The organism is Cognatundibacterium griseum, from assembly GCF_014284195.1.
Taxonomy (GTDB): Bacteria; Pseudomonadota; Gammaproteobacteria; order Burkholderiales; family Burkholderiaceae_D; genus Undibacterium; species Undibacterium griseum.
In genome coordinates, this window is record NZ_JACOGC010000004.1 from 285471 (window position 1) to 342961 (window position 57491).

Sequence of the window (57491 nt, forward strand, 5' to 3'; positions counted from 1 at the left end):
ACACTAACCCCAGACAGACTGATGATCATTTGCAATTTGCAGCGAGGTAATTATATGAATTTCACACTAAAACAATTTTCCCTGGGTACCTCACTGCTGGCGCTCGCATGCGCCCTGCCTGCCGCACAGGCAGCTGATTTTGAGGATTATGCCCGCGTCATCAACGTCCAGCCACAAGTCGAGCAAATCAATATGCCGCGCCAGGAATGCCGTACCGAATATGAAACGATACAGCGTCCGCAGGAGCGCAGTAACTCCGGCGGTATCATCGGCGGTATTGCGGGCGGCCTGCTCGGCAGCCAGGTCGGCGGCGGCAACGGCCGGATCGCAGCCGCAGCAGCCGGTGCGCTGACCGGCGCCATCGTCGGCGACCGCATGGATAATAACAATCAGCAAGGCGGTTACGACAGCCGCCCGATACGCCAGTGCCGTACCGTGGACAGCTGGCAGACACGCACCAACGGGTATGCCGTGACCTATGAATACAATGGGCGTACCTATACTTCGGTCATGCCTTATGACCCCGGTTCACGCCTGCGTCTGCATGTGTCGCTGACACCGCGTCCATAAGCACATCCGGCACAGCGCTGTGCCATTCCTTCAACAAAATGCCGCACTCAGCGGCATTTTTCATAAATATTTCCACAAACCAACATTAACTGCCTCTCTATTGAGCAGCAACAGCGACTGTTTATAGTATGATCTTGCGGCAAACTTAATGCTTCCGCTCCGTCTCCAGTCCATGAAAAACATCTTAAAAAAATACGGTCTGCTGGTATGGCTATCGCTCATCCTCTTAACCGGGTTCATGATCACGCTGTTTACCGGGTTCATCGCATCCCGCAATCTGCTCCAGCAACAAATTGCTGAGCAGACCTTGCCGGTCACCAGCGATGCTGTCGTTGCTGAAATCCAGAAAGAAATCCTGCGACCGGTACTGATTGCGTCGCAGATGGCGGGTAATACGTTTGTCCGCGACTGGATGAGCGCTGGCGAGGAAGATCAGACGCAAATCACCCGCTATCTGAAAGAAATCAAGGCAAAAAATAATGCGGTTTCCGTTTTTCTTGCCTCTGGCCTGACACACCGTCACTACCATGCCAGCGGCACACCAAAAAACCTCAGCGAAACCGATGCGCGGGACGCCTGGTTTGCCCGGATGCGAAATCAGAAAACACCTTACGAAACCAGCGTCGATACCGATGCGGCCAATCACGACAGCATGATGATTTCCGTCAGACACCGGATCACTGACGAGAATAAAAATTTTATCGGCGTCGCCGGCATCGGGTTTGCATCCGATACGGTCAGAAATCTGATCGATCAGTATCAGAACCGGTTTCACCGCAAAATTTATCTGGCCGACACCAAAGGCACTATCCTGCTGACAGGCAGCAATGCCGGAAATATGCGCGGCAATCTGGCCGGTATTGACGGCATGCAGGCGCTGGCGCCGCGGATTCTGGCAAACCGCAAAAATGAATCCCTGCATCTGGAATACAGTTCTGATGCCGGCAATGTGCAGCTCAGCACCCGCTTCCTGCCTGAACTGGGCTGGCATCTGCTGGCCGAGCAGGACACCGGCAGCGATATCCAGCCCTTGCAGAATGTGTTTCTGATGACTCTCGCTATCAGCGCTGGGGTGATGCTGCTGGTGATCGCCATCGTCTGGCGGAGTATCCGGCGTTACCAGAAAAAACTGGAGACTTCCGCCGAAACCGATACCCTGACCAAACTGCTGAATCGCCATGCCTTTGATTTCGTCTTTCAGCAAGCGCTGCTCGACAGCGAACGATCAAGGCAGCCGATGTGCGCTGCACTGATTGATATCGATCTCTTCAAAAAAATCAACGACAAGCATGGCCATCTGGTCGGCGACCATGTGCTACGTGAAATTGCCGCCATCTGTCGCCGCTCACTGCGGGAAAGCGATATCCTGTGCCGCTGGGGTGGCGAGGAATTTCTGGTGCTGCTGAAAAACTGCACGCTGGAAAAAGCGACCTCGATTGCGGAAAATCTGCGCAATACCATCGCCAGCAATGATTTCTCGCGCACCACCGATTTGCTGCAACAAAAGTTGACTGTCACCGTCAGTATGGGGGTTGCTGAATGCAAAGACCGCGAAACGGAAGACAGTGTGTTTGAACGTGCAGATCAGGCTTTGTATCAGGCCAAAACCAATGGCCGCAACAGCGTTTATTTTTCCGAGTGATGCCGCTTTGACGCCAGCTGGCGTGTCAGCGGGACAAAGCTGCGATACAGTTCGCCGGCATCCCGGTTCCAGCACTGCACGGCGGCCTGCTGCCGGCTGACAGTCTCCAGATCGCCGCGTGCGATCGGCCCGGTCAGCGCGGTGGCGCATCCCATCGTCAGTGCATTTTCCAGCGACTGCCGCGCCAGCGGCGCAGCCATTGCCAGCGCCTGCTGCGACGGAATGCCTGCAGCTGCATAGGTTTGCAGCGCCACCTCAATCAGCGTCACCAGGTAATTGCTCGCAAAAACAGAACCGGCGTGATACAGCAGCTTATTGGCTGCACTGATCTGCACCAGCGTGGCGCCGGCGCGCTGCAAGGCAGGCGAGAGGATGTCCAGCGCAAGTGCATCGCCTTCAACGCTGCAGATCGTACCGCTGAAATCTGCTGCCACCAGCGCCGGATTTGCGAAGCTGCGTACCGGATGCACGCTGGCCACAGCAGCACCGGCAGCTGTGGCAGCCTGCAATTCGGTGGAGGCTTTGGAACCGCTGCAATGAAAAACCACACTTCCCGGTTGCAGCACATCCTGTTTCACTAACTGCTGGCAAACGGCCGCCAGATGATCGTCCCCGACGGCCAGCATCCAGACATCCGCCGGCGTCAGTTGCGCCCAGTCCGCGACCGCTGTACCGGCACCGACAAAGGCGCACGCCTGCTGCGCGCTCGGCAAAGTACGGTTCAGTATCTGCTGCACCTGAAACGCAGCGCTGGCATGAAAGCGCTGCGCCAGCACCCGGCCGACTTTACCGGCCCCGATGACAGAAAAGCGCATCATGCGTCTGCCTCATCCGGAAAGCGGCGCAAGCCATCGAGATTCAGAATCGTGATGCCACCGTAATCAACAGTCAGCAGTTTTTTCTTTTCCAGCAATTGCAAAGCCTGATTCGCTCTTTGGCGCGACACGCTGGAGATATAGCCGATTTCTTCCTGGGAAATCTGCAACTGCATGCTGCTGCCCGGATTCAGGTAGGGATTGAACATGGACGCCAGACAACGCGCAACGCGGGTATCGGGGTCCAGCATACGGTCATATTCGACCAGAGAAATAAACAGACCCAGCCGCTCATTTAACTGATGCAACAGGAAACGGTTAAAGGCAATGCTGTGGTCCAGCAGAAAATTAAAGGTGCTGCGCGGCATGTAGGCAACGCGGGTATCGCGCAGCGCGACAACGTCGTAACGCCGTGGTTCGGTCTTCAGCAGCGAGCCTTCGCCAAACCATCCGCCTGCCAGCATGCAGCTGAAGGTCACGGTTTTACCGTCCGGTGAAATACTGCTCATTTTCAGAAAACCTTCAATCACACCCATCCAGTGATCGACCGGATCACCCTTGCGGCAGACATATCCGCCCGCCGGGATAAAGCGCTCCACCACTTCATCTTCCACTTTCTGCATATGCTCGGGGGCCAGCATGCCGGCCCACATGGTCTTTGCAAACCTCTGCCGGAAATCATTCCTGTTATTTGTCATATTGTGCGATGCACCACCGAAAGTTCAGGCATTCCGTCAGATTGTCAGTCAAACGACAGCCATCAGAAATGCAAGCCTCTAGTATCTGATCCATAAAAAGATGTAAGCGGACATTGTAAGCGAGCCGTGACGCCAGCGGAATCAGCCAGCGGCACAATCACCTTGTCTGCCGGAAGTTTCACTGTTTCTGCCACAACTGGCTGTAAGTCTAACGTAAGGCAGGGTGAGGAGACTCCGTGAAGCAACCCAAAAAACGGGCAAGCTGTGCAAGGTCAGAGAACCCTGTTCCCAGGAACACACAGCATTCCCGGTAAGCCCAACATAATCAGGCTGGTGGTGGAGACATGACAATCAATGCGAACAGTACGTTCCCCAGGTTATTACTGGAGCACGGACGCACACGCCCCGATCATCCCGCGTACCGCGAGAAAGATCTGGGAATCTGGCAAACCTGGAACTGGAAACAGGTCAACACGGAAGTCCGCGCGCTCGCCTGCGGCCTTGCTGCGCAAGGCTTTCAGCGCGGCATGCATCTGGCAATCATCGGTGATAACCGCCCGCGCCTGTACTGGGCGATGATGGCAGCGCAATGCCTGGGCGGGATTCCTGTTCCGCTGTATCAGGATGCACCGGCTGCAGACATGGCCTATGTGCTGGAAAACGCCGAAATCGCTTTCGCTGTCGCAGAAGATCAGGAGCAGGTGGACAAACTGCTCGATATCAAACAGCACTATGCCGGAATACAACATATCTGCTTTGAAGACGAGCGCGGCATGCGCCATTATCACCAGCCCGAGCTGAGCTCTTATGCCGCCCTGCAGGAACTGGGACGCACTTATGACCGCGAGCATCCTGATTTTTTCCTGCAGCAAATAGAACTGGGGCAACCCGAAGACACCGCTGTGATGCTGTACACCTCCGGCACCACCGGCAAACCAAAAGGCGTTTGCCAGAGTCACCGCTCCTTCATGACTGCCGGACAAGGCGGCGTGCATTTCGACAAACTGCAACAACAGGAAGATATTCTGTCCTATCTGCCGATGGCATGGGTCGGCGATCATCTGTTCTCATTCGCCCAGGCACTGGTTGCCGGATTCACCGTGAACTGCCCGGAATCCAGCGAGACCGTGATGACTGATCTGCGCGAAGTCGGTCCGACCTATTATTTCGCGCCGCCCCGTGTGTTTGAAAACATGCTGACCAACGTCATGATCCGCATGGAAGACGCCGGCGCCATCAAACGCGGCCTGTTTCATCACTATATGGAAGTGGCGCGCCGTGCCGGCGCCGATATTCTCGATGGCAAAAAAGTGCCGCTGAGCGACCGGCTGCAATACTGGCTGGGTGAAATCCTGATTTACGGCCCGCTGAAAAACGTGCTGGGTTTATCCCGTGTCCGGGTTGCCTATACCGCAGGCGCAGCGATCGGTCCCGACCTGTTCCGTTTTTACCGTTCCATCGGCGTCAACCTGAAGCAGCTGTACGGCTCCACGGAAACCTGCGCCTACGTCTGCCTGCAGCCTGACGGAAAAATCAAATTCGACAGCGTGGGTGAAGCCGCGCCGGGTGTGGAAGTGCGGCTGGCAGACAATGGCGAGGTGCTGGTCAAATCCGCTGCCATGCTGACCGGCTATTACAAACGGCCGGATGCCACCGCCGAAGTTATGGACGACAAGGGTTATTTTCACACTGGTGATGCCGGACTGTTTGACCAGGAAGGGCACCTGAAAATCATCGACCGGGCCGCTGATGTCGGCAAACTCAATCATGGCGATATGTTTGCGCCGAACTATATCGAAAACAAGCTGAAGTTCTTCCCCTTCATCAAGGAAGCGGTGGCTTTCGGTAATGGCCGCGATCATGTCTGCGCCTTCATCAATATCGATATGGAAGCCGTCGGCAACTGGTCTGAGCGGCGCGGAATCGCTTACTCCGGCTATACCGATCTGGCAGCCAAGCCGGAAACCTGTCAGCTGATCATGTCCTGCATTGAAAAAGTGAATGCCGATCTGGCCGGTGAAGCACTGATGTCCGGAACCCAGATCCACCGCTTCCTGATTCTGCATAAGGAGCTTGACCCCGACGACGACGAACTGACCCGCACCCGCAAAGTCCGGCGCAATTTTATTTCCCAGAAGTATGCGGTGCTGATTGATGCGCTGTATTCCGGAAAACGTTCCCAGTACATCGAGACCCAGGTCAAATTTGAAGATGGCCGGCAAGGCACCGTCAGCGCTGATCTGCATATCAGCGACGTCAAGACCTTCGCTCCGCGACAACAGGCCGCATAAGGAATCCGTATGACAGCAAACAGAAAAACCGGTGATGTCATTCTCGACCTGCAGAACATTTCACTGTCGTTCGGCGGTGTGAAAGCGCTGACCAATATTTCCTTTAACGTCAGGGAACATGAAATCCGCGCCATCATCGGTCCCAATGGCGCCGGTAAAAGCTCCATGCTGAATGTAATCAATGGCGTGTATCGCCCGCAGCAAGGGCAGATTACCTATCGCGGTCAGCAGCGCAAAGACATGAATACCTATGCCGCAGCCAAAAGCGGTATTGCCCGCACCTTTCAGAACATCGCGCTGTTCAAGGGCATGAGCGTGCTCGATAACATCATGACCGGCCGCAATCTGAAAATGAAGAGTCATTTTCTGCTGCAGGCCCTGTACTGGGGACCGGCGCAGAAAGAAGAAATCGCACACCGGCAGAAGGTGGAAGAAATCATCGATTTTCTTGAGATTCAGCATATCCGCAAAACCCCGGTGGGCCGTCTGTCTTATGGCCTGCAAAAACGGGTCGAACTGGGCCGCGCACTGGCTGCAGAACCGGAAATCCTGCTGCTCGACGAACCGATGGCAGGCATGAATGTGGAAGAGAAGCAGGACATGAGCCGCTTCATTCTGGATGTGAACGATCAGCTCGGCACCACGATCGTCCTGATTGAACACGATATGGGTGTGGTCATGGATATTTCCGACCGGGTTGTGGTGCTCGATTACGGCAAGAAAATCGGTGACGGCAGTCCGGCGGAAGTGCTCGCCAATCAGGAAGTCATCAATGCCTATCTCGGCGTAGCCCACTGATATCGCACAGTATGAGGAATGCAAAATGAGTCTGAATTTTTTCTTTGAAGTGCTGATCGGCGGCTTGCTGTCAGGCGTGATGTATGCGCTGGTGGCGCTGGGTTTTGTCCTGATCTACAAAGCATCCGGTGTCTTCAATTTTGCCCAGGGTGCGATGGTGTTTTTTGCGGCGCTGACCTGTGTCGGCCTGAGTGAAAAATTTGACCTGTCGATCTGGCTGGCGATTCCGCTGACGATGGCCGTCATGGTGGTTCTGGGGCTGGCGATCGAAAAAATCGTGCTGCGCCCGCTGGTCAACCAGCCGGAAATCACTTTGTTCATGGCGACCATCGGCCTGACGTTCTTTATCGAAGGACTGGCGCAACTGTTGTGGGGTTCGCAACCGCATAAACTGAGCCTGCCAATCGAGGATGTGCCGATCGAATTCATCATGGAAAAATTCAATATCCTCGTGTCCCAGTTCGATGTGATCGCGGCGCTGATCTGCGCGATTCTGGTGACCGGACTGGCGCTGCTATTTTCCAAAACCAAGATCGGCCGCGCCCTGCGCGCTGTCGCTGACGATCATCAGGCGGCGCTGGCGGTCGGCATTCCTTTGCAGCAGATCTGGGGCATCGTCTGGACTGTCGCAGGATTTGTCGCGCTGGTTGCCGGTTTATTGTGGGGCGCGCGCAACGGCGTGCAGTTCGCACTGACCTTCGTTGCGCTCAAAGCGTTGCCGGTACTGATTCTGGGCGGCTTCACCTCCGTTCCCGGTGCGATCGTCGGCGGACTCATCATCGGCGCCTCGGAAAAGCTGGCTGAAGTGTATATCGGACCGCTGGTCGGCGGCGGCATCGAAGGCTGGTTTCCGTATGTGCTGGCGCTGCTGTTCCTGCTGGTCAGGCCGGAAGGTCTGTTCGGTGAAAAAATCATTCGCCGCATCTGACACGGCGACGTGCCCGGCATCACTGTACGGCATCTGCCGAATGAACCGCAGACTGTTTGAGAGAAGGAATTTTTATGTTTTATCGTGAAGCAGGACAATTCAAAACCAGCTACCAGGCGGACAACCAGATTTTTCCGTTACGGCAGGACAGGATAGGCGTATCCGTGTTGCTGGCGGCGGCTTTTGTTGTCGTGCCGCTGCTGGCATCCGACTATGCTTTTTCCGCGATCTTCATCCCATTCCTGATTTTTTCTCTGGCAGCACTGGGGCTCAATATCCTGACCGGCTATGCCGGCCAGTTGTCGCTGGGTTCCGCCGCGTTCATGGCAGTCGGTGCATTTGCTTCGTATAACTTCATGCTGCGCCTGCCGGGTATTCCGGTATTGCTGGCGTTTGTGCTGGGCGGCGTCTCTGCGGCACTGGTCGGCATTGCATTCGGACTGCCGTCATTGCGGATCCGCGGTTTCTATCTGGCGGCGGCAACGCTGGCAACCCAGTTTTTTGTGGTCTGGTGCCTCACTAAAATTCAGTGGTTCACCAATTACAGCTCCTCCGGCGTCATTACGGCACAGGAAATTGTGATTCTGGGGCAGGCGTTTAATACGCCGGTCAAAAAATATCTGCTGACCCTGGTCGTCGTCTGCCTGATGGCCCTGCTCGCCAAAAACATGGTGCGCTCTAATGTCGGCCGCTCCTGGATGGCGGTGCGGGACATGGATGTGGCTGCTGAAGTCATCGGCTTCCGGCTGATGCGTACCAAGCTGCTGGCGTTCGCCGTGTCGTCGTTTTATTGCGGTATTGCCGGAGCGCTGTATGCCTATGCGTATCTGGGCACCGTAGAGCCGGAAGCCTACAATCTGGATTTGTCCTTCAAGATTTTGTTCATGATCATTATTGGCGGTGTTGGCTCTATTCTGGGTTCATTTCTGGGTTCGGCCTTTATTGTGCTGTTACCGATTTTCCTGAATCTGGTCGCCCACGGTCTGGCATTACCGACCAATGTGGCGTCCAACCTGGAGCTGATGGTGTTCGGCGCGCTGATCATCTTTTTCCTGATTGTGGAACCACACGGGCTGGCGCGTCTGTGGCAGATCGCGAAGGAAAAATTACGTTTGTGGCCGTTCCCGCATTAAGTTTTCAACGCAGCACCGAGCAACCATAACAACAGCGTCCTTTTCATAAGACGTGGAAATTCATCGACAACCTACAGGAGACAATATGAAACTGATGAAATCTCTCATGCTGGCATCCGCATTGATGGGCGCTGCCAGTCTGGCGCAGGCGGAAGACCAGTTTATCCCGATTCTGTCGTACCGCGTCGGCCCTTACGCTGCAGGCGGCTCCGGCTTCTTTGGCGGCGCTATCGACTACTTCAACCTCATCAATGCCAAAGGCGGTCTGAATGGCGTCAAGATTTCGTGGGAAGAATGCGAGACCGAATACAACGCATCACGCGGCGTCGAATGCTATGAGCGCCTGAAAAAAGCACAGGGCGGCGCTTCTCTGGTCGAGCCGCTGTCCACCGGTATTGCCTATGGTGTTCTGGACCGCGTCGGGGAAGACAAAATCCCGATGACCACCCTCGGCTACGGACGTTCGGATGCCGCCAACGGCAAAGTATTTCCCTACATTTTTCCGCTGATCACCAGCTACTGGAATCAGGCTGCTGCGATGACCAAATACCTCGGCGATAAAGCCGGCGGCATGGATAAACTGAAGGGCAAAAAAATCGTGCACCTGTATCACGATTCGGCTTTCGGTAAAGAGCCGATCCCGGTACTGGAAGCGCAGGCAAAGCAATACGGTTTTGAACTGATCAAAATCCCGGTTGCGCATCCCGGCAATGAACAGCAATCACAATGGCTGCAGATCCGTCAGGCGAATCCGGACTTCGTGATTCTCTGGGGCTGGGGCGTGATGAATGCGGTTGCGATCAAGACAGCGCAACGCAACGGCTATTCCCGCGAAAAAATGCTGGGCGTCTGGTGGGCCGGTTCGGAAGAGGATGCGATTCCTGCTGGCGATGCAGCGAAAGGCTATACCGCGATGACCTTCAACACGCCTGGCAATTATCCGGTACTCGATGAAATCCGCAGCAAAGTATATGCGGCCGGCAAAGGTAATCTCAGCGATAAATCCCGTATCGGCTCGGTCTATCACATGCGCGGTGTGACTGCGGCGATCCTGTGGTCGGAAGCCATTCTGAAAGCGCAGGAAAAATTCGGCAAGGGGAAACTGATGACTTCCGAACAGATCCGCTGGGGTTTTGAAAACCTGAATGTGGATGAAGCCCGCCAGAAGGCGCTGGGGGCACTCGGCATGTTCCCGCCAGTCAAAACATCCTGCGAAGATCACGAAGGTTCCGGCGCCGTGAAGGTGCAGCAATGGACCGGCGATAAATGGAAAGCCATCACGCCGAACTGGGTTGTGGGCGATAAAGCGCTGACCCGCGCCATGCTGGAAGAGTCGTCCAATAAATATGCAGCAGAAAAGAAAATCACGCCTGTCTGCCTGAAGTAACGCTTACCGGCACCGGAGGCTGGCTGCCAGCCGGACAGCCTCCGGTTTCGTCAACGCTGAAATGAGCTGAAAAGATATTCATCATGAGTCTGCATGCCAATCCGGCTGAGAGCGCCCTCTGCAACCCGGCCTATCTCAGCGTCAACAATATCGAAGTTATTTACGACCATGTGATCCTGGTCCTGAAAGGCATTTCACTTCAGGTACCGCAAGGAAAAATTGTGGCATTGCTGGGTGCCAATGGCGCCGGTAAATCGACCACGCTGAAAGCAATTTCCACCCTGCTCAAAAATGAGCGCGGCGATATCACTAAAGGCGACATTACCTTTCAGGGACAGCGCGTTGATCACTTAACGCCGAACGAGCTGGTCAAACGCGGCTTGTCACAAGTGATGGAGGGACGGCATTGTTTCGGCCATCTGTCGGTGGAAGAAAACCTGCTGACCGGCGCATATACCCGCAACCTGTCCCGTGCCGAACTGAAAGAGGCGCTGGAAAAGGTGTATCACTATTTCCCCCGCCTGCGTGAACGCCGGCAGTCGCAGGCCGGCTATACCTCCGGCGGCGAGCAGCAGATGTGCGCGATTGGCAGGGCGCTGATGGCAAAGCCTTCGATGATCCTGCTTGACGAGCCTTCGATGGGCATTGCGCCGCAACTGGTGGAAGAAATTTTCGAGATCGTGAAAAGTCTCAATGTGCAGGAAAACGTTTCTTTCCTGCTGGCCGAACAGAACACCAATATCGCGCTGCGTTACGCCGACTTTGGCTACATTCTGGAAAATGGCCGCGTGGTCATGGAAGGCGACGCCAAAGACCTGTCCAGCAATGAAGACGTCAAGGAATTTTATCTCGGCGTTTCCGGTGCCGGGCGCAAGAGTTTCCGCGACATGAAATTTTACCGCCGCCGCAAACGCTGGCTGGCTTAATGCTGATTAATGCTACTTAATGACTAACGGCTTCGTATTGACCTGATGAGTTCCGCCATGACCGAATATCTGGACGCACTGGAAACCCGCAATCCGCAAAGCCGGGAGCAAGCACTGATGACGCGCCTGCCGCAGCTGGTCGCGCACGCGCAGACTGCCCCCGGCTGGGCGCACATCCTGCACGGCGTGCCGGCAGCCGATATCCGCAGCCGGCAGGCACTGGCGCAATTGCCGGTGACCAGAAAATCCGATCTCAAGAGCTTGCAACAGCAGCTGCTGCCTTTTGGCGGACTGACCACCACGGAGAGTCGCCAGCTGGGCAGAATATTCATGTCGCCCGGCCCGATATTTGACCCGGAAGGCAAAAGCCCTGACTGGTGGCGCTTTGCACGGCCGCTGCATGCCGCTGGCGTGCGTGCCGGAGACCTGATCCAGAACTGTTTTTCGTATCACTTCACCCCGGCGGCCTTCATGGTCGAAAGCGCAGCGCAACGGCTGGGCTGCACCGTGATTCCGGCAGGGATAGGACAAACCGAAATGCAGATTCAGGCGATGGCTAGTCTCAAGCCGGATGCCTATGTCGGCACCCCAAGTTTTCTGAAAATCATCCTGGAAAAAGCAGCCGACAGCGGCACCGATATCTCCAGCGTGCGACGGGCCGTGGTCGGCGCCGAAGCGCTGCCGCCATCGCTGCGCCAGTGGCTGCAGGCCAATGGCGTGCCGCAGGTATTGCAGATGTACGCCAGCGCGGATATCGGCAATATTGCGTATGAAACCATGAGCGATGGGCAGCTCAATCCCGGCATGGTGCTGGATGAAGACCTGATCCTTGAAATCGTCCGTCCTGGTACCGGCGATCCGGTGCCGGAGGGTGAAGTCGGGGAAATCGTCATTACCTCGTTTAATCCGGACTATCCGCTGATCCGTTTTGCCACCGGCGATATGTCCGCCATCCTGCCCGGCATTTCCCCTTGCGGCCGTACCAACCAGCGCATCAAAGGCTGGATGGGACGCGCCGACCAGACCACCAAGGTCAAGGGCATGTTCGTTCATCCGTCACAGATTGCAGAAGTGCTCAGGCGTCATCCTGAAATCGTTAAAGCCCGCCTGGTGGTCAGCGGTGAAATGGCGAACGATGTGATGACCTTGCATTGCGAAACCGGTGCGGTGAGCGCAGATTTTACATCTGCGCTGATCACTGCGCTGCGCGACATCACCAAGCTGCGCGCCGAAGTGCTGCTGGTGCCGGCCGGCAGCCTGCCGAACGACGGTAAAGTCATTGATGACATCCGCAAATATGAATAAACCCTTTTACTGTAGGTCGCTTCCACGGGATGCCTGACGGCATCCCTTTTTTCATCGCGCATTCAGTGTGGCGACTGCCATGATTTAGCGCAACATGGCGTTGCGTGATGATTGCCGCCAGACAGGGCCTGGAGTATCGTTATCTGTAAAAAAATCCCGCCAGGGAGAAGATTGTTTCACCCTTTATCATCACTACGGAGACTTCATGATGCGCAGCATATTCAAAATATTCAGCCTGTTCTTTTTTTCCTTCATCCTGAGCACTGCGGCGATTGCGGCAGAGCATGGCACGGCACAGGAAGCGGAAGCGATGGTGAAAAAAGCCATCGCCTATATGAAGACTAACGGACAGGAAAAAGCACTGGCTGAATTTAATAATCCGAAAGGAAGTTTCGTCGACCGCGATCTGTATGTCTGGGTGGCAGAAAACAACGGCAAGGCCATTGCACACGGCGCCAATCAGCGCCTGGTCGGTAAAGACCTGCGCACCTTGCGGGATGTCGACAACAAAGCCTTCATCGAAGAAATTATGACGATGGCAAACAATAAGGGAAAAGGCTGGGTCGATTACAAATGGCCGAATCCGGTCACTAAAGCGATTGAAGCGAAATCCACTTATTTTGAAAAGTCCGGCGATCTGATTTTCGCCTGCGGCATCTACAAATAAGGTCAGCAAAATACCAAAAAAAGGGCGCAGTCTGCGCCCTTGTTCATGTGTGCTGATGCTGAGTAACGGTCAACGGTCATGACCATTGAGCAGCGGTATTGTATCTGTTGCTCAGTTGGATTCCTTGATCAGGCGTCCTGACGTTTTCTGGATTGGCCGTGCATTCATCGGATACAGGCGGCTGAAGATGGCAAGCTGTTCCGCTGAAATTTCTACCGGTTCTTTCATGACCAGCCACAGCACGCCTTCTGTACATGGCGGTGCTGTCAGCGACCCCATATAGGTATAGTAATCGCGCTTCACCGGCAGCAACTGGTTCATATCCATCGCGACCAGTGCCTGCTGCGCTTCATTTTTTTCCAGCGGCAGATTATTCCATACCTGCTGCACCAGGCTGTGCGGCTTGCCGCGCTCCAGCAGCACGGCGACCACGGCCAGCTTGCCTTCGGTATCCTGATGCACCAGATGCGCGACCATTTCAAAACTCTTGCCATTGACCCGTTCTTCGGACGGTTTGTGGAAATGGAATTGCACCAGTTCGTAACGGTGTCCCAGCACGGTGATGTAATTTCCGGCGGCGATATTGACCCGTATCGTATGACCGTTATCGATCACGCTGAAGCCGGAAGCCTGATAATCAAAGCCGATAGGATCAAGATCGACGCGAATGCCATCCCGGATATCAATCGGCGACTGCCGCTCGCCATTGTCGCATTTGGCGTTGGCGGGACTCAGCTTGCCCCAGTTCTGGGGCCCGCTCTCACCCTGATAACTCCAGTGCGCCGGGTTCGGCGGATTCAGCGCTGCCGCCACGGCAGCCGGACCGTGCTCTGCATCGCCTTTTACTTTCGGGGATTCTGCTTTTCTGGCTGGTGGTACATAAGGAGCACTGCGCGCGACGGAACGCTGCGATGCCCTTGCCAGGTCTTCCTTGTCTTTGCGCAAAGTGGCAAGCCGCTCCGCGATGCGCACAGCCAGTTCATCCGGGCTGATGGATTCTTTACCGGAATCTTTACTGTCCTTGCTGTCTTTCGACGATTTGCGCGCGTCCTTGCTGTCTTTATCTTTACTGTCTTTATTATCCTTACCGTCTTTGCTGTCCTTACTGTCCTTCTCCTTCGACGATGCGCTGTCATCCTTGGCCGATGCCTGTTTAATCGGCTTGGAGGAGGTGGACGTGCTGTCGCTGGCCTGTGCGGCGGGGAACGCCAGCATCAGCGATAGCAAAAGAACAGGAAAACGGCGCGGTAATGAAGGCATGATGGGACGGAGGTGAGCAGAGGATATTCCGGTTACGGCAGCGCCTGCCGCAAACTTGAGTTCCGCACAGCAATTTTCAACATCCCTGCATTCAGACAGCCAGCCCCAGCCTTGCCCTGGCAGCCTGATATTCAGCGGTCAGGCGGCGCACCACCTCGGCCACAGAAGGCGCATCCTGCATCAGGCCGACGCCCTGACCAGCACCCCAGATATCGCGCCAGGCTTTGGCTTTGCTGCCGCCGCCCGAACTGAAATTCATTTTTGATTTGTCAGCGACAGGCAGATTGTCCGGATCGAGTCCGGCGGCAATGATGGATTTTTTCAGATAGTTGCCATGCACCCCGGTAAACAGGTTGGTGTACACGATATCTGCGGCCGCAGAGTCAATGATCGCCTGACGGTAAGCGTCGTCAATATTCGATTCCTGCGTCGCCAGCCAGCGCGAACCGATATAGGCAAAGTCCGCGCCCATGGCCTGCGCCGCCAGAATCGCATCGCCTGTCGCAATCGCACCGGACAAAGCAATCGGTCCATTGAAGAAGCGACGTACTTCGCCCACCAGCGCAAAAGGCGACAGGCCGCCAGCATGGCCACCGGCACCGGCGGCCACCAGGATCAGGCCGTCCACACCGGCTTCCAGCGCTTTTTCTGCGTGGCGTATCGAAATCACGTCATGCAGCACGATGCCGCCGTAACTGTGAATCGCATCAAGCATCTCATGCGGCGGAGCACGCAGAGAGGAGATGATGATTGGAACCTGGTGTTTAACGCAGACCTCGACATCATGCGCCAGGCGGTCATTCGACTGATGTACGATCTGATTCACGGCAATCGGCCCGACCCACTGTCCGGGATGTGCACGCTGAAATTCAGTCAGCTCCTGCTGCAAATCCGTCAGCCAGGTGTCGAGCAGTTCGGCAGGCCGGGCATTCAGTGCCGGGAAGGAGCCGACAATGCCGGCCTTGCACTGGGCAGCCACCAGCCGGGGGCCGCTGGCGATAAACATCGGTGAAGCAATCACCGGCAGTGCCAGATGCTGCAATACGGCGGGTAAATGGGAGGAATTCTGCATCAATGCTCCTTTCAGGCACGCAACACCGGCTGTTCCGGCGGAGGTCTGTGCTGGATTAACGGGACAAGGGTCTGCTATGATCTTATCAGAAAAAGCACGATTGTTCGGAATTTGATGCATCCCTGTTCCGGATAGCCTGATCATACTTCCGCAGCAGGCTCTGTTCCCTGTGGCGGCCACATTTCACCCCTTCAAGGAACCTTCCATGAGCTATCAATGTTTCGATTTCAGCATCGATCAGAAAATTGCCCATCTGCGCTTTAACCGCCCGGATGCCATGAACACAATGCAGCCGGTATTCTTCCGCGAGCTGATCAGCATCCTGCAACAGCTGCAGCGTGAAGCCAGTGCGCGGGTGCTGGTGATTTCCTCTACTGGCAAGCATTTCACAGCCGGGATGGCGCTCGATGTGTTTGCCGCTGGCGGCGGCATCACGCTGGACGATCAACAGGCGGTTGGCCGCGCCAATATCGCGCTGGTGCTGCAGGATATGCACCAGTCTTTCAATCTGATCGAGCAGTTGCGGATGCCCGTCATTACGGCAATCCACGGCGGTTGCATCGGTGGTGGCGTCGATCTGATCTGCGCGGCGGATATCCGGCTGGCGAGCCAGGATGCATTCTTCTGCATTCAGGAAATCAATATCGGCATGACCGCCGATCTGGGCACGCTGCAACGACTGCCAAAGCTGATCCCGGAAGGCCTCGTGCATGAAATGGCGTATACCGGACGCCGCCTGCCGGCAGCGCGGGCGCAGGCAGCAGGACTGGTCAACGAAGTATTTGAAACGCAGCAGGCAATGCTGGATGCCGCCATGCAGATGGCCAAAGAAATTACGGAAAAGCCGCCGGTTGCCATCTGGGGCAGCAAACAGGCAATTCATTATGCGCGCGACCATTCCACGCAGGACGCCTTGCAGCAAATGGGCTGGCTGCAATCGGGTATCTGGCAGAGCGCCAATCTGATGGAAGCCTTCATGGCGAAACAGCAGGGGCGCGCGCCGCAGTTTGCCGATCTGGCGGCATTGCACCCGTTCAGTGAAGCGCCTTACCAGCTCAAGTAAAGTACCGTGCAGGCGCTGCAGAAAAGCGCCGGGGAATGCGCAACAGCCAGTCTCAGCGCTGGCTGATCAGAACACCGGATTCCAGCCGCGCAGCGCCGGCACGCACCAGTTCAGCGGCAATCTGCTCCACCAGATCGTGTTCCGGTAAATCCAGCTGCCGGGCGGCGGCCTGCATCAGACGACTTTGCCTCAGCTGCTGCCGGACCACGTCAAAGCTGATGGCACGCTGCTCCAGCAACAAAAATGCCAGCAGCACCTTGATGGCGTTGCGGGCATTGCGCCGGGTATCTGCCGCCAGAAAATCGACCCGGCTCTGCGCCCTCGCCAGCGCGCCCCGCACATCGGTGAAAGGCGCCCCGTGACCGGGAATCACCAGCCGCACATCCAGCTCACGGATAGTCTGCAAAATCGCAGCCTGCTCCGCAAAACCCGATTCACCTTCCAGCTCAGGAAAAATCACACCGAAGCCGTTTTCCCACAATGCGTCGGCGGAAATCAGCAACGCCTGCTCGGGACAATACAAAATCATGGAATGCGGATCGTGTCCCGGCGCGCTGAGCACCTGCCACGTCAGATCACCCAGCCTGAGCACATCACCATGCGCGATGCAGCCATCATGCCGGAAACGTTCGCACTGTTGCCCGGTGGAGGCATACGGCAGACGGTCTTCGTCCCAGTCGGCCACGGCACTGGCCTCCTGTACCGGAACCAGCGTGCGGCAGGCGTAATGCCGCTGCAGCAAAGCATTGCCGCCACAGTGATCGGAATGCAGATGGGTGTTGATCAGCAAGTCCAGCGGCCGCCCCTGCAGCGCATGCCGGACCAGCGCCAGCGTCTGCTCTGCATGGCTCAGATAACCGGAATCGACCAGCGCGGTGTCGTCCCTCCCCATAAACAAAATGTTATTGGAAGACAGCCAGCCCCGTTCAAACACCCGCATGCTGGCAGGAAGAACGATAGCGGTATCCGGAGCAGTCATGGTATGCGGTGGAAGTTAAAACATGCGCTGGCGGATCAGTCGCCAGAGGCGCAATTTTTCCTGATCGGCCGCGGTACTCCAGCGGGTGATTTCTTCTATCGTGCGGAAACAGCCGGAACACCAGGCTTTTTCCTGATCCATGCGGCAAATGCCGACGCAGGGCGAGGGCACGGGCACGCCATCTGCATGCACATCGGGATCAAATTCCGTCAAAATACTCATCCATCATCCTGTCTTCAGTGACTCGCCACATCGGCCACCGGCGCACCAGTCATGGCAACCAGCTGTTGCGGCGTCAGACTGAACACCGCATGCGGATGACCGGCAGCAGCCCAAACTTTTTCAAACTGCAGCAAATCCTGATCGATCAGCATGACCGTATTGCCGACATGACCGACCGGACATACGCCGCCGATCGCATAGCCAATTTTTTCACGTACGAAGCGTGCGTCAGCTTTGGACAAAGGGCCGACCAGCGCGGCGACTTTCTGTTCATCGACCCGGTTTGCACCGCTTGCCACCACCATCACGGCAGCATCATCACCGGTCCGGCGAAACACGATTGATTTGGCGATTTCCGCCACGCTGCAACCCAGCCCTGCGGCAGCTTCGGCAGAGGTGCGGCCGGTTTCCGGCAGCATCACGACCGGATATTCATGGCCCATTGCCTGCAGTAAATCCGCCACACGGCGGGCGGTTTCCGGAAGTGATTGTCCGGCGGATATGTGTTCTGGCATCTCTGTTTTTCCTGAATGAAGGACAGATAAAACCCTGTCCGGCTCTGGTTCTGCAGAACATTTATAACACAGCACCGGACAGCCTGCAGTCAGCCGCCCCAGCTTGCCAGCAATTCCGCATGTTCGGGTGGAAAATCCAGACATTTCAGACCGGCGCGGTATTCGCTGCCGCTCAGTATTGTGTAGATGAAGGTCGCCTTGCACACCACCTGAGTGCGGGCCGAGGCATCGCGCGGACTCGGTACTTCCATCATCATCTGATAGTCCTGTTTTTCTTTCAGCATGACCCCCACCTGCATCTGAATTCCGGCGGCAGAGAAATTAACGATTTTGGCGGGGACAATCCTGCCTGGAACAACCTGAACAGCGGCACGCCATGAGACAGCAAGGCGCAGATTAATACGGGAATCACTCATAAAACACAACCATCACAGCAAACACAGCAAAAATAAGCAGACATCAGAATCAACATCCGATTGTAACAATGAAACAGAAAAAACTCAGGTACCCCGACAGGCCGTCATACCGCGCCAGATTGCCGATTCTGCAAATAAGCGATGACCGATCCGGCCACCATCCTGCCGCTGGCAAAACAGGCGGTCAGCAGGTAACCGCCTGTCGGCGCTTCCCAGTCCAGCATTTCGCCGGCACAGAACACACCGGGGCAGGCTTGCAGCATCCCGTCCGATTGCATTGCGGAAAACTGCACGCCGCCGGCGCTGCTGATGGCTTCATCAATCGGTCGCGTCGCCTGCAAAGACAGCGGCAGATGCTTGATGTGCCGCGCCAGCACATCCGTTGCCGGCGACTGCTGCTGGAACTTTCCCAGCACCTCGTGGAGTAAAGCCGCCTTGAGCGGATCCAGTCCTAGCCTGCTCTGCAGGAAACTCGTCCAGGAACGTGATCCGCGGCCGCTGGCCAGCGCCTGGGCCACCCAGTCAGGACTGCGGTCCGGCAGCAGATCCAGCTCCAGCACTGTCTGGCCGCTGGTATGAATCTGTTCCCGCAAAGCTGAAGACAGCGCATAAATCAGGCTGCCTTCCACACCGCTCTCCGTGATCACAAATTGCCCTTGCCGCATCGGTGCGGCACCACCCTGCACCCGCGCCGCGACCGTCAGCACCGGATGTCCGGCGAAACGGTGGCGGAAAAAATCACTCCATGGCCGCTCAAAACCACAATTCGCCGGCTGCAACTGCGCTACCGCAACACCACGCTGGCGCAGCCACGGCACCCAGGCACCGTCAGAACCCAGCCGTGCCCAGCTGCCGCCACCGAGCGCCAGCACAACCGCGTCGGCCTGTAACAATTGCTCACCTTCGGGTGTGGTAAAGCGGAAAAATTCTCCCGTCGGGTCCCAGCCCTGCCAGCGATGCCGCATATGAAAACGGACACCCTGCGTGCGCAGCCGGTGCAGCCAGGCGCGCAGCAGCGGGGCCGCTTTCATATCGGTGGGGAAAACGCGTCCTGAGCTGCCGACAAAAGTTGCGACACCCAGCCCTTGCGCCCAGGCGCGCAGCGCATCTGCATCAAACGCTTCAATCATGCCGCGCAATTGCTCCGCCCGTTCGCCATAGCGTGCCATGAAAGCAGGAAACGGCTCGGAATGCGTGAGATTCATGCCGCCTTTTCCTGCCAGTAAAAACTTGCGCCCGACCGAGGCCATGGCGTCATACAGATCCACGCTCAGTCCGGCAGCCGACAAGACTTCCGCCGCCATCAGACCCGCCGGGCCGCCGCCGATGATCATCACGCGCACAGCAGACGGCGCAGAAGCATGGTGACCGGCAGGAACAGACAATATAGGCATAGCGGCTGGCTGTGTCGTTGTGGCAGATTCAGTCCCGGACTGAACAGGCAATGGTTGAAAAGAAATCGGGGCGTCATCATACGACGGATCGGTGATGGACAGGCAGAATTCAGCGCAATTATTCCATATTGATGCCAGTATCCATCCCACCGCCGGACAGACGACAGTCTGGCCGATGAGGATATTTTTCTCAGTCCGCGAACCGTTTTGCCTTCATGCCGCCTCTTATGCACAACCAGCTCCAGCCGGCATTTCCAAACCGGTCGTGTGCCGCTGATTGACGGCGCTCAATCACTGGTCATTCAGCAGTCATACGCCGGTCTGATTTACCGTCTATATTGTGAGCAGCAGGCTCGCCAGGCTGTATTCCGGTTAATTTTTTGTTCACCCACGAAAAGGATTTCCATGACAAATACACTCCGTTTTTCCGGCCTCCGCGCCCTGATCCTGTCTGTTGCGGCGCTGGCTGCAGGCACTGCAGCAGCGGAATCGCTGAATGTGCAGGCCACCATGATTCCGAAAGAACAGATCAGGCTGGACTTTAAAGACGGCTCCGGTCACTTCGTGCTGATGGTGCGCCGTGAGGGACAGGCCAGCGGCACCGGCCTGCTGGATGGCGCGCAGATCGTTGAATATGGCCGCCATGACATCGTGCCGGGCGTCGCCGGCGACCCGAGCGGCTATCTGGTGGTGACGAAAGGCGAAGGCAATGTCGCTTATCTCAAATGGACGGTGCGTGCCGTGTTCCTGCCCGGCAAGGACGGCAAACCGGAAATCCATGATAACGGCTTCTGGGAAGTGGTTTCCGGTACCGGCAATTTCAAAGGACTCAAAGGCGCCGGCACCCTGCATATCAAATCAGTCAACCCGACTGACCGCGTCTTTATTCTGGATGGCGAAATCAGTGCCGCCCGCCAGCCATAAGGAAAAACGCCATGATATCCGCCCACATGCAGACCCATTCCAGCCTGACCTGCCCGGTGTGCGGCCATGCCGAATTGCTTGAAATGCCCACCGCATCCTGCCAGTTTTTCCATGAATGCAGCGCCTGCCATGCGGTGCTGCGCCCCCTGCCCGGCGACTGCTGCGTATTCTGCAGTTTTGGCAGCGTAAAGTGCCCGCCGGTGCAGGACAGGGAATCATGCTGTCATCCTGCAGCAGAAAAAACATGAATACCTGGGGGAATCTCCATATTCCGCTCAACTCATCAGGAAACATTGCGCATCGTGCATGAACCCTTAGATCATCTGCTGAATTATTTTTCCCTGCGTGCCGGTGTTTTTTACACTGGCAATATCTGTGGTTTACATGATTTTGAACGTGATCAGACACATGGGCATCTGCATCTGATCAAAAATGGTCCGGTTCAGTTGCTTGAATCCGGTCAGCCCGCCATCACGATTCTTCAGCCTGCCCTGTTATTTTTACCCAGACCCGAAAAACACAGGTTACTGGCGAATGACCGTGCGGGTGCCGACGTAGTCTGCGCCAGCATTGTGCTGGGCAACAGCGTTCATCAACCGATCTCAGACTCGCTGCCCGACCGGGTGCTGATTGCACTGGATCAGATACCCGGTATCAACGCGATTCTGGCATGGATGTTTGAAGAAGCTTTTGAAAACCGCAGTGGGCGACAAGCTATCCTCGACAAACTCTGCGAAATTCTGATCATCAGGATGCTGCGCTACTGCCTGGAACGAGGTGTGATCGCTGGCGGCACGCTTGCCGGGCTGGCAGACCCTCAGTTATCAAAAGCACTCGAAGCGATCCACCAGAATCCCGGGCTGGACTGGACAGTCGCCGTCCTGGCAACCAGAGCGGGTATGTCTCGCGCACGCTTTGCCGATCGTTTCCACCAAGTTGTCGGTAAACCACCCGCCGACTATCTGACATCCTTTCGTATCATGCTGGCACAACGTCTGCTGGCGCGTGGCCGCCCGGTCAAAGCGGTGGCACTGGACGTCGGTTACGGCAGTTCCAGCGCATTACACCATGCCTTTGTGCGGAAACTCGGTATGTCACCGTCAGATTGGCTGAAAGCACAGTCTGACATGCATGAAAAATGACACAACAGGTAAAACCGAGACGCCGGGACAAGATTCTGAGACGCTGAAACATCCTGACAGCGCCCTGACTCTTTACCATACAGTGAGGCTGATCAATAGCAATGCCAGATCAGCGGTTACGTCATCACTCATTCCATATCAAGGAGCCGTCCATGTCATATCTTCAAACCCTTACTGCCGTTGACCACGCTTTAGCACAAGGCCAGCAAAAAGAAATGCTGGATACTGCGCGTCAGCAAGTCGGCTTCATTCCGAACATGTATGCCAATATGGTCAATGCTCCGGCCGTCCTGAGTACATACCTGCACGGTTATGGCCTGTTCCGGGGTGAATCAGGTTTTACACCTGCCGAGCAGGAAACCGTGTTTCTGGCAGTCAGCCAGGTCAATGGCTGCAGCTACTGTACCGCAGCGCACAGCATGATCGCTGACAAAGTATCCGGCGTCCCGGCTGCGGTACTCAGCGCCATCCGCCAGGGCACACCGATTCCGGATCACAAGCTGGCTGCGCTCTATGCACTGACGCAGGAAATGGTGCGTACCAATGGCCGTCCTGCTGATGAAAAGCTTACAGCATTTCTGCATGCTGGCTACCAGGAGCAGCACATCCTTTATATTGTCCTGGCAATTGCCGTCAAAGTGCTGAGCAATTATTCCAACCATGCTTTTGGAACACAGGTCGATGATCGTTTTGCTGCTTACAAAATCGAATGAGTGATTCCTGGTAATTTTGTACGGCAACCGCAGTCCGTCCGCAACGACGGACTGCGGTTGCACTCAGTTTTCCGGTGAATATGCGTCAAACAGCACGCACACCGACAGACCGCGTCCGTGCAGCCCCTGTTGCAATGACAGTCTGGCCTGATGGGTGTCGGCGATGTTTTTTACAATCGACAGACCCAGCCCGCTGCCCGGTGTGTTGGCATCGGATAAGCGGAAAAACCGTTCAAAGACCCGTTCGCGCATCTCTTCCGGAATCCCGATCCCGTCGTCGGCGATCTGCAGACAGACCTGATCGTCCTGCCTGCTGCAGGACAGCTGCACCTGTCCGCCGGCCGGGGTGTAGCGCAATGCGTTATCCATCAGGTTGCGGAACAGGATCAGCAGGCTGTCGCGGTCCATCCGCACCAGCGCCGTCTGCAAACTGGCGTCGAGCCGGATACCTGCTTTGTCCGCCTGCTGCTGCCATGCCGGTAATTCATCGCGCAGCAAACTCGCCAGATCCTGCGGCAGCATTGGCAAATGCTTGTCGTAGGGTGGCTCCAGCCGCGCCAGCGTCATCAGCTGGCCGACCAGACGGGTGGCACGGTCGATGCTGGCGGTCAGGCCGGCGAGCGCTTCTTCGCGGTCCTGCTGGTTACGGGTTTTCTGGATCACCTGCAGATTGGTCTTGATGGCAGCCAGCGGCGTACGCAATTCATGGGCTGCGTCCGAAGTGAAACGCTGCTCGCGTTCACGGCTCTGGGTGACGCGCTCAAACAGGCGGTTCAGCGCATGCAACAGGGGCTGCACTTCGTCCGGCGCATCTGCCAGGCGCAATTGCCGCAGATCGTTCGGCATGCGCTGCGCCACGTCGTCCGTGACCTGCCGCAGGCTGCGAAATACGCGATTCACCAGCCACCAGAGGCCGGCAACCAGCAACGGTACGATCAGCAGCACAAACAGCAGCAGCTTGTAGGCAAAACGGCCGCTGATTTCTTTGCGGTGGCTGCTCGGCTCCACCACCTGAATCTGCAGATTATGCGCACTGTCCCAGCTGGTATAGCTGCGCCATTGCTGGTTGTTCATCCTGATCCAGCCGAAACCTTCGCTGCCCTCGCCGTCTGTGACGAAAGGGGTTTCCGGCGCGCCGGTGTTTTTATAGATCAGATGATGCTGCCCGTCCCAGACCTGAAACAGCAGGTACTGGTTATGTTTCTGATTATTGGATTCCGCCAGCGCCGGAGCGGTGCGCCCGGCATGTTCGGCGAGTTCATGGTTCGCCAGCGACAGCAGCAGATGCGCGGTTTCGGCCAGCGACTGGTCAAACAGCTCGCGGCTTTCGGTATCGGCATCCAGATACACCACCACGGCGCTGAAACACCAGACTGTGACCGTGAGTGACAGCACCAGCCCAAGCAGGGTGCGGCGCAGGGACCAGCCTGCCGCTTCAGCGCGCATCATGGCTGCCCCTCGCCAGCCGGGATTTTGTCGATCACATAACCGACGGCATGAATGGTGCGGATCAGTTCCTTGCCAAGCTTTTTCCGCAGATGATGTATATGCACCTGAATCGCATTACTTTCGATTTCCTCTCCCCAGCTGTACAGCGTTTCTTCCAGCTGTTCGCGGGTCAGCACCTGGCCTGTGTGTTCCAGCAGCATCCGCAAGACGCCGAATTCCTTGACCGTCAGAGGTACGGACTGGCCATGCAGGCTGACCTGCCGGGCCGCCATATCCATCGCCAGCGCACCGTGCTGCAGCACTTCATGCGCCCGTCCGTGCGCACGCCGGCAGGCCGAGCGGATACGGGCCGTCAGCTCATCCAGATCAAACGGCTTGATGATGAAGTCATCGGCGCCGGCATCCAGCCCGGCGATGCGGTCGGGAATCTGGTCGCGCGCGGTCACGATCAGCACCGGATTGGTAAAACCGCTCTGGCGCAATTCGCGCAGCAAAACCATGCCGTCCGCTTGCGGCAGACCGAGATCAAGCAGCACGCAGGCATAGTCATGCGACCTGAGCGCAGACCGTGCGCTATCGGCAGTCTGCACCCAGTCGGTGGCATAGCTGGACAGATCCAGCCCCATCTGCGTGGCGCGTCCCAGTTGCGGATCATCTTCGACCAGTAATACACGCACGGACTTTTCTCCTGATATGGCTGTTGCGAATGCAATGCATTGTAACTGCCGGTTGTTAAGAAGTTCTTAAGTTCTTCCGCTCAGAATAGCCCCCATTCCAAAGTGGAGCTTTGCATGATGACGAACAAACACTCCTTTTTCCCTCCTTCACCAGCTTCTTTACCGGATGCCATACTGCCCGTCCTGCGTCTTGCCGCGCTGGCCTCGGCTCTGCTGTGCACCCAGACGTTTGCCGCCGGCAGTCATCAGGTCAGCCTGAATGCTGAGCAGCTGCTGCGCGCAGGTGTGAAAACCGAAGCCGTGATCAGTGCTCCGGCAACGAATGGCGCCGTCAATCAGGGTGGATTGCATTTGTCCGGCACGGTGATCGCCTCGGCCAACGCAGTGAATGTGGTCAGCAGCATGGTGGGCGGCGTGGTGCGGGAAATTCATGCCAGCGCCCTGCAGCCTGTGCGCAGCGGGCAGGCGCTGATCAGCCTGTTCAGCCAGCCGCTGATGGAAATGCAGCGCGAATATTTGCAACTGGCGACACAGGCAAAACTGGCGCGGGAAAAGCGGGAACGCGACGAAGCGCTGCTGAAGGAAGGCATCATTGCGCAGAGCCGTCTGCAGGACAGCCGGGCAGCGGCGCTGCAGGCCGACATTGCCGCCAAAGAACGCTACCAGAGCCTGCGCAGCGCCGGCATGAGCGAAACCGCCATCCACAACCTGCTGACTCAGCAGCAATTGAGCCCGGTGCTGGTGCTGGCTGCACCCGCAGGCGGCACGCTGAGCGAAATGCAGGTCAGGCCGGGACAGCGCATCGAAGCAGGCATGCCGGTCGCCAGCATCAGCAAAGACGCGCCGTGGTGGCTGGAATTGCAGGCTTCAGCCCAGCAGGCGGCACAAATCCGCCCGGGAGACCTGCTGCAAGTCAGCAACTGCGCCACAGCGAAGGTGAATGCCGTGGCGGCGCATGTCCAGAGCAGTAACCAGACTGTCCTGATCCGGGCGCAAGTCACGCAAAACAGCCAGTGCCTGAAGCTGAACCAGTTTGTCGAAGCCGTGCATCAGTCGGCACAACAGGCTCCCGGCAGCCTCGGCGTTCCGCTGCGCGCCCTGTTCCAGAGCGCCAGGGTTCATTATGTGTTTCTCAAAAATGCGCAAGGTTTTGAAGCCGTCAGAGTCAGTCTGCTGAGCCAGGATGCCAGCCATGCCTGGGTGAGCGCACCCGGCAAACAGCTGCAGCCCGGCAGCCAGGTCGCCACCCAGGGTATCGTGCAGCTCAAAGGCGCGCTGGCAGGCTTGGGCGCTGAAGAAGGCGGGGGACAATAATGCTGTCACGTCTGATTGCTTTTTCCCTGGCGCAGCGCCTGCTGGTGGCAGTCGCCACGCTGATGATGATTGCCGCCGGCTACCAGGCTTTCCGCGGACTGCCGATTGACGCGTTTCCGGATGTGTCAACCACGCAGGTCAAGATCATCATGAAAGCGCCCGGCATGACGCCGGAAGAAGTCGAGGCACGCATCGTCGCGCCGATTGAACAGGAATTGCTGGGCATCCCCCGGCAAGTGATTCTGCGCTCCCAGTCCAAATATGCAATCGCCGACATCACGCTCGATTTTCAGGATGGCACCGATGTGTTCTGGGCGCGCCAGCAGGTCAGCGAACGCCTGGGCAATGTGATGAAAGACCTGCCTGCCGCCGTCAGCGGCGGTCTGGCACCGATCACCACGCCGCTGGGCGAAGTGTTCATGTTCACAATCGAAGGGCCGCTGTCGTTGATGGAAAAACGCAGTCTGCTGGAATGGACGATACGGCCGCAGCTGCGCAATATTCCCGGCGTGGCCGATGTGAACTCGCTCGGCGGCATGGTCAGAAGTTTCGAGGTGATTCCCGATCCCGACGCGCTCGCGGCGCGGCAATTGTCGCTGAGCCAGTTGCAGGCAGCGCTGGAGAGCAACAACCGCAATGATGGCGCGGGCCGTCTCGCCAGCGGCGAGGAATCGCTGCTGGTGCGCAGTGACGGCAATATCCGCACACTCGACGATGTGCGGGCGATTGCCATCACACAGCGCGGCGGTAATGCCATTCGGATTGGCGACGTCGCCACGGTCCGCACCGGTCAGCTGACGCGCTACGGCACGGTCACCAAAGATGGCAAGGGCGAAGCGGTGGAAGCACTGGTGCTGGCGATGCGCGGTGCCAATGCGCAGCAACTGGTCAATCAGCTGCGCGAACGGTTGGTCACGATCAATCAGTCTTTACCGAAAGGCACCGTCATCAGGCCGTTTTACGACCGTGGCAATCTGGTCGAACGCGCCGTCAATACGGTGCAGAAAGCGCTGGCGGAAGCCACTGTGCTGGTCGTGGTGCTGCTTTATCTTTTCCTCGGCAATGTCCGTTCGGCGCTGGTGGTGGCCTGCATCCTGCCGCTGTCTGCGCTGGGCACCTTCCTGCTGATGGATAGTTTCGGACTGTCGGCCAACCTGATGTCGCTTGGCGGGCTGGCAATCGCGATTGGCATGCTGGTCGATGCGGCCGTGGTGGTGGTGGAAAATGTGGAAGCGCACAGTGAAAACCAAGGCCAGCCGGTGTTGCCGAGGCTGCACGTGATTTACCGGGCCGTCAAGGAGGTCGCTGTTCCGGTCACGGCAGGCATGCTGGTTATCATGATCGTGTTTCTGCCTTTGCTGTCTTTGCAGGGGCTGGAAGGAAAGCTGTTCATCCCGGTAGCGCTGACGGTGATCTTCGCGCTGGCCTCGTCGCTGCTGCTGTCGCTGACGGTGATCCCGGTACTGTCTTCTTTTTTCCTCAAGCAGGAACACGAAGGTTCGCCGCGTCTGGTGCAGCGCATGGAAGCCGCCTACCGCGCCCTGCTGAACCGTGCGCTGCGGCACAGCCGTCTGGTCAGTATCGCTGCGGTGAGCGTACTGGTGCTGACAGCCTGCCTGTTTCCCTTTATCGGCAAATCCTTCATGCCGGTACTGGATGAAGGCGACATCATCATGCAGATTGAAAAACTGCCTTCGGTCAATCTGCAGGAATCGGCCCGCATCGATCAGGCGATCCAGCTGCGGATTCTGGAACGGGTGCCGGAAGTCACCAGCATCGTGGCGCGCGCCGGCTCGGATGAGCTGGGGCTCGATCCGATGGGGTTGAATGAAACCGATACCTTTCTGGTGCTGAAGCCGCGCCATGAATGGAAAGTCAACGATAAAGAGGCACTGATCGCGCAGTTGCGCCATGTGACCGCCGAATTCCCCGGCCTCAATTTCAGCTTCACGCAGCCGATTGAAATGCGGACATCGGAAATGCTGTCCGGCGTGCGCGGCGACCTGGCCATCAAGATTTACGGCCCGAACACCCAGACCCTGGGCAGTCTGGCGGAACAGATCGTGAAGGTGGTTTCCGGCATCAGCGGCAGTCAGGATGTGTTGACGGTCAACAATGACGGCGTACAGTATCTGCAGGTCGATATCCGGCGCGAAGCAGCAGGCAGACTGGGGCTCAGCGTGGAGCAGATCCAGAATGATCTGCGCATGCTGGTAGAAGGCCGTATCAGTGGCGTGGTGATTCAGGAAGGACAGCGCCTGCCGCTGCTGATCCGCGGCAGCGACCAGATTCAGATGTCGCCGGAACTGTTCCGCCAGCTGCGGCTGCCCATGGCGGACGGTCAGGCGATTGCGCTCTCGCAGATTGCCGATCTGCGCGTGCTCGAAGGGCCGGTCAAAATCGAACGTGAAAATTCGTCCCGGCTCACCGTCGTGCGCGCCAATGTGCGTGACCGCGATCTGGTCAGCTTTGTAGAGGAAGCGAAAATCAAAGTCGCCCAGCAGGTCAGACTGCCTGCCGGTTACCGCCTGAGCTGGGGCGGGCAATTTGAAAATCAGCAGCGTGCGGCGGCACGGCTGGCGATTGTCATCCCGGTCGCGCTGGCCCTGATTTTCCTGCTGCTGTTCACCACCCTGCACAGCATCCGGCAGGCATTGCTGGTGTTTGTGAATATTCCGTTCGCGCTGGTGGGAGGCGTGATCGCACTGGCGGTAACGGGCGAATATCTGTCGGTACCGGCATCGGTCGGATTCATCGCGCTGATGGGTATTGCGGTACTCAACGGCCTGGTGATGATCAGTTATTTCAATCAGCTGGTGGCACGCGGCATCCCGCTGCCGGAAGTTGTCTCAGAAGGGGCATTACGCCGTTTCCGCCCGGTGATGATGACTGCCAGCATCACCGCCTTTGGTCTGATACCACTGCTGATGGCAACCGGGCCCGGTTCGGAAATCCAGAAACCGCTGGCGATCGTCGTCATCGGCGGACTGGTCTCGGCCACGCTGCTGACGCTGATCCTGCTGCCTATCCTGTTTCAACGCTTCGGCATTCCGCCCGTCACCGGCGCGGCGGATGGCAACAAAGCCTTAACGGAAAAAAATCACTCGGCGCACCACTTACCGGAATGAACACCTATGACACACACTGAAACACACGCTGACGCCATCAAAGATGCGCTGCTGCATCTGGCGATTCCCCGCACGCTGGAAGAAGAAATCGCCGACTTTCTGCTGCTGCATCCGGCGCTGGCAAGCGGCTTTACCATGATTGATGCGCAAGGCATGGGACAAGGGGTCAGTCTGCTGAGCGCAATGGAAAAAGTACAGGGCCGCTGCAAACGCAAGCTGATCCTGGTGGCAGGCACCAGACCGCAATTGCTGCATTTGCTGGCGCTGCTGAAAAAAGAGCTTCCCAGTCCTGACGTCGCCTACTGGATCACGCCATTGCTGGCGTTCGGGAGGCTGGCATGAAGCGGCGCAGCTATTTCCTGCTGGCAGCACTGCTGGGGACACTGGCATCCGGCGCACAGGCAGCACCACCCGCCGAGATACCGGCCGATCTGTCCGCCATTCTGCCGCCACGACAAACGGTGCAACAGACGCTGGAAAACCTGCCGGCTCTGCGCACCGCCCGCCTGCAGCAGGACATGGCAGCGGCCAGCCGTCAGAAACTGGAATCGGGAAGCCATGAATGGGTGCTGCGCACAGGCCAGACACGGCGTACCGAAGCCACAGGCCAGTCGCTGAAGGATCAGGAAATCGCGCTGGAACGCCCGGTGCGCTGGTTCGGTAAAGCCGGAAAAGATGCCGCCATCGGCGAAAAACAGGTCAGCCTGGCGCAACTCGCCTATGCCGATACCTGGCACGAAGCAGGCCGGACACTGCTCAGCGACTGGTTCGACACGCTGCGCGCCAGCGTCTACCGGCAAAAACTGGAAGAACAGCTGGAACTGTCGCGCCAGCTGCGGCAACTGACAGAAAAACGGGTCAGGGCCGGTGATGCCGCACAGATTGAACTGGTGCAGGCAGACACCGAACTCCAGCGGCTGGCAGCGCAATGGCAACAGGCGCAGATGCGGGAAGAACAGCAGATGCAATTGTTCAGCGCCAGTTATCCCGGTTTGCAACCGGTGCCGCTCCAGACGCTGCCCGCGCCGTTACCGGCCGGTCTCAGCCAGAATGCCTGGATCGACCTGATCATGGACGATAACCATGAGCTGGAACTGGCGGAGGAAGAAGCCGCCTTGTCCCGCATGCAGGCCAGCCGGATCGCCAGCGACGCCATGCCCGACCCGACGATCGGTATCCGCGTCTCACGCGAACGCGATGGTCAGGAACGCTTGCTGGGTATCAGTATTTCGATTCCCCTGTCCGGCAGCGGACGGACGGCGGACAGCAGCATGGCGCAGGTCAGGGCACGCATCTCGGCGGAAAAACACAGCCTGACCCGCATGAAAGTCCTGCGCGATGCACAGCGCGTCACCCGGGAGGCCGGACATCTGTACACCATCTGGCAAAGCCAGCAGCAGGTGCAGCAGCAAAGTCAGGCACAGGCGGCGACCATGATGCGGGCATATCAGCTGGGTGAAGCTGCCTTCAGCGACACCCTGCAGACGCGCCGCATGGCGCTCGAATCCAGTCTGACTGCCGCCACGGCACAGCTCGATGCCTTGCAGGCGCATGCGCGGCTGGAGCTGGATGCACACCGGCTGTGGACGGTGGACTGAACAGGCTCCGGGATATGTGCAGTTCTTAAAACTGTCACGGAGAACAAAAAAGGCAGCGCATGGCTGCCTTTTTTTGAGAGCAACTTAGTCTGTATTCAGTGCGTATTCGGTGCGCCGTGCAAAAGCCCGGCGCCGGATACGCACCGGTTTAACGGAACCATGCCTGCTGATAATGGCTGCGGTAATCGTTCGCCGGATCAAACGTGTTGCGCGCACCGCCGTCATAAGCAATATTCTGCGCAGTCACCAGATGCACCGGTGTCACATAACCGCTGGGCTGGTCGCCGGACATCGCGCGGTTCAATTCATCCACCAGTTGCCAGGCGTGCATCGCCAGCGGCTCGGGCACGGTGCCGGTCTGGATGCCGTTGGCGCGAATCCGGCGATACGCCGCCGGTGAGCCATCGCCGGCAGAAATGCCTGTGAGCTTGTTCGCAGCCACCAGCGGCGCCACCGAGGGGGAATCGAGCAGGTCGAAATAAAAATCATTGACGGCGATGGTATGCGTCCATTTGGTGCCGTGGCGTTTCACCAGTGCTTCGACCACGCCTTTCATTTTCAGGTAGGCGTCATTCAGCGGTACGTCTTCCACGCTCAGGATGCGGCAGCCTTCGCATTGTTTCAGCGTTTCGATCATCGCTGCCGATTTGGCTGCCATATAAGGATTGGTGGAGTCGGTGAAAACGACGATACCCGCCTTGCTGTTGGAATCGACGACCGTATAAAGAGCCGCAACCTGCGCCACTTCTTTGGGATTGGAGGTGATGTTGGTAAACAGCCCGTCGGTCGGACCATTCTTGACGGAAGCATGCCAGCCGACGACCGGAACCTTGGCCTTGGCCGCCGCCGCCATGCCCTTGGCCTGGGTGGTGACATCGACACCGGCGAGAATGATGCCGTCAGCCTTCATGTCCAGCGCCTGGGTAATGATAGCCGCCCCCTGGTTGCAGCGGCCGCGGCAATCAATCGGCAGGGTTTCCCACGAACCCGCGGCACCGGCTTCGCGCACGCCGTGGAACACACCGGCAATACCGGCGTCGCTCATGTCGCCGGCAATAAAGATGATTTTCTTTTTCTTCTGGATTTTCGGTCCTTCGACCGGCCCTTCCCATTTGTTTTTCAATGCAGCAGCACGGGCGACCTTGGCATTCGCACGGCTCATGAATTGCATGGGATTTTCCTGGGCTGTGGCGGCGCCGGAGATGAAACTTAACGCCAGCAGCAACACAGTCAGAGTCTTACTAGGAATATTACTAGGAATCGCGATCATGGTTCTCGGTCGGTCAGGTTAAAAAAAACCTGCGTGAAACACGCAGGTACTATTTCATCTTTTCCAGACTGACACCGGCATTGAGCCTGACCCTGTCACACGCTACGACGACAGGTACTTTTCAGAAATGTTCCGCGCCAATCTAACTTGCAACAAATATTTACATTTGCGTTGATTATTGCAGAAAATTTTTCCAAATGAATAGAGTTTCTGTACCAGGATTAACGATATGGAATTTAATTCAACCCAATTGAATCTGAACAATATTTTGAACTATATAAAATAAATATAGCCATTCAAAATTTTGTTCCGTGCGGCAACATTGAGTGGTCTGATTACTATTTACAACATTTCCTTTCGTTTTTAAGCCGTTTTATTTCCAGATAATGTCTCCGGAACCGTGTTTTTCCAGTTGGCGGCGCACTGGATTTCCCTGAATAAACAAGTCGCCGCTGCCCAGCAGCCGCCCGTTCACCTCTTCGCTGACGCTGACCCTGGCGTCGCCGGAACCCATCGACTGCACATTGAGCGTTGCCAGGCGGAATGCCGCCGCATTCAGATTGCCGGAGCCGGACAATCTGGCGCTGAGCGCCTTGCCCTGACCTTTCAGTAGAGCGTCGCCCGAACCGAGCATATTCAGCTCCAGCATGTCGTTGCGGTCCAGTTGCAACTGCAGATCGCCGCTACCGCTCATATTCGCCTGCAACTGCGTGAATTCGCCCTCCAGCATCACGTCACCGGAACCGTGCATCCGCAGATCGAGTTTGCTGCCTTTGAAGCCTTTGATATTGCCGTCGCCGCTGCCGCTGAACTGCAGTTTTTCAATCGCCGGCAACGTCAGTTCAACCCGGGTCGCCTCGCTCTTGCCGAGCGAGATGAAAATGCCGCGGGTCGCCACATAGAGCGTATTGCCTTCGATGCGGGTGGTCACGCGCGCCACCAGTTTCGGGTCACCCTTGATGAACAGCTCCGGCGTGGCGCCCGGCCGCAGCAGCAGGTCCAGCGGTCCGCTCATCACCACATTCACGATCCGTGCTTCCACTTCGCGCCGTTCGCTGGCAAGCGCGCCGCTGGCTGCATTGCCGCTGGCGGATGGCCCCGCAGCAACGGCAGCGCTGGCCGCGACCGTTGCTGCGTGGGCGCGGATCACCAGAGCCGATGCCGCTGTGAGAACGACGGATAAAGCCAGCAAGGTGACGCCGGTGCGCAAGATATGTTTCATGATGTAATCCTTTCATTCAGATAAATTTTTCCCGATGCGGGCAGCGTCAGGCGACGCTGCCCGCTCTGAGCAGGTTCAGATTCCATTCCAGATAAGTCCTGAATCCGCGCCAGGTATAGCGCGTGAGCCACATGCAGGACATCAGCAGCAGGATGCCCGCAGCGATCATGCCGCTGCCCTTGAGCGCTTCGGCAGCACCGAATTGTCTGCCCAGAAAAATGGAAATGCTGTCTGTGGGAGGCTGATGCGGCGCGGCAGCGGACGCTTCCGGCACCGCTTTACCGCCAGCCACGACGCCTGCCGCATCGATATTGACTTCAATCTCCCGCTGCAGAACGCTCATGGAATGGTGTTTGGCCGGCAGGCTCAGTCCTTGCGGAAATTCGATCGTCACGTGCTCCGCGCCGGAAAGCGCGACTCCCGTGATCAGCACACCGGACAGATACAGCACCAGCGCTGCGATATAAGTCGCGCACAGCGCCGAGCAGTACACCAGCGCCGGTATCGCCATCAGCAAATTGAATGTGGCCAGCCCGAACAGCGCCACCACCAGGTGCCCAAGGCGACTAATGCTAAAACGCTGCCGCAGCGCCTGATAGTGCAGGCGGGCGCGCTTCTGCGCTACGATCAGCTGAGGTTTTGGCAGGCGGCTGATGATTTCCTGCTCGATCTCGCCCGCCATCATGCCGTCGACAAACTGGCCCTCGTAATCCCACAGGATTTCTTCCTGCACCGGCCCGGGGAAATCCTGCAGGGCGAGTTTCAGGGTATTCATGTATTCCGTCTTGTCCATCACACACTCCGTCCGGTCATTCCAAGGTCTGTGAAAAGCTGGGGACAGAATACGAAGCCGGAAACAGGAATGCCAGCGCGATGCGACAGTGCGCTGAATCACCGGCATCAAATGCACAAATCGCCGATTGGACGGCGGCTCCTGCGGGGAGCTCAGAACCGGTGCGGCACGGCAATGTCGTCCGAACCGTCCGGTTGTTCGCGCGCCTTTTTATGGCGGCAATGCGTGCTGATGATCCTGGCGCCGGACCTGCATCCAGGCAGACAGCCGTTCCACCGCTGCGGCAGGCAACTGCAAACCCAGATGAGAACGCCGCCACAGCACATCGTCAGCCTGCTGCGCCCATTCGTATTGCATCAGATAGTCAAGCTCGCGGGTACACAGGCCGGGCGCCAGCCATTCGCCCATATCGGCCATCTGGCGGCAGCCTTCCAGCAGACGATGCAGCCGTGTACCGTAGGCATTCACATAGCGCTGCACCAGCGCTGGCGGCAGCCAGTGGTAGCGCTGCTGGCAACTGGCGACAAAATCCGCCAGACCGGTGACCGAACGCACGTCGGGCACGGTTGCCGCGATATCGCCGCCCGGCAGGCAGGCGTGCGCTGTCCAGGCGCCATGCCGGTTGCCCAGCAGCGGGGCCAGCTGGTCCAGCGCTTCTTCCGCCAGCTTGCGGCAGGTGGTGATTTTTCCGCCCCAGACCTGTAACAGCGGTGCGGGTTGCGGCGTCAGCAACAGGCGATAATCGCGGCTCAGCGCGGCTGCCTGCGCCCCGGTGCCATCGCCCGCCAGCAATGGCCGGACACCGGAAAAACTGTGCACCACATCAGCGGGCCGCACCGGCCGGGCAAAATAAGAAGACGCCAGCCCGCACAGATAAGCAATCTCATCCGCGCTGATCTGCGCCTGCCCCGGGTCATCGTGCTGGTCGACATCGGTGGTGCCGATCAAAGTGAAATGCTGCTCATACGGCAGGGCAAACACCACCCTGCCATCACTGTGCTGCAACAGGTAAGCACAATCATGCGCAAACAGCGCGGGCACCACGATATGACTGCCCCTGACCAGCCGCAGCGGAGGAATCGCCGCCACTGGCTGCTGCAGCACGCTGCGGGCAGTCTGCGCCACCCACGGCCCGCTGGCATTGACCAGGCTGCGCGCCGTGACGCGCTGTCGTCTGCCGCTGCGCGTTTCCAGCTCCAGCCGCCAGATGCCGGCCTCCGCTTGCGCCGATACGCAACGGGTGCGGGTCAGGATTTGCGCCCTGCGCTCTGCGGCATCCAGCGCATTCAGCACGACCAGCCGCGCATCGTTGACCCAGCCGTCCGAATAGGCAAAACCGCGGCGGTACCTGGCCTGCAATGCCTGCCCTGCCACATGGGTGCGCAGATCGACAGCAGCGCTGGCCGGCAGGATCCGGCGTGACGCCAGATGGTCGTACAGCAGCAGGCCGAGCCGGATCAGCCAGGCCGGACGCTGGTCTGCCGTATGCGGCATGATCAGGCGCAGCGGATGAATCAGGTGCGCGGCGGAAGACATCAGAATTTCGCGTTCCTGCAGGGCTTTGCGCACCAGTCCGAATTCGCCGTATTCCAGATAACGCAAACCGCCGTGGATCATCTTGCTGGAGGCCGAGGAGGTATGTGCAGCCAGATCGTCCTGTTCGCACAGCAGCACGCTCAGACCGCGCCCGGCAGCGTCGCGCGCAATGCTGACGCCGTTAATGCCGCCGCCGATCACCGCCACGTCCACCGGCTGACCGGCACTGCGCCCGGTACCGGCTTCCGGTGCAGAGCCGGCTATCCCGTTCATCGCCGGCGCGCCGGATTCGGCATCCAGCCGATGCCCTGCGCATGCAGGCTCTGGATGTATAAACGCTCCGGCGTTTCAGTCACGCCGGTGGTTTCCGGATATTTACCGCTCGGGTCCTGCAGGTCCCGCTGTATTTTGCCGTTTTCATCAAACGCCAGCACATGACCGTAAGCCGGCGGCACCGGCCACAGGAAGCGCGGCAGACGCAGCGTGATGCTGCGCAGCCAGGGTTTGTCTGCCATGCCGTCAATCGCCGCACCGCGCGGCTTGGCAAGGCCGACCCAGATCCGGCCATCAAGACCGCGCATCAGGTTATCGGGATAACCGGGCAGATCGCGCAGCACCGGCTGCGCCCGCTTTCGGTCGGCCTTGTTTTTCAGATGCAGAACGGGTGCATGCAGGGCAATTTTCCAGACCCGGTATTCCCCGGTTTCAGCAACGAACAGCGACTGCTCATCCTGACTCAGTGCAATGCCGTTGGCAAAGCAGATCTGGTCGGCAATCACATGCGCCTGCCGGCTGACAGGATCGTATTCAATGATGCGGCCGGTCGATGAGTGTTCCAGAATGTCGAGCACACTGGCCTGAAAGGTGCCGCCGTATTCGCGTGCGCCGAAACGCTGGCTGGCATCGGACAGATAGATTTTGCCGTCCCGCGCCACAACCACGGCATCGGCATACAGCAAGGGCGTGCCATCCACCTGATCCAGCAGCACGCTGATCTGACGCTCCGGACTGATCTGCAGCAAACCGCGGTAGGCATCGGCGGCAATCAGGTTGCCATGTGCATCAAACGCAAAACCGAGCACCCGGCCACCGGTATTGACCCAGGTTTCCTGCTGGCTGCCATCCGGTTGCATGCGTAAAATCGCGCCGGAACTGACTGCCGCATACAGCCAGCCATCGGGGCCCAGCGCGATGTGCTCCGGGCCGGTTTCTGCACCGATCCTGATCAGCTGCAGTGCCGCCAGCTGCTCGTTGCGCGCATGCGGCGGCGCGTAACCGGTGAACGGCGTGGCCTGCCAGGCAACCGGATTCACCGGCACCGGCGCCAGCAACAGATACGCCGCCAGCAGTGTCAGCAATAACAGCAAACCGCCCAGAATGCGCCAGCACCATGTTTTCAGCACGTCAGTCTCCTTGTTGTGTCTGCCTGTCCGGAAAGCGGGTAACGGCAACGCGCCGCCGCTACGCTCCTGAAAATGTTAATACAGAAGCATCTTGGCATACCGGCAGCTCTTACGCCAAGTGGTTCCGGTGAGCGGAAGCGCTGCGGGCGGCGCAGGGTGGCAAAACGTACGAACGCAAGTGCGCCGGAGAATTGGCTGCCTCAGCCCTGAAGCAGCGCGAACAGGAAACAGCAAATAACCCGGCAGTTGTGTCATCGCAGGCTGCCGTCAGCAAACACCGGCACGCATCCGTGCCAGCCAATCTGCATGACGATTCTGCGTCACGATTCTGCATCACATTAATGCAGGATTTTGCTGGCGTCGTAGGTACGCAGCCAGGTCAGCTGCAGGATGCGCGCATCATTGCTGGCGCGGTGGCGGGTGAGGTTCAGGTCGTCTTCCACCTGTATCTTGGTGGCATGCCAGACGGCTTCCTGACGCGGCGATATGATTTCCCGCAAATCCGCCAGCCGGAATTGCGGTGAACGCTGCGCCGCATCAAACAACCGCGCCAGCCACACATAATCATGCGCCCAGCCATCGGTGTACACCGTCTGCCCGCCAAGCAGCTGGTTCAGCTGGTCAGCCACCTGATTCACGGCCCGTCCGCGGGCGATCAGCATTTCACGCTGAATCCGGTGCGCGCCGACAGCGCGCTCGTCCCAGTGCTCCCAGTCGTCTTCCGGCCGGATCAGAGTGCACCAGCCTTCACCGTGGCGATGGGAAAATCCGACTTCGATCGGATAACTGCCCCGGCCAAAACCTGAGGCTTCAAAATCAATCACAACCGGTACGCTGATCATGGCAGGCTCCTTCGCCGGACAAGCGGCAGGAATGACAGGGGGCAACACTGTATTTTGTACTAAACCGGCAGATGTGCAAGTTTTTCTGCGCTAAACCGGCGCTGCGAAAGCGCGGCGCGACCGAAGTCAGCAGATCAAAAATATACTGGAGGGGAGTATATAAAAAAACCCTTTATTTGATTGAAAGAAACTGGCAATAACGATGGATACTCCCCATCTTTGTTTGAGGCCGGTAACGGTACCTGCTCAGTGGACTGCCAGCATGGCTTCGCGGAAGCGCAGCACTTTTTCATCGCTGGTCTGCAGGCTGGTGGCGAGATACAAGTCAACGCGGATGTCGTCCAGATCCGCCACTTTCACGATGCGCTGCGGGTCTTCACCAAGCGCGCGCATCTGTTCATCAAGGTCGTGTTCATTCAGATAAGTGCGTATCCAGGCATCAGCGCGCCCTGCCAGTAAAAACGGCAGGATGTTTTTTTCATAGCTCATCGGATAAAAATCCGGATTGCCGGTCTGTACAAAACCGCGTTCCAGCAAGGTCAGATGCACGATGTTTTGGTTCAGCACGACGATGCGGTATTTTTTCAGATCCGCCTGCGCGGTGATGCGGATATCGCTGCGGCTGCGTAAGGCAAACACCCCAACCCGCTTGCTGGCTGTTCTGTACACCCACTTAAAGGCATTTTCGCGTCCGGCAGTGCGGCTCAGGTTAAAAATGAACACGTCGGGAAAATCCTGAACTGTTTTCAGCGCCCGCGCCCAGGGCAGCACTTCGATCGAAGAAGTCATTCTCAGCCGTTTCATTGCGGCCTGCACCTGCACGGCAGTGCTGCCTTTCAGGGTATGATCCCGCGGATCGAGATAAGCCAGCGGCGCCAGATCTTCGGTCACCACCCGCACATCCTTCCACAGAGCGCCACCCGGCTCATCCGCCGCCAGCGCAGGCATCACCAACGCCAGCGTCGCCAGAGCCAGCCAGATTCCGGGCAGCAGCCATCTCACCACGATCTTGCTCATGCCAGATTCTCCGTTTTCACCGGACCAGCCGGTTCAGCCGGCTTCCACAGCCACCATCCCTTGCCGGACAAGGTGCAGCTGATCACCCCCGTTCATGCCGGCATGGCCGTGCAGAGTTCGACCATGATGCCGTCCGGACAGCGCAGGTAAGACACCGTCTGGCCCCAGGGTTTCTGGGCCGGTGCCGCCAGCTCGGCCGCGCCGGTGTGCAGGGCATGCGCATGGGCGGCGGCCACGTCGGCAGTGATCAGGGCGATTTCAAATCCGAGCGGCTTGGGTGAGCTGTGCGCCGCCACATGGCCGGTACGGTAATTGAAGTCACCCATTTCATGTGCGGCGAATGCCAGCGTGGTGGCGCCGGTGTCGAGTTCGCCGTACATGCCGGAGTCATCCAGGAAACGGGTTGTCAGGCCAAATGCCGCCTCAAAAAAACGGAGCGACGCCGCCACATCGGGGACATAAATGATGGTGTAAGCAAATTGCATAGTAAAACTCCCAAAAATACGCCTGACACAGTTGCACTTTACACTGACTGTGTATGTATTGATCCGAATATTACCTAAAAAACAATATTAACAGTGTTTTTGCCGCTGCTTTTTTTAACTGGCTCCGGTTTGATGCAGCTGCCGGTGCCTGTTTCAAATTTCGGCTATGCTTGCTCGACTTTTCACGCATTTGTTTTTGCGCTGACATCATTTTTGAAGGAAAACCTGTGAGCGATTTACTGAACCGGCGTCTTGCGCTGCTTGATCAAGAGACCACCAGACCCCTGCTGGCTCAGGGCTTACGCGGCATCGAGCGGGAAACCCTGCGCGTCGATCAGCAGGGACATCTGTCGCAGCGCCCGCATCCGGCAGCGCTGGGCGCAACCCTGACGCATCCGCAGATCACCACCGATTACGCCGAAGCCCTGCTCGAATTCATCACGCCTGCGGTGCCGGACATCGCACAGGCCTTGGAGCAGCTTGACCGGATTCACCGCTTTGCCTATACCGAGCTGGGCGACGAAATGCTGTGGAGCCAGTCCATGCCGTGCCCGCTGCCCGACGAAAAAGACATCGCGATTGCCTGGTACGGCACTTCGCACATCGGCATGATCAAGCATGTCTACCGGCGCGGACTCGCACTGCGTTATGGCAAAAGCATGCAGTGCATCGCCGGTATTCATTACAATTTCTCCGTGGCGGAAGACCTCTGGAAAGTCCTGCACCAGGCCGAGCAGACGCCGGGCGATGCGATGTATGTGCAGTCCGAAAGCTATATTGCGATGATCCGCAATTTCCGCCGTTACAGCTGGCTGCTGATGTACCTGTTCGGCGCCTCGCCGGCGCTGGCGACCACCTTCCTGCGCGACCGCCCGCATCAGCTCGACGTGCTGTCGGCTGACACGCTGTACCTGCCGTATGCCACCAGCCTGCGCATGAGCGATCTGGGCTATCAGAACAATGCCCAGGACGGGCTGGTGCCGCCCTACAACAGCCTGCTCGATTACATGCGCAGCCTGTCGCTGGCGGTTCGCAAACCGTATCCGCCGTATGAAAAACTGGGCACCAAAATCAACGGCGAATGGGTGCAGATCAACACCAACGTGCTGCAGATCGAGAACGAGTTTTACGCCACCATCCGGCCAAAGCGCGTGATCCGCAGCGGCGAACGTCCGATCGAAGCCCTGTGTTCACGCGGCGTGCAATATGTCGAAGTGCGCTGTATGGATGTCAATCCGTTTGACCCGCTCGGCATCAACCTGGAAACCTCGCGTTTCCTCGACGCCTTCCTGATGTACTGCGCGCTGGAAGACAGCCCGCTGACCAATCCTGAAGAAGGCGAGGAAAATGGACAGAATTTCGCCCTGACCGTCAAAGAAGGCCGCCGCCCGGGCCTGATGCTGCAGCGTCACGGCCAGCAGGTTTCGCTGCAAACCTGGGGGCTGGAATTGCTGGACAAAATCGCCCCGGTTGCCGCCCTGCTCGACCGTCAGCGCGGTGACACGGTTCACCACGACGCCTTGCAGGCTCAGCGCGCCAGACTGCTGGATGCAGAAAAAACGCCTTCCGCGCAGGTCATGCAGGCCATCCAAGCCGAAGGCGGATCGTTCCCCCGCTTTGCGCTGAAACAAAGCCAGTTGCTGGCGGCACAGTTCCGCGCCCGCCCGCCCGGCGCGGAAGAACTGCGCAGTTTCCACGACATGGCACAGCAATCCATCGCCGAACAGCGGCACATGGAAACCAGCCAGACCGGCAGTTTTGATGAATTCATCACCGACTACCGTTCCCGCACTTCCAGCCAGCTCTGTTGCGAAAACTGATACGGAAAACCGGCACGGTCGTACGCTGCCCGTGCTGCCGCCATCCCCGCGGCAGCACGGCAGCGAGAACGCTTGCTTTCTGCGCATAGCTCCAATAGCATTGCCGCATCGTTTTCCAAGCAGAACGCCATGCCCGCCTTGCCTGAATTAAAAGAACTCGAACGCATCATCCAGCTCGGCCAGAAATATCTTGAAGTCGATGTGTTATGCGAAGTCGATGTCCAGCATAAACGCTTTCCGGTGTACCGGCTCGCGCTCGGCAATCCCGATCCGGCATTGCCGGCGATCGGCTTTTTCGGCGGTATTCACGGGCTTGAGCGCATCGGCTCGCAAGTGCTGCTGTCTTTCCTGCGCGGTCTGCTGACCCGTCTCTCATGGGATAAAAGTCTGCAGCACATGCTGCAGGAAGTGCGTCTGGTATTCATGCCGCTGATTAATCCGGGCGGCATGTGGCAGGCCACCCGCAGCAATCCGCGCGGCGTTGACCTGATGCGCAATGCGCCGGTGGAAGCCACCGATCAGGTACCTTTCCTGCTTGGCGGACACCGCATCAGCCGCTACCTGCCGTGGTATCGCGGCCCGGCCGGCACCGAAATGGAGGCCGAAAATCTCGCCCTGTGTCGTACCGTGCAGGAAGAATTACTGCCGCGCCGGTTCAGCATCGCGATTGACTGTCATTCCGGTTTCGGCCTGCGCGACCGGGTCTGGTTTCCGCATGCCCACAGCGTGCATCCGATTCCGCATCTGGCCGATATTCTGTCGCTGGAAGAATTGTTCCAGCAAACCCATCCGAACCACCGTTACCTGTTTGAACCGCAGAGCCTGCAATACCGCACGCATGGCGACATCTGGGATTACCTGTATCTGCAGGCGCAGGAACAATCCGGCAAAACCTTCCTGCCGCTGACGCTGGAAATGGGTTCCTGGCTGTGGGTCAAAAAAAATCCGCGCCAATTGTTTTCGCGCCACGGCATGTTCAATCCGGTGGCGGAACACCGCCTGCACCGCGTGCTGCGGCGGCATAATTCCTGGCTGGATTTTCTGATGCGCGCCACCTGCGGCTACCAGGAGTGGCTGGCGCAAGGCCCGACCCGCCTGCGCCTGCAGGAGCGCGCCGTGCAGCGCTGGTATCGTCCATGACCTGGGTGCTGCTGCGCGGCCTGATGCGCGAACAACGGCACTGGGGCAGCTTCACATCACAGTTTGCGCAAGCCCATCCGCACGAACGCATCATCACCCTCGATTTCGCCGGCAACGGCGTTCTGTACCAGCAAGCCAGCGCCACCAGCATCGGTGCAATGGTCGAACAGGCACGCCAGCAAGTCCGGCAACAACTTCAGCCGCAACTGGAGCAACAGCCAGCACACGGCAAGATCAAACTGCTCGCCATCTCCCTCGGCGCCATGGTCGCCGTGGCATGGGCAGAACGCTACCCGGACGAACTGCAACGCCTGATCCTGATCAACACCAGCCTCGCGCCGCACAACCCGTTTTATCAACGCCTGCGCCCCGCCAACTATCCCGCCATCATCAGCACCATGCTGACCGGCTCACAGCGCCAGCGCGAACAACTGATCCTGCGCCTGACCAGCCACCAGAGCGACACCGCCCACGCCGAACGCCTGCTCAACGACTGGGTCAGCTTCGCCCAGCAATACCCTATCAGCCGCCGCAACATCCTGCGCCAGCTGTTCGCCGCGATGCGCTACCGCGCCCCGGCACAGGCTCCGCAAGTACCACTGCTGCTCGCCGGCGCCAAAGATGCGCTGGTGAACCCGCAATGCTCCGCCACGCTTGCCACCCGCTGGCAAGCCGAATTACGCCTCCATCCCGACGCCGGTCACGACCTGCCGCTGGATGATCCTGACTGGGTGATACGGCAGACGCTGGGGTAAACCATCTTTCCGGTTCAACAACCAACGCACATCCCAGAAGCGTTGTACACTATCGCGGCATTTCCCTGTCCGGTTCTGCCGGGTCAGCGATGCTGTCGCAGCATCACATCAGTTAATTTGCATCAGGAAATGCGTACCAGCCACACGACTTAACACCAGCAGCATTGCAGTCAAACCAGCGGATCACGGCCTGACGGCCGCCGTATTCTGGGGAGTAAGCACTTATGTCTGTCATCGCCAGTCCATCCTTGCCAGCACGCCATCCTGGTGCTGCCGGCAATGTCTTGCATCCTGTGCCGCCTCTGCCGCGCGCCGGGGAACATGCGGAGCTTTGCAGCGGCCTGCTCGCCAGCCGCGCCCATACTTCGCCCAAGTATTTTTACGATGCTATGGGGTCGGTGCTGTTTGAGGCGATCTGCGTGTTGCCTGAGTATTATCCGACCCGCACTGAAGCCGCGATTTTCAGCACCCACCTGCCGCAGATGGCAGAGGTGATCGGCACCGGCGGCACCATCATCGATCTGGGTGCGGGTAACTGCGCCAAGGCCGCACGCCTGTTTCCGCTGCTGCATCCGCATCAGTATGTGCCGATCGATATTTCTGCCGATCATCTGAACGATGCCGTCAGCCGCCTGCAGCAACGCTTTCCGCACATCGAGATGACGGCGCTGAGTCTCGATCTGGCGCAAGACTGGCAGCTGCCGCCGGAAGTGCGCAATGAGCGCCGTCTGTTTTTTTATCCCGGCTCATCAATCGGAAATTTTGAACCGGCGCAGGCGCTGGATTTTCTGCGGCATCTGCGGCTGTGCTGCGACAACAACGGCGGCATCCTGATCGGGGTCGATCTGATCAAGGATGCGCAGATTCTGGCAACGGCGTATGACGATCATCTCGGCGTGACGGCTGCCTTCAACCTCAATCTGCTGCGTCATATCAACCGTCTGCTGGGCAGCGATTTTGCACTCAGCCAGTGGCAGCACCGGGCATTTTTCAATTCCCGTCAGTCGCGCATTGAAATGCATCTGGAAGCGAAACAGGATGTACAGGTGCGCTGGGCCGACGGCGGGCGCGATTTCCGTCAGGGCGAAAGCATCCACACTGAAAACAGCTACAAATACAGCATCCCGGACTTTGTCGCGCTGCTGGAGCAGGCTGGCTTCATCGCTGCCCACCACTGGACCGACAGCGACGAATGGTTTGCCGTAATCTATGCGCAAACCGCCTGACTGAGCACGGAGACAAGGCATGACAAGCACGGATTTACTGGAACGCTGGGCGGTTGTCAGGCAGCACTCGCTGGACCTGACCGCCACCTTGTCTGCCGAAGACTGCTGCGTGCAATCAATGCCCGACGCCAGCCCGGTGAAATGGCATCTGGCGCATACCACCTGGTTTTTTGAAACCTTTATTCTGGAACAATACGAGCAGCAGTTTCAGGCGTATCACCCGGCCTTTCGCATGCTGTTCAACTCGTACTACAACGATATCGGCGACAAACATCCGCGCCCGCAGCGCGGCCTGCTGACACGGCCGGCCTTCGACACCATCCTCGATTACCGCGCTCAGGTCGATGCCCGCATCCGGCGCTGCATCAGCGCCATGTCAGCCACCTCAGAGGCAGCCGCCGCACGCCTGCGGCAACTGCTGGAACTCGGCATCCAGCATGAGCAACAGCACCAGGAACTGATGCTGACCGATATCCAGCACCTGCTGTCCTGCAACCCGCTGTATCCGGCGCTGTACCGGCAGGCCGCACCAGCGCCAGTGTTCGCGCCGGCACCGCTGAAGTGGATCAGCTACGAAGCCGCGCTGTCCGAAACCGGTCATCGCGGTGACGGCTTTTGCTTCGACAACGAAACCCCGCGCCACCGCCAGTTCACCGAAGCCTTTGCGCTGGCCGACCGTCTGACGACCAATCGCGACTATGCCGAGTTCATCGCCGACGGCGGCTATCAGAATCACCAGCTCTGGCTGGCCGAAGGCTGGGACTGGATACGCACGCAACAGATCCGCCACCCGCTGTACTGGCTGCCCGAAAAAGACGGCAGCTGGTCCAACTTCACGCTACATGGCAAACAGCCGCTGGCACCGGAGCAGCCAGTCGCCCATTTGTCCCTGTTTGAAGCCGCCGCCTTTGCCTGCTGGTGCGACGCCCGCCTGCCGACCGAAGCCGAATGGGAATACGCCGCCACCTCCGGACAGGCTACGCTGCTGCATGACCTCTACGGAGCACGCTGGCAATGGACCAGCAGTGCCTACACACCCTACCCCGGCTTTGCCCCCGCCGCCGGCGCCATCGGCGAATACAACGGCAAATTCATGATCAACCAGTACGTGCTGCGCGGCTCCTCCGCCTTCACCCCGGCAGGACACAGCCGCCCCACCTACCGCAACTTCTTCCCCGCCAGCACCCGCTGGCAACTCACCGGCCTGCGGCTGGCGCGTTCGCTCCATACCTGAAACCGTGTGCCGCTCAATTCAGCACATACGACACACTCAGGCCCGCAAAACGCAGATCCGGATGCTTTTCGCACAGCATCTGTTTCACCGGCAGCACTTTATGCAATGGCACATCCACGATCAGCAAGACCTTACCGGCATCGATTTCTGATAAATAGGTTTCCAGCCGTGAGCTCGGTATCGACTTTGCCGCCCGTCCGGACAACCAGGAACCCAGCAGCGCACCGCCAAATCCCGACCCCAGTAATGCCATCATTTTGAGTTCCGGATTTTCCGGAGGAAAAATCAGCAACAAACTACCGGCCAGCACACCGGAAACTGCACCGATCAATGCTCCCAGTTCCAGTCCATGCAGAAGATCGGTGCGCTGAAACAGATTCGCTCCCGGCATATCCGGCAGCAAAAGATTGTCTTTCGCAATGAAATGAATATGACGTTCCTCTATCCTTGCCAGCAACAACTCATCCAGCGTCGCGCGGGCTTGCGGAATATCGGGAAGCATGAAGTAAAGACGCTGCCGCATGATAACCCCCTGTCAGCAAAAAATTACACCGGAGGTTTTGTCATTGCGGACGAATCGTCAGAGAGATGCCAGATCAATGTTTGACAGACTAACCGGTCTGCAAACACAAAGCCTCTGAATTCGTTATAGCAAAAATAGGAAAAAGTGCAAACGCCGGTACACCTGCGCATCGGGTGCCGGGACAAGCGGAATTTTTGCGCTCTTTAAGAAAGGAAAAATTGTCTTCTTTGACATCATAAATTAAACTTCATTTTTGTTAAATGAAATCATTAAGATTCTCACTATGGCAACCTTTATCGAAATGAATTGTATCGATACACTCAAGCGTCTATGGCATGTTTTCTGGACGCCATTCTGGATCACATTAACTTTTGGTTTTATAAGCCTAAAAGTAAATCCATATTGGAAAAACGTGCTCTTAAATGCAATATCAGGTCAACTCGCAATAACATTGGTTAAATTGTTCTTCTACTTTTCTTTTATTTTTCTTGGCTTGGCAACTGCGCTGAAATCTGTCCCATACCTCGCATCATTCTTTCGCTCGAGCGGTACTCGTTTAGCGGAACTCACCTTCGACTATACAACGACAACTTTAGGCGTGTTTGTTGGTTTGATGCTCATAGAGATGTATGAGTTCGACCCAGCTACTAATGCGGTAATGTTAAGGTACTCCATTTTGGTCATGGCACTGATGCTGGTTACAATTTCGATTAGCGTAAATCTTGTCACCGGAAAATTCGATACTTATCTTCCCGTACCGAATGTTTCTATCCGCTTGTGCGGCCTAGCCCTCGTCATAATTGCCACTACATCGTTGGGAAAAGAGCCGTGGAAAGAAGCATTACCTACTGAAACGAAGTGCGAATTAGAAAAAAACACTCCCCCACCGGACAACTTAGACACGTCGAAAATAGGTACGTCAGCTAGGTAGTACGCTAGGTACAGTCATGACTACTGGGACTCTTCCGCACTTTGAGAATGCTTTTTCAAGCATAGGGTGGTTTCTTCCGCCCTACGCTGCTATGGGGTTCCTTAGCGCTATGGCATCCGAAATTCTTCGTAAGGGGAATGAGTTTGGTCAAGGTGACCTTGAACAGTGGCTGGCTCACCTCTACGGAGCGGATAGTCTAGCTGCGATGGTATGCAGTCGCTATCTAATTACTCCGGTAATTACCGAGTACAAAGAAACGATTGCCGAATCAATCGAGGCCCATTTCCTTGGCCTCCATCATGTTGCAGTCGCTGGTCTAGTTCCTGTAATCGAAGGTGCCGGACGAGAACTCTTAGCCAGTCGAGGCTTATCCTGCAATTACGTTCGTGAGGTATTTTCTAAATTAGCGTCAGACTGTAAACGCGAGTCAATAGAGAAGAACATTGGAGCAACCGGCGAAATTATTTCAATGATGGATTCGTTTACTAATTTCACCAATAATGTGTTGTACGTTGATTCCAAAAAGTATCCATTCATTGATGGTACTAATCGCCATGGCATTACACACGGCTCGTTCAAAGATGGCGACTACGGTAGCCCAATCAACTTCTACAAAACGATAGGGGCAGTCGACTTCTTGGCCTTTGTGTCCGCATTTCGCGCCGCCATCTCTTGGTTTGCGCCCGAGGCAACTGCAGAGTCAAGGAGGTTGGCCAGTTACTACCGTGAACTGCAAGGCATTCGATCAAAAAGCGGGAGAAGCTTTACCTAAAAGTCGGCGGAGCACTGAGCAAATAGCAGCAAACTATTGCGCTGTTGCCCACGCTACTTTCCGGCAGCTCGAGCACCGCTGATTTTCTCACTCATCACCAGCACCCTCTCTATTTCACCCAGCCCGCTTGGCCGCAATCGCATTGCATGCGCGGCTGACGGCTTTGCGGCCGAGGTGGGTGGAGATGAATTGTCCGGCGTCGACCACGGCATTCAGATCAATGCCGGTATGGATACCTAATCCCTGCATCAGGAACAGCACGTCTTCGGTGGCAACATTGCCGGTGGCGCCTTTGGCGTATGGGCAGCCGCCGAGGCCAGCGACGCTGGAATGGAAGATGCTGATGCCGACTTCCAGACTGGCGTAGATATTCGCCAGTGCCTGGCCGTAGGTGTCATGAAAATGGCCGGATAAACTGTGCAGCGGGAATTCCTGCGCGACGACTTGCATCACATTTTGCACCTGGCGCGCAGTGCCTACGCCGATGGTGTCGGCGATGTCGATTTCATCGCAGCCCAGATCGCGCAGGCGGCGGACGACATCGGCCACGCTGGCAGGCGCGACTTCACCCTGATACGGGCAGCCGAAAGCGCAACTGATGGAGCCGCGCAAGCGGATGTTATTTTGCTTGGCCGCCAGCGCGACATCGCGGAAACGTTCTATCGATTCTTCTATCGAGCAGTTGATATTTTTTTGCGCAAAGGCTTCGGATGCGGAACTGAAAATCACGACTTCATCAGCACCGGCAGCGAGTGCGGCTTCAAAGCCTTTCATATTCGGCGTCAGCACCGAATAAATCACACCGGGTTTGCGACTGATGCCAGCCATGACTTCGGCAGACGTGGCCATCTGCGGCACCCATTTGGGCGAGACGAAAGAGGCGGCTTCGATGTTCGCAAAACCGGCGGCAGTGAGGCGATTCACGAGTTCGATTTTGATGTCGGCGGGGATGCTTTCTTTTTCGTTTTGTAAACCGTCACGCGGGCCGACTTCAACGATTTTGACTTGTTGCGGTAGTGATGTGTTCATCTGTTTTCCTTTTGCCTGCATAGTCTGTGGATGGCTGCGGCTGGCTTATACTGCACCTATGCCTGCGCGGCACGACGGATGATGTCGAGATACTGGCGCGTGACATTGTCCATGCCTTGTTCCAGGCTTTCAACGATCACGGCATGGCCGATAGAGACTTCGAGGATGTCTTTGATCTGTAAAAATTTGCCCAGGTTTTGCAGATTCAGATCATGCCCGGCATTCACTCCCAGACCAGCGCGTTGCGCGCGCAAAGCAGTGTCCGCAAAGGTCTGCAGCACGGCATCGTTTTCCGGTGTGCCATAGGTTTCCGCATACGGCTCGGTATATAACTCAACGCGGTCGGCACCCATTTGTTTTGCCAGCGCCAGATCGGCATCGCTGATCCCGGCATCCACAAACAGGCTGCTGCGTATGCCGGCGGCTTTCAAGCCTGCCAGCACTGGCTGCAATAAAGCAGCATCTTTGCGCATGTCCCAGCCGTGATCGGAAGTCAGCTGATCCGGCGCATCCGGCACCAGCGTGCATTGCGCAGGACGATAGCGATACACGACTTCCATGAATTCCGCTGCCGGGTAACCTTCGACATTCAATTCTGCACCGCGCCGCTGACACAACTGCCCGAGACTTTCGACATCAGAATAGCGCGCGTGGCGCTGATCCTGACGCGGATGCAGTGTGATGCCCGCCACACCAAGATCGAGAAAGCGCGCCGCGAACGCATCGACGTCTGGATAATTGCGGCCGCGCGAATTTCTGAGCAAAGCAATCTTGTTAATATTGATCGAAAGTAAGGTCATCACTTCACCTGCAAAAAATTTACATACTCAATGCTCCAGCCGGTCTGTTCCGTGAAACACGAAAAAAGCTCCGGCTGGGCTGACTTACTGCGCGAATGCCAATAGCTGCGCGCCTTCGGTGACCTGATCGCCCACCGCGTACAGCACGTCGTCGATCACGCCATCCAGCGGTGCTGAAATCGTGTGCTCCATTTTCATGGCTTCCATGATCAGCAGCGCGTCGCCTTTTTTGACTTCCTGTGCTTTCGATACCAACACCGCGACGATCTTGCCCGGCATCGGCGCAGTCAGGCGGCCGCCTTCGGCTTCGGTTTCACCGGCATGGGCGAGTGCATCGCTGTAATGCAGATCGGTATGCACGCCCTGGCTGAAGACGTGGAAATGTTCACCATCACGCACGACGGTGCCAGTGACGGTGCGATCAGCGATTTTCAGTACCAGATCGCTGCTGCCGCTGCCACTGACAGACGCGAGCCGGACATCTGCGGTGGTATCAGCCGTGTGCAATTTCCAGCCATCGGCCAGATACGTGACCTGTACGCTGTGCTGGTGATGTTCTTCAGCGAACTGCAAGGCGCGCTGCATCAGGCTATTCATGCGCCAGCCGTGGCTGCTCTGCCACGGGTCGCTGCCGCCGGATTTTTCAGACAGCAACAGCGACACCACAGCCAATGCGACCACATCCACAGATGCTGGCCGCGCTGGCGGGAACAGTTGTGCTTCGTTACGCGCAATCAGGCCGGTATCCAGATCGGCGTTGGCAAAGGCGTCGCTGTGTATCAGACGCGACAGGAAAGCGATATTCGATGACAAACCAACGATCTGATATTGCGACAAGGCCTGCGCCATGCGTGCCAGTGCTTCGGTGCGGTCTTTGCCCCAGACGATCATTTTGGCGATCATAGGATCGTAGAAAGGCGAGATCGTATCGCCTTCACGCACGCCGCTGTCGATACGGAAACCCGCTGGTTCTGCGCTGCCGCCGAGTTCAAAATTTACTGCTGCCGGGGTACGCGCATGACGTAAAGTGCCTATCGATGGCAGGAAACCCTTTTCCGGATTTTCAGCATACACACGGGCTTCAATCGCATGGCCGTGTATCTGCAATTGTTCCTGTTGCAGCGGCAAGGCTTCGCCGGCTGCCACGCGCAATTGCCATTCGACCAGATCGGTGCCGGTGATCATTTCTGTGACCGGATGTTCAACCTGCAAGCGCGTATTCATTTCCATGAAGTAGAAAGAACCGTCCTGATTTGCAATGAACTCAACTGTACCTGCGCCGACATAGCCAACTGCTTTAGCGGCAGCAACCGCCGCTTCGCCCATTGCGGCGCGGCGTTCCGGCGTCATGCCGGGTGCCGGTGCTTCTTCTAATACTTTTTGATGGCGGCGTTGTACCGAGCAATCACGTTCAAACAGATACACGCAATTGCCGTGGGTGTCGGCAAACACCTGAATTTCGATATGGCGCGGACGTTGCAGATATTTTTCTGCCAGCACTTTATCGTCACCAAAGGAATTGATCGCTTCGCGTTTGCAGGATGCCAGCGCCTCTTTGAAATCCTTGCTGTGTTCGATCACGCGCATGCCTTTGCCGCCACCGCCAGCGCTGGCTTTCAGCAACACCGGATAACCGATGCGGTCGGCTTCGTTCTGCAAAAAATCGGCATCCTGATTATCGCCATGATAGCCAGGCACCAGCGGCACATTGGCTTTTTCCATCAGCGATTTCGCCGCAGATTTGCTGCCCATCGCTTCAATTGCGGAGGCTGGCGGGCCGATGAAGGCGATGCCATTTTTTGCGCAGGCTTCAGCGAATTCACTGTTCTCTGACAAAAATCCATAACCCGGATGCACCGCTTGCGCGCCAGTTGCCAGCGCAACTTCAATGATCTTATCGGCGCGCAGATAACTTTCTTTGGCGGCTGCCGGGCCAATCAGCACCGCTTCGTCACAGACGGCGACATGCTTGGCATTGGCGTCGGCTTCCGAATAGACGGCGACGGTTTTGATACCCATGCGGCGTGCAGTCGCAGCGACACGGCAGGCGATTTCGCCGCGGTTGGCGATCAGGATTTTGGTGAACATGTCTCTTCGCTCTTAGTTATATTGAATCGGAAATGTCGTCTTTTCTGTTACAGGATGAATGCGGCACACACGACTCGTGATCGGTTTGCACCGCGTTGTGACCATTTATTTCTTAATTACAGCTACCCGCTTTGGCTTCGACTTTACCGCGGGTTTTCAAACCTAATTTATCCAGCAAGACGCGATCATCGGCAGCTTCCGGATTTTCTGTCGTCAGCAATTTATCGCCATAGAAAATCGAATTCGCGCCAGCGAGGAAACACATCGCCTGCACCGCTTCGCCCATCTGACGGCGGCCTGCGGACAAGCGCACACGCGCTTTCGGCATGGTGATGCGGGCAACCGCAATCGTGCGGACGAATTCCAGCGGATCCAGCGGATCCAGCCCGTGCAATGGCGTGCCTTCGACCTGCACCAGATGATTGACCGGCACTGATTCCGGATACGGATTCAGATTCGCCAGTTGCGCGATTAAGCCCGCACGCTGGCGGCGTGATTCGCCCATACCGACGATGCCGCCGCAGCAAACCTTCAGGCCAGCGGTGCGCACATGACCCAGCGTATCGAGTCTATCCTGATAGTCGCGGGTGGAAATCACATTGCTGTAAAACTCCGGTGCGGTATCGAGATTGTGGTTGTAGTAATCCAGACCAGCATCAGCCAGACGTTGTGCCTGTTCTTCTTTCAGCATGCCGAGTGTAGCGCAGGTTTCCAGTCCCATGGCTTTGACTTCGCGCACCATGGTTTCGACTTTTTCCATGTCGCGGTCTTTTGGCGAACGCCAGGCCGCACCCATGCAGAAACGGGTCGCGCCGTTTTCACGCGCGGCTTTGGCAGCGTCCAACACTTCGCGCACATCCAACATTTTTTTGGCTTCGACGCCGGTGTCGTAACGCGCTGCCTGCGGGCAGTAGCCGCAATCTTCTTCGCAGCCGCCGGTCTTGATCGACAACAGCGTCGCCAGTTCCACATCGCCATCCGGGAAATTGGCACGATGCGCGGTCTGTGCTTTGAACATCAGATCGTTGAACGGCAGATCGAACAGCGCCAGCACATCATCGACCGGCCAGGTTTCGGCTTCGATTTTTTTGACGGGTGCCTGAAATTGCACGGCTTGTTGCGGAGTGTCATTGGCTTGCATAAATCTTCCTTTACTTCAAAATTGTCAGATCGAGACAGGCGACTGCGGCAGCAACCTGCTCTGTAGCGCTGCCTGTCAGGCGAGGTATCTGGCCCAGCAGCGGCGCGCCGAGACGCTGTTCCAGCGCAGCGACGTTGTCCTGCAAATACAGCATGTCGGGATTGACGGTATTCGCAATCCAGCCAGCAATGCGCAGACCACGGGCACGGATGGCTTCGGCAGTCAGCAGCGCGTGGCTGATGCAACCCAGCCGCAAACCCACCACCAGTATCACCGGCAATGCCAGTTGTTGCGCCATGTCGGCGGTATCGTGTTCATCGTCGAGCGGTACGCAAAAGCCGCCCACGCCCTCGACGATCACGGCGTCACTCAGCGCTGTTGCCCGCTGATAGTTCGCCACAATCTGCGGCAGCGAGATCGTGACGTGTTCATTGCGGGCGACGATATGCGGCGCAGCGGGTGTCTGCATCAGATACGGACACACCAGATTGCGGTCTGCCTGCACGCTGGAGGCGGCGATCAGGCTGTCCACGTCTTCGTTATGCCAGATGCCGTCACGCAGTTCGGCACCCGATGCAATCGGCTTCAGACCGAGGCTGCGCTTGCCCTGCCGCGCCAGTGCATACAGCAAGGCGCTGCTGCACAGCGTCTTCCCGATTTCGGTATCGGTGCCGGTGACAAAGAAATCAAACGGGCGCGCTGATGTTGTCAATGATGTTGCCAGGCTCATCAGGCCACCTCCGCAAAACATTGCGCGACATGGCTCATCTGATCCAGACGATTAATCGCCTGGATGAGTTGATGCACCTGAATGTCGCTATGCGCTGCAGACAATGTCACGCGCAGACGGGCCGTGCCGGGCGCGACGGTCGGTGGACGAATCGCGCCGACCCAGTAGCCCTGATTGAGCAGGCTGCCGGCGATATTCAGCATCGCCGCATTCTCACCGATCACCACCGGCTGCACGGCAGTCACTGAAGGCATCAGCTCCCACATTTGCAGATTCAGGCCGTGGCTGAACATCCCGATCAGCTTATTCAGATGTGCGCGGCGTTCGCGGCCTTCATCACCGCTGATGATGTCGATGCTGGTCAGCAACGCATGTGCCAGCGCCGGTGCGGCTGCTGTTGTGTAAATGTAGGCACGCGCTTTCTGGATCAGCCATTCGATCACAGTTTCATGCGCAGCGACAAACGCGCCGCCGACGCCCGCCGCCTTGCCCAGCGTGCCCATGTAGACCAGATTCGGTGATTGCAAACCAAAGTGTTCGAGCACACCGCGACCGTTTTCACCGAGCACTCCGAAGCCATGCGCATCGTCCACAATCAGCCAGGCATCGTATTGTTCGCACAGCGCCAGCAAGGGCGGCAGATCGGCGATATTGCCATCCATGCTGAATACGCTGTCGGTCACCACCACACGTTTTTGCGCAGTGCATTCCTTTAGCATTTTTTCCAGCGCAGCGTAATCCTTGTGCGGAAATACTTGCGCGGTGCCGCGTGCAAGACGCACACCGTCGATAATCGATGCGTGGTTCAGTGCTTCTGAAAACACCGCAGCATCCTTACCTGCAAGCGCAGTAATCACTGCCTGATTCGCCATGTAGCCGGTGCAGAAATACAGCGCACGGGCATGAGCAATATCCGGTGCCATGAATTCAGCCAGACGTTGTTCCAGCGCAGCATGGGCGCGGCTATGACCGCTGATCAGATGCGAAGCACCGCTGCCTGCGCCGTACAGACTGGCACCTTTTTGCAGGGCCTGCACCACTTCCGGATGCGTCGCCAGCCCCAGGTAATCGTTGCTGCAAAAAGCGATGAGATCTTGGCCATCAGCACGCAGATTCGCGCCGTGCGCGCTGTTCACAGTACGGCGGCGGCGGATCAGGTGCTGCGCATCAAGCGCCGCCAATTCTTCCTGCAATGCCTGCAACAAAGGCATACTCTGCACTCGCTTTTCCGCTAACTGCAGATGACTATTATTTCCTGTCGTGCCACTCATGCCATAACCTCTTCAAACACTTTCATGGTCTTCTGTGCCAGCAGAGCGATTTCATCGTCGCTCAGAATATACGGCGGCATCAGATAGACACTGCGTCCTATCGGGCGCATCAATAATTCCTGCTGCAAGGCGGCGCTGAAAAAACGGCGCGAAAATGTCACGGCTTTTTCAGCGTCATCGACAATCGCATCAAACGCAAAAATCATCCCTTGCTGGCGCACATGCCGCACACGCGGATCATCGTGCAATGGTGCAAATGCATCGGCAAACATCTGTGCTTTGCGGCGGTTCTGCGCCAGCACATCATCCTCTGCAAAAATCGCCAGCGTCGCCAGTGCCGCACGGCAGGCCAGCGGATTGCCGGTGTACGAATGCGAATGCAAAAAGCCGCGCCGCACATCCGCATCGTAAAACGACTGATAAACCGCATCGGTCGTCATCACCAGACTCAGGGGCAGATAACCGCCGCTGATACCTTTCGACAGACATAAAAAATCAGGCCAGATCTGCGCCGATTCACAGGCAAAGAAAGTGCCGCTGCGGCCACAACCGACCGCAATTTCATCGGCGATCAGATGCACATGGTATTGATTGCACAACTCGCGCAGACGGCGCAGATACACAGGATCGTGCATCGCCATGCCAGTCGCACATTGCACCAGCGGCTCGATAATCACTGCGGCGATCTTGCCTTCGCGCTGCTGCAACACACGTTCCAGATCAGCGGCCGCACGCAAGGCGACATCGGCAGCCGTTTCGCCTTCCTGCGCCAGACGTGCATCCGGTGAAGCGACCACATGTGCCCGTTGCAGCATGGGGCCATACGCTTCGCGGAACAGACTGACATCAGTAACTGCCAGCGCGCCGACGGTTTCGCCGTGATAGCTGCCTTGGATGCAGATGAATTCCTGCTTGTCGGTCTGCCCGCGGTTACGCCACGAATGAAAACTCATCTTCAGCGCAATCTCGACCGCCGAAGCGCCATCAGAAGCGTAAAAACAATGACCGAGCTGGTGGCTGGTCAATGCGGCTAATTTTTCTGATAATTCAATCACCGGCGCGTGCGTAAAGCCCGCCAGCATGGCGTGTTCCAGCTGATCGAGCTGATCCTTGAGTGCGGCATTGATGCGCGGATTGGCATGACCAAACAGGTTCACCCACCATGAGCTGATGGCGTCCAGATAGCGCTTGCCTTCCATATCGTACAACCATGCACCGCGCCCGTGACTGACCGGAATCAGGGGCACCGTTTCATGATGCTGCATCTGGGTGCACGGATGCCAGACATGCTGCAGGCTGCGTGCGACCCAGTCATTTCTTGTATTCAAATTAACTCCAGACTACTGACGAAGGCGCCTATTTTATGCGACTTTTCACAGGCTCCCGGTTTCCCGGCTGCCGTGTGGTGCTGACATAAGCAAGTACTGCCAGCGAACCGGTGCCAGACGGGGTTCAGCTTAACCATGCTGGCTTGCGTTTTTCGAGGAAAGAGCGCACGCCCTCACGCCCTTCAGCGGAAGCGCGGATCTGCGCAATGCCTTCCACAGTGGCGGCAATCAGTTCCGGTGTCAGCTCACGGCTGGCAACGTCCTGCACCAACTGTTTCGCCTGACGCACGGCGTTCGGGCTGTTCGATACCAGCGCCTTGACGATCCCTGCCACAGTGTCATCCAGCGCCTCTGCCGTTGCCACTTCATGTACAAAGCCGATACGCTGCGCCTCTGCTGCGCTGAAACGCTCCGCTGTGATGAAGTAGCGCCGCGCCGCACTCTCGCCCATCGCCTTGATCACATACGGCGAAATCGTCGCCGGAATCAGGCCGAGCTTCACTTCACTGAGACAGTAATTCGCACTGTCGACACTGACCGCGATATCACAAGCAGCCACCAGTCCCATGCCACCGGCATAGCAATCACCCTGCACTTTGGCCACGACCGGCTTGCTGCAACGGTAAATCGCCGCCAGCATCGCCGCCAGCTGCCCCGCATCGGCGAGATTTTCGGCATGCGTGTAATCCGCCATTTTTTTCATCCAGTTCAGGTCGGCACCAGCGCAGAACGCCGGGCCGTTCGCTGCCAACACAATCGCGCGCACAGCCGCGTCGGCATCGAGCTCCTGAAAAACCTGGGTGATTTCTGCAATCGTGGTTTCATTGAACGCATTGCGCACATCGGGACGGTTTAGGGTCACGGTGGCGCTCAGACCGTGGCGTTCGACGGACAGGGTTTCAAACATGGCATTCCTTTTAATGCTGTTTCTGTGACCAGATTCAATCCGGAACTACGCATGATGCGGTCACGCGCCCTGTTCCGGGCTTTCAAACGGAGAGACGCTTTACATCCTGAAAATGCCAAATTTCGCGTCTGGAATCGGCGCATTCAATGCAGCACTTAATCCCAGAGCAAGCACCATGCGGGTATCGGCCGGATCAATCACA

Annotated in this window: 55 protein-coding genes (1 of these 55 only partly in view); 26 read left to right on the plus strand and 29 right to left on the minus strand. The window is 57.4% G+C overall.

The features are described 5' to 3' along the window. Positions 1–54: 54 nt before the first annotated feature. Together H8K27_RS11845 and H8K27_RS11850 are read left to right on the plus strand one after the other, a co-directional pair. Positions 55–570, plus strand: a complete 516-nt coding sequence (locus H8K27_RS11845; protein ID WP_176801768.1) for a glycine zipper 2TM domain-containing protein — start codon at positions 55–57, stop codon at positions 568–570. Positions 571–742: 172 nt separating this feature from the next. After that, on the plus strand, positions 743–2212 hold the full coding sequence (locus tag H8K27_RS11850) for a sensor domain-containing diguanylate cyclase (RefSeq protein ID WP_186863379.1): 1470 nt from the start codon (positions 743–745) through the stop codon (positions 2210–2212). Here the strand turns inward: H8K27_RS11850 and H8K27_RS11855 are convergent. Both H8K27_RS11855 and H8K27_RS11860 read right to left on the minus strand, forming a co-directional pair. Further along, positions 2197–3030 carry a Rossmann-like and DUF2520 domain-containing protein gene (locus H8K27_RS11855; RefSeq protein WP_186863380.1) on the minus strand — a complete coding sequence of 278 codons (834 nt, stop codon included), beginning with the start codon at positions 3028–3030 and terminating at the stop codon, positions 2197–2199. The two genes, H8K27_RS11850 and H8K27_RS11855, sit on opposite strands and share 16 nt — an antisense overlap. Continuing rightward, on the minus strand, positions 3027–3725 hold the full coding sequence (locus tag H8K27_RS11860; protein WP_186863381.1) for a Crp/Fnr family transcriptional regulator: 699 nt from the start codon (positions 3723–3725) through the stop codon (positions 3027–3029). The genes H8K27_RS11855 and H8K27_RS11860 overlap by 4 nt, the downstream gene beginning before the upstream one ends. A gap of 344 nt (positions 3726–4069) precedes the next feature. Between H8K27_RS11860 and H8K27_RS11865 the strand changes: the two genes are divergently transcribed. The 8 genes from H8K27_RS11865 to H8K27_RS11900 all read left to right on the plus strand — a co-directional run bounded on the left by H8K27_RS11865 (position 4070) and on the right by H8K27_RS11900 (position 13160). After that, positions 4070–6016, plus strand: a complete 1947-nt coding sequence (locus H8K27_RS11865; protein WP_186863382.1) for an AMP-binding protein — start codon at positions 4070–4072, stop codon at positions 6014–6016. 9 nt (positions 6017–6025) lie between these two features. Next, on the plus strand, positions 6026–6814 hold the full coding sequence (locus H8K27_RS11870) for an ABC transporter ATP-binding protein (protein ID WP_186863383.1): 789 nt from the start codon (positions 6026–6028) through the stop codon (positions 6812–6814). Positions 6815–6845: 31 nt separating this feature from the next. Further along, positions 6846–7742 carry a branched-chain amino acid ABC transporter permease gene (locus tag H8K27_RS11875; RefSeq protein WP_176802082.1) on the plus strand — a complete coding sequence of 299 codons (897 nt, stop codon included), beginning with the start codon at positions 6846–6848 and terminating at the stop codon, positions 7740–7742. A gap of 74 nt (positions 7743–7816) precedes the next feature. After that, positions 7817–8875 carry a branched-chain amino acid ABC transporter permease gene (locus H8K27_RS11880; RefSeq protein ID WP_186863384.1) on the plus strand — a complete coding sequence of 353 codons (1059 nt, stop codon included), beginning with the start codon at positions 7817–7819 and terminating at the stop codon, positions 8873–8875. Between the two features lie 85 nt (positions 8876–8960). After that, a complete protein-coding gene (locus H8K27_RS11885) occupies positions 8961–10262 on the plus strand; it encodes an ABC transporter substrate-binding protein (protein WP_186863385.1) in 1302 nt (433 codons plus the stop codon). 83 nt (positions 10263–10345) lie between these two features. Continuing rightward, positions 10346–11188: an ABC transporter ATP-binding protein gene (locus tag H8K27_RS11890; RefSeq protein ID WP_186863386.1), complete on the plus strand. Its 843-nt coding sequence runs from the start codon at positions 10346–10348 to the stop codon at positions 11186–11188. A 57-nt stretch (positions 11189–11245) separates the two neighbouring features. Further along, complete coding sequence (locus tag H8K27_RS11895; protein WP_186863387.1) at positions 11246–12493, plus strand: phenylacetate--CoA ligase family protein; 1248 nt, start codon at positions 11246–11248, stop codon at positions 12491–12493. A 205-nt stretch (positions 12494–12698) separates the two neighbouring features. Next, positions 12699–13160, plus strand: a complete 462-nt coding sequence (locus H8K27_RS11900) for a cache domain-containing protein (RefSeq protein ID WP_329604388.1) — start codon at positions 12699–12701, stop codon at positions 13158–13160. Between the two features lie 111 nt (positions 13161–13271). Here the strand turns inward: H8K27_RS11900 and H8K27_RS11905 are convergent, their stop codons facing one another. Both H8K27_RS11905 and H8K27_RS11910 read right to left on the minus strand, forming a co-directional pair. After that, entirely contained in the window at positions 13272–14420 is a 1149-nt protein-coding gene (locus H8K27_RS11905; protein WP_230419216.1) for a carbonic anhydrase, read from the minus strand. 91 nt (positions 14421–14511) lie between these two features. Next, positions 14512–15492, minus strand: a complete 981-nt coding sequence (locus H8K27_RS11910; RefSeq protein ID WP_186863388.1) for an NAD(P)H-dependent flavin oxidoreductase — start codon at positions 15490–15492, stop codon at positions 14512–14514. Positions 15493–15697: 205 nt separating this feature from the next. On the opposite strand from H8K27_RS11910, the gene H8K27_RS11915 reads away from it, so the two are divergent. Next, positions 15698–16555, plus strand: coding sequence for an enoyl-CoA hydratase-related protein (locus tag H8K27_RS11915; protein WP_186863389.1), 858 nt, complete (start codon positions 15698–15700; stop codon positions 16553–16555). A gap of 52 nt (positions 16556–16607) precedes the next feature. On the opposite strand, the gene H8K27_RS11920 is transcribed toward H8K27_RS11915, so the two are convergent. From H8K27_RS11920 to H8K27_RS11940, 5 genes are all read right to left on the minus strand, one after another. Further along, positions 16608–17534 (minus strand): MBL fold metallo-hydrolase, encoded by a 927-nt coding sequence (locus H8K27_RS11920; protein WP_230419218.1) that lies wholly within the window; start codon positions 17532–17534, stop codon positions 16608–16610. A 15-nt stretch (positions 17535–17549) separates the two neighbouring features. Further along, positions 17550–17756 (minus strand): DUF1289 domain-containing protein, encoded by a 207-nt coding sequence (locus tag H8K27_RS11925; protein ID WP_186863390.1) that lies wholly within the window; start codon positions 17754–17756, stop codon positions 17550–17552. Positions 17757–17770: 14 nt separating this feature from the next. Continuing rightward, positions 17771–18271, minus strand: a complete 501-nt coding sequence (locus H8K27_RS11930) for a YbaK/EbsC family protein (RefSeq protein WP_186863391.1) — start codon at positions 18269–18271, stop codon at positions 17771–17773. 89 nt (positions 18272–18360) lie between these two features. Beyond that, positions 18361–18687 carry a hypothetical protein gene (locus H8K27_RS11935; RefSeq protein WP_186863392.1) on the minus strand — a complete coding sequence of 109 codons (327 nt, stop codon included), beginning with the start codon at positions 18685–18687 and terminating at the stop codon, positions 18361–18363. Positions 18688–18791: 104 nt separating this feature from the next. Further along, the gene (locus H8K27_RS11940) at positions 18792–20081 is read right to left on the minus strand and encodes a BaiN/RdsA family NAD(P)/FAD-dependent oxidoreductase (RefSeq protein WP_186863393.1); all 1290 of its coding nucleotides are present in this window, start codon (positions 20079–20081) and stop codon (positions 18792–18794) included. Positions 20082–20486: 405 nt separating this feature from the next. Here H8K27_RS11940 and H8K27_RS11945 point away from each other — a divergent pair, with 405 nt between their 5' ends. The 4 genes from H8K27_RS11945 to H8K27_RS11960 all read left to right on the plus strand — a co-directional run bounded on the left by H8K27_RS11945 (position 20487) and on the right by H8K27_RS11960 (position 22860). Further along, positions 20487–21005 (plus strand): hypothetical protein, encoded by a 519-nt coding sequence (locus H8K27_RS11945; protein WP_230419220.1) that lies wholly within the window; start codon positions 20487–20489, stop codon positions 21003–21005. Between the two features lie 11 nt (positions 21006–21016). Continuing rightward, positions 21017–21253 carry a GDCCVxC domain-containing (seleno)protein gene (locus tag H8K27_RS11950; RefSeq protein ID WP_230419224.1) on the plus strand — a complete coding sequence of 79 codons (237 nt, stop codon included), beginning with the start codon at positions 21017–21019 and terminating at the stop codon, positions 21251–21253. 54 nt (positions 21254–21307) lie between these two features. Further along, positions 21308–22147, plus strand: coding sequence for an AraC family transcriptional regulator (locus H8K27_RS11955; protein ID WP_186863394.1), 840 nt, complete (start codon positions 21308–21310; stop codon positions 22145–22147). Positions 22148–22299: 152 nt separating this feature from the next. Then, on the plus strand, positions 22300–22860 hold the full coding sequence (locus H8K27_RS11960; protein ID WP_186863395.1) for a carboxymuconolactone decarboxylase family protein: 561 nt from the start codon (positions 22300–22302) through the stop codon (positions 22858–22860). 63 nt (positions 22861–22923) lie between these two features. On the opposite strand, the gene H8K27_RS11965 is transcribed toward H8K27_RS11960, so the two are convergent. Both H8K27_RS11965 and H8K27_RS11970 read right to left on the minus strand, forming a co-directional pair. Next, positions 22924–24309, minus strand: coding sequence for an ATP-binding protein (locus tag H8K27_RS11965; RefSeq protein ID WP_186863396.1), 1386 nt, complete (start codon positions 24307–24309; stop codon positions 22924–22926). Beyond that, positions 24306–24986, minus strand: coding sequence for a response regulator (locus H8K27_RS11970; protein ID WP_186863397.1), 681 nt, complete (start codon positions 24984–24986; stop codon positions 24306–24308). Before H8K27_RS11970 ends, H8K27_RS11965 begins: the two co-directional genes overlap by 4 nt. A 114-nt stretch (positions 24987–25100) precedes the next feature. On the opposite strand from H8K27_RS11970, the gene H8K27_RS11975 reads away from it, so the two are divergent. The 4 genes from H8K27_RS11975 to H8K27_RS11990 are packed head-to-tail and all read left to right on the plus strand — an operon-like array spanning position 25101 to position 31026. Continuing rightward, positions 25101–26300 carry an efflux RND transporter periplasmic adaptor subunit gene (locus tag H8K27_RS11975; protein ID WP_186863398.1) on the plus strand — a complete coding sequence of 400 codons (1200 nt, stop codon included), beginning with the start codon at positions 25101–25103 and terminating at the stop codon, positions 26298–26300. Beyond that, positions 26300–29428, plus strand: coding sequence for an efflux RND transporter permease subunit (locus H8K27_RS11980; protein ID WP_186863399.1), 3129 nt, complete (start codon positions 26300–26302; stop codon positions 29426–29428). The genes H8K27_RS11975 and H8K27_RS11980 overlap by 1 nt, the downstream gene beginning before the upstream one ends. Positions 29429–29434: 6 nt before the next feature. Then, positions 29435–29770 (plus strand): DUF3240 family protein, encoded by a 336-nt coding sequence (locus H8K27_RS11985; protein WP_186863400.1) that lies wholly within the window; start codon positions 29435–29437, stop codon positions 29768–29770. Continuing rightward, entirely contained in the window at positions 29767–31026 is a 1260-nt protein-coding gene (locus H8K27_RS11990; RefSeq protein ID WP_186863401.1) for a TolC family protein, read from the plus strand. The genes H8K27_RS11985 and H8K27_RS11990 overlap by 4 nt, the downstream gene beginning before the upstream one ends. A 148-nt stretch (positions 31027–31174) precedes the next feature. Here H8K27_RS11990 and H8K27_RS11995 read toward each other — a convergent pair whose 3' ends face one another. The 8 genes from H8K27_RS11995 to H8K27_RS12030 all read right to left on the minus strand — a co-directional run bounded on the left by H8K27_RS11995 (position 31175) and on the right by H8K27_RS12030 (position 39594). Beyond that, positions 31175–32296, minus strand: coding sequence for a substrate-binding domain-containing protein (locus H8K27_RS11995; protein WP_186863402.1), 1122 nt, complete (start codon positions 32294–32296; stop codon positions 31175–31177). A gap of 373 nt (positions 32297–32669) precedes the next feature. Continuing rightward, on the minus strand, positions 32670–33518 hold the full coding sequence (locus tag H8K27_RS12000) for a head GIN domain-containing protein (RefSeq protein WP_186863403.1): 849 nt from the start codon (positions 33516–33518) through the stop codon (positions 32670–32672). 46 nt (positions 33519–33564) lie between these two features. Then, complete coding sequence (locus tag H8K27_RS12005; protein WP_186863404.1) at positions 33565–34311, minus strand: DUF1700 domain-containing protein; 747 nt, start codon at positions 34309–34311, stop codon at positions 33565–33567. 210 nt (positions 34312–34521) lie between these two features. Next, on the minus strand, positions 34522–36120 hold the full coding sequence (gene glpD, locus H8K27_RS12010; RefSeq protein WP_186863405.1) for a glycerol-3-phosphate dehydrogenase: 1599 nt from the start codon (positions 36118–36120) through the stop codon (positions 34522–34524). Continuing rightward, positions 36117–37250: an SMP-30/gluconolactonase/LRE family protein gene (locus H8K27_RS12015; RefSeq protein WP_329604389.1), complete on the minus strand. Its 1134-nt coding sequence runs from the start codon at positions 37248–37250 to the stop codon at positions 36117–36119. The genes glpD and H8K27_RS12015 overlap by 4 nt, the downstream gene beginning before the upstream one ends. 338 nt (positions 37251–37588) lie before the next feature. Further along, complete coding sequence (locus tag H8K27_RS12020) at positions 37589–38092, minus strand: 3'-5' exonuclease family protein (RefSeq protein ID WP_176801796.1); 504 nt, start codon at positions 38090–38092, stop codon at positions 37589–37591. Positions 38093–38338: 246 nt separating this feature from the next. Beyond that, positions 38339–39109 carry an ABC transporter substrate-binding protein gene (locus H8K27_RS12025; protein WP_186863406.1) on the minus strand — a complete coding sequence of 257 codons (771 nt, stop codon included), beginning with the start codon at positions 39107–39109 and terminating at the stop codon, positions 38339–38341. A 92-nt stretch (positions 39110–39201) separates the two neighbouring features. Beyond that, positions 39202–39594 (minus strand): VOC family protein, encoded by a 393-nt coding sequence (locus H8K27_RS12030; protein WP_186863407.1) that lies wholly within the window; start codon positions 39592–39594, stop codon positions 39202–39204. A gap of 227 nt (positions 39595–39821) precedes the next feature. On the opposite strand from H8K27_RS12030, the gene gshA reads away from it, so the two are divergent. The 5 genes from gshA (at position 39822) to egtB (ending at position 45769) form a co-directional block, all read left to right on the plus strand. After that, on the plus strand, positions 39822–41414 hold the full coding sequence (gene gshA / locus H8K27_RS12035; protein WP_186863408.1) for a glutamate--cysteine ligase: 1593 nt from the start codon (positions 39822–39824) through the stop codon (positions 41412–41414). 129 nt (positions 41415–41543) lie between these two features. Further along, entirely contained in the window at positions 41544–42554 is a 1011-nt protein-coding gene (locus H8K27_RS12040) for a M14 family zinc carboxypeptidase (RefSeq protein ID WP_186863409.1), read from the plus strand. Continuing rightward, positions 42485–43309 carry an alpha/beta fold hydrolase gene (locus H8K27_RS12045; protein ID WP_329604390.1) on the plus strand — a complete coding sequence of 275 codons (825 nt, stop codon included), beginning with the start codon at positions 42485–42487 and terminating at the stop codon, positions 43307–43309. Before H8K27_RS12040 ends, H8K27_RS12045 begins: the two co-directional genes overlap by 70 nt. A 233-nt stretch (positions 43310–43542) precedes the next feature. Further along, positions 43543–44535 carry an L-histidine N(alpha)-methyltransferase gene (egtD, locus tag H8K27_RS12050; protein WP_408058449.1) on the plus strand — a complete coding sequence of 331 codons (993 nt, stop codon included), beginning with the start codon at positions 43543–43545 and terminating at the stop codon, positions 44533–44535. A 19-nt stretch (positions 44536–44554) separates the two neighbouring features. Then, the gene (gene egtB, locus H8K27_RS12055) at positions 44555–45769 is read left to right on the plus strand and encodes an ergothioneine biosynthesis protein EgtB (protein WP_186863411.1); all 1215 of its coding nucleotides are present in this window, start codon (positions 44555–44557) and stop codon (positions 45767–45769) included. 13 nt (positions 45770–45782) lie between these two features. Here the strand turns inward: egtB and H8K27_RS12060 are convergent, their stop codons facing one another. Continuing rightward, positions 45783–46292, minus strand: coding sequence for a DUF1269 domain-containing protein (locus H8K27_RS12060; protein WP_230419226.1), 510 nt, complete (start codon positions 46290–46292; stop codon positions 45783–45785). A gap of 283 nt (positions 46293–46575) precedes the next feature. Here H8K27_RS12060 and H8K27_RS12065 point away from each other — a divergent pair, with 283 nt between their 5' ends. After that, positions 46576–47223 (plus strand): hypothetical protein, encoded by a 648-nt coding sequence (locus H8K27_RS12065; protein WP_186863412.1) that lies wholly within the window; start codon positions 46576–46578, stop codon positions 47221–47223. A 16-nt stretch (positions 47224–47239) separates the two neighbouring features. Beyond that, positions 47240–47995, plus strand: a complete 756-nt coding sequence (locus H8K27_RS12070) for a hypothetical protein (RefSeq protein ID WP_186863413.1) — start codon at positions 47240–47242, stop codon at positions 47993–47995. A 114-nt stretch (positions 47996–48109) separates the two neighbouring features. Here the strand turns inward: H8K27_RS12070 and H8K27_RS12075 are convergent, their stop codons facing one another. The 9 genes from H8K27_RS12075 to H8K27_RS12115 all read right to left on the minus strand — a co-directional run. After that, positions 48110–49024, minus strand: coding sequence for a hydroxymethylglutaryl-CoA lyase (locus tag H8K27_RS12075; RefSeq protein WP_186863414.1), 915 nt, complete (start codon positions 49022–49024; stop codon positions 48110–48112). Between the two features lie 56 nt (positions 49025–49080). Then, entirely contained in the window at positions 49081–49824 is a 744-nt protein-coding gene (locus H8K27_RS12080) for a pyridoxine 5'-phosphate synthase (RefSeq protein ID WP_186863415.1), read from the minus strand. Between the two features lie 84 nt (positions 49825–49908). Further along, a complete protein-coding gene (locus H8K27_RS12085) occupies positions 49909–51912 on the minus strand; it encodes an acetyl/propionyl/methylcrotonyl-CoA carboxylase subunit alpha (protein ID WP_186863416.1) in 2004 nt (667 codons plus the stop codon). A 112-nt stretch (positions 51913–52024) separates the two neighbouring features. Beyond that, positions 52025–53053 carry a biotin synthase BioB gene (gene bioB / locus H8K27_RS12090; RefSeq protein ID WP_186863417.1) on the minus strand — a complete coding sequence of 343 codons (1029 nt, stop codon included), beginning with the start codon at positions 53051–53053 and terminating at the stop codon, positions 52025–52027. A 10-nt stretch (positions 53054–53063) separates the two neighbouring features. Continuing rightward, complete coding sequence (gene bioD / locus H8K27_RS12095) at positions 53064–53783, minus strand: dethiobiotin synthase (RefSeq protein WP_230419232.1); 720 nt, start codon at positions 53781–53783, stop codon at positions 53064–53066. Next, a complete protein-coding gene (gene bioF / locus H8K27_RS12100) occupies positions 53783–54994 on the minus strand; it encodes an 8-amino-7-oxononanoate synthase (RefSeq protein WP_186863476.1) in 1212 nt (403 codons plus the stop codon). The genes bioD and bioF overlap by 1 nt, the downstream gene beginning before the upstream one ends. 56 nt (positions 54995–55050) lie before the next feature. Continuing rightward, positions 55051–56382, minus strand: a complete 1332-nt coding sequence (gene bioA, locus H8K27_RS12105) for an adenosylmethionine--8-amino-7-oxononanoate transaminase (RefSeq protein WP_186863419.1) — start codon at positions 56380–56382, stop codon at positions 55051–55053. Positions 56383–56506: 124 nt separating this feature from the next. After that, the gene (locus H8K27_RS12110) at positions 56507–57289 is read right to left on the minus strand and encodes an enoyl-CoA hydratase/isomerase family protein (RefSeq protein WP_186863420.1); all 783 of its coding nucleotides are present in this window, start codon (positions 57287–57289) and stop codon (positions 56507–56509) included. A 99-nt stretch (positions 57290–57388) separates the two neighbouring features. Continuing rightward, positions 57389–57491, minus strand: the end of a protein-coding gene (locus H8K27_RS12115) for a carboxyl transferase domain-containing protein (protein WP_186863421.1). 1520 nt of this gene lie beyond the right edge of the window; 103 of the gene's 1623 nt are visible here — the last part of the coding sequence; its start codon lies beyond the right edge, outside the window — the gene reads right to left on this strand; the stop codon is at positions 57389–57391.

Excerpts from the sequence above, each read along its gene's own strand:
- H8K27_RS11985 (WP_186863400.1), top strand. The coding sequence starts at position 29,435 with ATGACACACACTGAAACACACGCTGACGCCATCAAAGATGCGCTGCTG.
- H8K27_RS11850 (WP_186863379.1), top strand. The coding sequence starts at position 743 with ATGAAAAACATCTTAAAAAAATACGGTCTGCTGGTATGGCTATCGCTC.
- bioF (WP_186863476.1), bottom strand. The coding sequence starts at position 54,994 with ATGCCTTTGTTGCAGGCATTGCAGGAAGAATTGGCGGCGCTTGATGCG.
- bioB (WP_186863417.1), bottom strand. The coding sequence starts at position 53,053 with ATGCAAGCCAATGACACTCCGCAACAAGCCGTGCAATTTCAGGCACCC.
- H8K27_RS12065 (WP_186863412.1), top strand. The coding sequence starts at position 46,576 with ATGGCAACCTTTATCGAAATGAATTGTATCGATACACTCAAGCGTCTA.
- H8K27_RS11945 (WP_230419220.1), top strand. The coding sequence starts at position 20,487 with ATGACAAATACACTCCGTTTTTCCGGCCTCCGCGCCCTGATCCTGTCT.
- H8K27_RS12000 (WP_186863403.1), bottom strand. The coding sequence starts at position 33,518 with ATGAAACATATCTTGCGCACCGGCGTCACCTTGCTGGCTTTATCCGTC.
- H8K27_RS11915 (WP_186863389.1), top strand. The coding sequence starts at position 15,698 with ATGAGCTATCAATGTTTCGATTTCAGCATCGATCAGAAAATTGCCCAT.
- H8K27_RS11880 (WP_186863384.1), top strand. The coding sequence starts at position 7,817 with ATGTTTTATCGTGAAGCAGGACAATTCAAAACCAGCTACCAGGCGGAC.
- H8K27_RS11910 (WP_186863388.1), bottom strand. The coding sequence starts at position 15,492 with ATGCAGAATTCCTCCCATTTACCCGCCGTATTGCAGCATCTGGCACTG.
- H8K27_RS11900 (WP_329604388.1), top strand. The coding sequence starts at position 12,699 with ATGATGCGCAGCATATTCAAAATATTCAGCCTGTTCTTTTTTTCCTTC.
- glpD (WP_186863405.1), bottom strand. The coding sequence starts at position 36,120 with ATGAACGGGATAGCCGGCTCTGCACCGGAAGCCGGTACCGGGCGCAGT.
- H8K27_RS11930 (WP_186863391.1), bottom strand. The coding sequence starts at position 18,271 with ATGCCAGAACACATATCCGCCGGACAATCACTTCCGGAAACCGCCCGC.
- H8K27_RS11870 (WP_186863383.1), top strand. The coding sequence starts at position 6,026 with ATGACAGCAAACAGAAAAACCGGTGATGTCATTCTCGACCTGCAGAAC.
- egtB (WP_186863411.1), top strand. The coding sequence starts at position 44,555 with ATGACAAGCACGGATTTACTGGAACGCTGGGCGGTTGTCAGGCAGCAC.
- H8K27_RS11980 (WP_186863399.1), top strand. The coding sequence starts at position 26,300 with ATGCTGTCACGTCTGATTGCTTTTTCCCTGGCGCAGCGCCTGCTGGTG.
- H8K27_RS11960 (WP_186863395.1), top strand. The coding sequence starts at position 22,300 with ATGTCATATCTTCAAACCCTTACTGCCGTTGACCACGCTTTAGCACAA.
- H8K27_RS12085 (WP_186863416.1), bottom strand. The coding sequence starts at position 51,912 with ATGTTCACCAAAATCCTGATCGCCAACCGCGGCGAAATCGCCTGCCGT.
- H8K27_RS11905 (WP_230419216.1), bottom strand. The coding sequence starts at position 14,420 with ATGCCTTCATTACCGCGCCGTTTTCCTGTTCTTTTGCTATCGCTGATG.
- H8K27_RS12025 (WP_186863406.1), bottom strand. The coding sequence starts at position 39,109 with ATGAGCAAGATCGTGGTGAGATGGCTGCTGCCCGGAATCTGGCTGGCT.
- H8K27_RS11940 (WP_186863393.1), bottom strand. The coding sequence starts at position 20,081 with ATGCCTATATTGTCTGTTCCTGCCGGTCACCATGCTTCTGCGCCGTCT.
- H8K27_RS12110 (WP_186863420.1), bottom strand. The coding sequence starts at position 57,289 with ATGTTTGAAACCCTGTCCGTCGAACGCCACGGTCTGAGCGCCACCGTG.
- H8K27_RS11885 (WP_186863385.1), top strand. The coding sequence starts at position 8,961 with ATGAAACTGATGAAATCTCTCATGCTGGCATCCGCATTGATGGGCGCT.
- H8K27_RS12005 (WP_186863404.1), bottom strand. The coding sequence starts at position 34,311 with ATGGACAAGACGGAATACATGAATACCCTGAAACTCGCCCTGCAGGAT.
- H8K27_RS11895 (WP_186863387.1), top strand. The coding sequence starts at position 11,246 with ATGACCGAATATCTGGACGCACTGGAAACCCGCAATCCGCAAAGCCGG.
- H8K27_RS12080 (WP_186863415.1), bottom strand. The coding sequence starts at position 49,824 with ATGACCTTACTTTCGATCAATATTAACAAGATTGCTTTGCTCAGAAAT.
- H8K27_RS11860 (WP_186863381.1), bottom strand. The coding sequence starts at position 3,725 with ATGACAAATAACAGGAATGATTTCCGGCAGAGGTTTGCAAAGACCATG.
- H8K27_RS11975 (WP_186863398.1), top strand. The coding sequence starts at position 25,101 with ATGATGACGAACAAACACTCCTTTTTCCCTCCTTCACCAGCTTCTTTA.
- H8K27_RS11845 (WP_176801768.1), top strand. The coding sequence starts at position 55 with ATGAATTTCACACTAAAACAATTTTCCCTGGGTACCTCACTGCTGGCG.
- H8K27_RS11920 (WP_230419218.1), bottom strand. The coding sequence starts at position 17,534 with ATGACTGCTCCGGATACCGCTATCGTTCTTCCTGCCAGCATGCGGGTG.
- H8K27_RS11950 (WP_230419224.1), top strand. The coding sequence starts at position 21,017 with ATGATATCCGCCCACATGCAGACCCATTCCAGCCTGACCTGCCCGGTG.
- H8K27_RS11890 (WP_186863386.1), top strand. The coding sequence starts at position 10,346 with ATGAGTCTGCATGCCAATCCGGCTGAGAGCGCCCTCTGCAACCCGGCC.
- H8K27_RS11925 (WP_186863390.1), bottom strand. The coding sequence starts at position 17,756 with ATGAGTATTTTGACGGAATTTGATCCCGATGTGCATGCAGATGGCGTG.
- H8K27_RS11935 (WP_186863392.1), bottom strand. The coding sequence starts at position 18,687 with ATGAGTGATTCCCGTATTAATCTGCGCCTTGCTGTCTCATGGCGTGCC.
- H8K27_RS11855 (WP_186863380.1), bottom strand. The coding sequence starts at position 3,030 with ATGATGCGCTTTTCTGTCATCGGGGCCGGTAAAGTCGGCCGGGTGCTG.
- H8K27_RS11995 (WP_186863402.1), bottom strand. The coding sequence starts at position 32,296 with ATGATCGCGATTCCTAGTAATATTCCTAGTAAGACTCTGACTGTGTTG.
- H8K27_RS12020 (WP_176801796.1), bottom strand. The coding sequence starts at position 38,092 with ATGATCAGCGTACCGGTTGTGATTGATTTTGAAGCCTCAGGTTTTGGC.
- bioD (WP_230419232.1), bottom strand. The coding sequence starts at position 53,783 with ATGAGCCTGGCAACATCATTGACAACATCAGCGCGCCCGTTTGATTTC.
- H8K27_RS12075 (WP_186863414.1), bottom strand. The coding sequence starts at position 49,024 with ATGAACACATCACTACCGCAACAAGTCAAAATCGTTGAAGTCGGCCCG.
- H8K27_RS11865 (WP_186863382.1), top strand. The coding sequence starts at position 4,070 with ATGACAATCAATGCGAACAGTACGTTCCCCAGGTTATTACTGGAGCAC.
- H8K27_RS12070 (WP_186863413.1), top strand. The coding sequence starts at position 47,240 with ATGACTACTGGGACTCTTCCGCACTTTGAGAATGCTTTTTCAAGCATA.
- H8K27_RS11990 (WP_186863401.1), top strand. The coding sequence starts at position 29,767 with ATGAAGCGGCGCAGCTATTTCCTGCTGGCAGCACTGCTGGGGACACTG.
- H8K27_RS12040 (WP_186863409.1), top strand. The coding sequence starts at position 41,544 with ATGCCCGCCTTGCCTGAATTAAAAGAACTCGAACGCATCATCCAGCTC.
- H8K27_RS12030 (WP_186863407.1), bottom strand. The coding sequence starts at position 39,594 with ATGCAATTTGCTTACACCATCATTTATGTCCCCGATGTGGCGGCGTCG.
- H8K27_RS12060 (WP_230419226.1), bottom strand. The coding sequence starts at position 46,292 with ATGCGGCAGCGTCTTTACTTCATGCTTCCCGATATTCCGCAAGCCCGC.
- H8K27_RS11965 (WP_186863396.1), bottom strand. The coding sequence starts at position 24,309 with ATGATGCGCGCTGAAGCGGCAGGCTGGTCCCTGCGCCGCACCCTGCTT.